The sequence below is a fragment of the Haloarchaeobius caseinilyticus genome (assembly GCF_051207395.1).
GTDB lineage: Archaea > Halobacteriota > Halobacteria > Halobacteriales > Natrialbaceae > Haloarchaeobius.
In genome coordinates, this window is sequence record NZ_JBPJZC010000001.1 from 769,068 (window position 1) to 826,494 (window position 57,427).

The window sequence follows — 57,427 nt, forward strand, 5'->3', positions numbered from 1 at the left end:
CCCTGTGGCGTCCACGCGGTCGAGCAGTTACTCGACCAACAGCCCGATGTGCACCGGCCGGTGAAACTGGTCGTCGCGAACGAACGCGCACTGGCACAGGGCGTCAGATACGTCGACGAGGACGTGAACCGGGCGTTCCCCGGTGACCCCGAGGGCGAGACACACGAGGCACGACTCGCGGCCGAGTTGGCCGACGAACTCGCGGGCTGTCGAACCCTCGCGCTGCACTCCACGCAGTCCCACGCCGAACCGTTCGCGGTGGTCGACGGCGTGGACAGCCTCGTCGAGTCGGTCTGCCCGCGACTCCCCATCGGGGCAATCGTCGAGACTGGAGAGTATGTCGAGGGGCGGATGTTCACCGCCGTCGAGGAAGTCGTCGAAGTGGAGTGTGGTCTGCAAGGGAGCGAGACCGCGGCGAAAAACGCGACCCGACTCGTCCGAGAGTTCCTGACCGCCGAGGGCGTGCTGGCTGGCGACGCCCCGGCACGACCGGTCCCGGCGTTCCGGTTGACCGAGCGCGTCCCCAAAACAGTCGCCGACGAGTACGAGGTGTTCGTCCCGAACTTCGAGCGCGTCGAGTCTGGCCAGCCGTTCGCAGCGGCCGACGGCGACGAGCAGGTCGCTGACGAGGCGTTCTACCCCGTGTTGATGTCGCCCTATGGCTACGAGGACGTATTCGGCTACTCCGCGGAGAAGGTCGGCGTCGTCGGCTGAGTCGGCGCGGTGGCCTCTCGTAGAGGGCCGGAGACGCAACGATACTCGGGGAATCGTCGACGAGCAAGAGACGCGGGATTGTCACAGTGCCAGAGACGCAACGATACTCAGAAGAACCGTCTGCTCGCGGTTCTCCGGTCAGTCGCCGTCGCGGCGGTCGAGCGCGGTGAGCAGATGCGCGACTGGCACGCCGGTCACCGCAGCGACCTCGTCGGCTGGCGCGTCGAAGGTGTCCGCGGCAAGTAGCGCACCCTGCAGGTGGACGATTCGGTGCATCTCGTCGGCGGATTTCTCGGTTGGGTCGTTCGCCGGTGTGACGCCCGCTGCGACCTCGATGTGGTAGCTCGCCAGCAGCGCGTCTCGGTACACCGCGTCGTCGACCGTCGCGTCGTCTTCGGTGAGGGCGACGAGGCGGGCGACGAGCGCGAGGACGGTCGACAGCGAGTGGGCGAAGTCGCCAGTCTCGGTCTCCCGGGCCGTCTTGGCCGCGGCGGCGGCCCGCTCCAGTCGTTCGAGCAGGACGACACAGGCGAGATACTGCCCCGGGTCGTCCGGGTCGACGAGCAGTTGTGCGAGCAACTGTCCCTGCCACTTGCCCGCGTTTCGGACGATGGTCTCGACGGCGACCTGCACCGGCGCGTCGACCGGCAGGTCGGCGGCGAGTCCGTCCAGCGACTCGGGGTCGGTCAGACCGCCCATGCCGAAGCGATTCGCGTACGTCGGCGCGGACTCGCGGAATCGCTCGTGCGGCGGCAGCGACCGAACGTCGCTCGCCAGTGTGGTCGGTTCGGGCACGCCGACGGCGGCCGCGCCCTGTCTGCCGAGGTCGAGCAGCGGCGTGAGGCCCGCTTTGAGAACGGTCGTCGGTGGCGTCGGCTCCGCAGTGGGCTGTTCGGTCGCCGCCGCGTCGTCAGCGGTGCCGGTGTCGGCATCTCCGTCGACGCCGTCGGCGTCAGAAGGTTCCTCGCTCATTCGTCGGACCGGGCGAACTCGACCAGTGTCAGGTCACGGTCTAAGTAACAGAAGTCGTGGGGCGGGTCGCCGACGACCCCGTCGATTCGGTACTCCTCGTCGAATTCGGCCCCATCGGGCACGCAGAACTCGTGACTTGGGCACTCGGTGTGGGGACACGGCCCCGGCAGTTTCACCTTGCTCCCGCCGTAGGCGTGCTGCGAGAGGACGTTCGCCCGCACGGGCGCCGTCTCGACTTCGACGGCGCGGACGCCTTCGTCGTGGACGGCGCACTCCAGTGTCTGGGCGTTCTCGCGTGGTTCCTTCACGCGGTACTTGACGCCCTCCGTGAGGTTGAGACACTGTGCGCGGTAGGGACACCCCTCGCACAGGCTGGACTCACCCTCGTAGACGAACTCCTGGCCCGGTTCGGCGAGCCGGGCACCGATGAGCGTGACCTTGGACATGTCGCCGAATAGTCCTCGCCCCCGGTTAAGGCTGTCCCGTCAATTCCCGCAACTTCTCGAAGTACTCCGGTCGCGGGACCTGATACACGTCGTCGGGGTCTATCTCGCCATCGGCGAACCGCCGGGCGAGTTCGACCGTCCCCTCGACTGCTGCGTCCCGGGTTTCGAAGCGATTCGTCTCCTGTAGTTCGACCTCAGGTTCGAAGTAGAGCGTGACGTACCACGCACCGGAGAGCGCGTCTTCACGGGAGACACCGGGTCGCCGGTGGTTCCGTCGTCCCCGCGTCAGGTACAGCGTCGGCAGACACTCGGCGGGGAACTGCTGTGTGTCGAACACGTCAGGTCGGTAGGCGAGGATACAGCGGCCCTCTGGCTCTTCGTTCCAGACAGTCCACCCCGCTGGAAGCTCCTCGAAATCGGTCATACGAGACGTGAGGGGCGGGACGCGGTAAGGATGCTCGGTTCGCGCCGAGCATGTCAACAGCACCCAGTATTTAAACCCCCGTCATGTTACGCCACTGGCTCACCTGACCGTGTCCCACTTTTGCGGAAGAAAATCGATTCCCTTAAAGCCACGGCTGCTTCTGGTAAATAGTTGTTGGGGTCAAACTTATGCACTTTGGTGTCTGATTTGTAAACACCCCTCGGTATCCCCTACCGACCCGACCGCCCTGCACTTTCCGGTCACCGACCGCACCCAACTCACATGGGAGGCCGGGCCGCACGTCGCAGGGTGACAATAGTTCACAAATGCCAAGGTTCGCAAGCGCTGACATGCGCGATGGACACGACGACGGTGGCGTCGTTGGAGTGGCGACGCAGTGGGCGTGTCCGACCGTTGGCCGGGACGGAGTAGGATACCGAGACAGACGACAGTCGACGCGGTGCGTGGGCACCGCGCGGCCGGTGGGCGTGGCTGGTCGCTTCCTGTCGTCGGCCCTGTCCGTGATAGCATGACTAATACGAGAGAATCACTGGAAGCACTGAGTACCGATTACAAGGAGTCCATCCCGGCGGACCTGCGGGAGACGAAGACGTTCGAGTGGTACCTCGACGAAGTGTACGCCGACCCGATGGTGGCCCGAAACGCCCACCAGCGAGTCGCCGACATGTTCGACTTCTACGGGACGGAGTACGACGAACACGAAGGTATCGTCAAGTACCAACTGGCGACGAAGGACCCGCTACACGACGGTGAGAACACGTTCTACGGGCGTGTCATCCACCAGAGTATCCACGAGTTCGTCAACAAGATAAAGTCCGGTGCCCGAGGGCTCGGCCCCGAGCGTCGTATCAAACTCTTGCTCGGGCCGGTCGGCTCCGGCAAGTCGCACTTCGACCGGATGTGCCGGAAGTACTTCGAAGACTACACCCTCCGCGACGATGGGCGGATGTACACGTTCCGCTGGACGAACCTCTGTGACATCGTCGACGACCAGGACCCCGCCGACGACGTGGTCCGCTCGCCGATGAATCAGGACCCGCTCGTCCTCCTCCCGCTCCGACAGCGCCAGCAGGTGCTCGACGAGTTGAACGAACTCCACGACGCGCCCTACACCATCCGCAACGAGCAGGCGTTAGACCCCGAGTCGGAGTTCTACATGGACAAACTCCTCGAACACTACGACGACGACCTGCAGGCCGTCCTCGAAAACCACGTCGAAGTCATCAGGCTGGTCGCCGACGAGAACAAGCGCCAGTGTCTGGAGACGTTCGAGCCGAAGGACAAGAAGAATCAGGACGAGACCGAACTGACCGGCGACGTCAACTACTCGAAGATCGCCATCTACGGCGAGTCGGACCCACGCGCGTTCGACTACTCCGGCGCGTTCTGTAACGCGAACCGCGGCATCTTCAGTGGTGAGGAGCTGCTGAAACTCCAGCGTGAGTTCCTGTACGACTTCCTGCACGCGACGCAGGAGATGACCATCAAGCCGAAGAACAACCCGCGAATCGACATCGACCAGGTCATCGTCGGGCGCACGAACATGCCCGAGTACAAGGACAAGAAGGGCGACGAGAAGATGGAGGCGTTCAACGACCGGACGAAGCGCATCGACTTCCCGTACGTCCTCGGCTACGAAGAGGAGTCCGACATCTATCGCAAGATGCTGAACAACGCGGACGTGCCCGACATCCACGTCGAGCCGCACGCACTGGAGATGGCCGGGCTGTTCGCCGTCCTGACTCGCATCGAAGAACCCGACAACGAGATGGTCGGGATGATTCAGAAGGCGAAGGCCTACAACGGCGAAATCGACGACGGCGACGACATCGACCTGAAGAAGCTCCGTGAAGAAGCCGAGTCGAAGGCCGAAATCGGCGAAGGGATGGAAGGCGTCTCGCCCCGCTTCATCGGCGACGAGATAGCCGAGGCCATCATGGACTCCAAACACCGTGGTCGCCAGTTCCTGTCGCCGCTGACGGTGTTCAACTTCTTCGAGGAGAACTTAGAGCACCACGGCTCCATCCCCGAGGAGAACTTCGAGAAGTACTACCGCTACCTCGAAATGGTGCGCGAGGAGTACAAAGAGCGTGCCATCGAGGACGTGCGCCACGCACTGGCCTACGACATCGACGAGATTCAGCGTCAGGGCGAGAAGTACATGGACCACGTCATGGCCTACATCGACGACGACACCATCGAGGACGACATCACGGGCCGCGACCAGGAACCCGACGAGAAGTTCCTGCGCTCCATCGAAGAGAAACTCGACATCCCCGAGGACCGCAAGGACGACTTCCGCCAGGAAGTCTCGAACTGGGTGTCGCGTCGCGCCCGCGAAGGGACGACGTTCAACCCGCAGGACAACGAGCGCCTCCGCCGTGCCCTCGAACGCAAGCTGTGGGAGGACAAGAAGCACAACATCAACTTCAGCGCCCTCGTGTCGGCCAACGAAACGGACGACGACGAGCGAAACTCGTGGGTCGACGCACTCATCGACCAGGGCTACTCCCGTGACGGTGCAAAGGAGGTGCTCGAGTTCGCTGGTGCCGAGGTCGCCAAAGCAGAGATGGAAGACTGATGAGCCGGGGAGACGACTTCGTCACCGCGAGTGACCGGGCGCTGGAAGAGACGTACGAGGAGCCGATGTCGCTCGCGGCGTACGTCGACCGGGTGTTCGACCAGCCGAGCATCGCCAGCCACGCCGCCAAGTACCTGCTGCAAGCCATCGAGGCTGGCGGGACGCGGACCGTCGTCGAACACGGTGAGGAGAAGGAGCGCTACTGCTTCTTCGACGACACGCACAACGACGGCGAGCACGCCATCCTCGGCAACACGGAGGTGCTCAACTCCTTCGTGGACGACCTGCGCTCTATCGCGGCCGGTCGCGGCAAGCACGAGAAGATTCTCTGGTTCGAAGGCCCGACGGCGACGGGCAAGTCCGAGCTAAAGCGCTGTCTCGTCAACGGACTGCGCGAGTACTCGAAGACGGCCGAAGGTCGCCGGTACACCATCGAGTGGAACATCGCCTCGGCCTCGGAAGGCCGCGGGCTGAGCTATGGCGACGACCTCGTCGAAGCCGCCGAGGAGAACTGGTACGAGTCGCCGGTGCAGGCCCACCCGCTGACGGTCTTCCCCCCGGAGATACGCAAAGAACTGCTCGTGGACCTGAACGCGGAACTCGGGTCGGACGTCCCCATCGACATCGACGAACGACTCGACCCGTTCAGCCGCGAGGCGTACGAGTACTTAGAAGAGATGTACCGCCGGAAGGGTCGCAAAGACCTCTTCTCGGCCATCACGGACAGCAGACACCTCCGGGTGAAGAACTACGTGGTCGACCTCGGTCGCGGTATCGGCATCCTCCACTCCGAAGACGACGGGACGCCGAAAGAGCGACTGGTCGGCTCGTGGATGCGCGGCATGCTCCAGAAACTGGACTCGCGTGGGCGCAAGAACCCACAGGCGTTCAGCTACGACGGGGTGCTCTCGCAAGGCAACGGCCTGCTCACCATCGTCGAAGACGCGGCACAACACGCCGACTTGCTGCAGAAACTGCTGAACGTCCCCGACGAGGGGAGCGTCAAACTCGACAAGGGCATCGGGATGGACATCGACACGCAGTTGCTCATCATCTCGAATCCCGACTTGGAGGCGCAATTGAACCAGCACTCGGAGCGACAGGGTATGGACCCGCTGAAAGCACTCAAGCGACGGCTCGACAAGCACGAGTTCGCCTACCTGACGAACCTCTCGCTGGAGACGGAACTCATCAGGCGCGAACTCACCGGTGAGACGACGGTGTGGACGAGCGAGGGCTACGACGAACTGGCAGACGAGATTCGCAAGCCAGTCACCATCGCAGTCAAGCAGTCCTCCGGCGAAATCACGGACAGGGAGTTTGCACCCCACGCCATCGAGGCCGCCGCGCTGTACAGCGTGGTCACCCGACTCGACGAGGACGACCTGCCGACGGGGCTGGACCTCGTCGACAAGGCCATCCTGTTCGACCAGGGCTATCTGCAAGAAGGCGACACCCGAACCGAGAAGTCCGACTACGACTTCTCCGACGAGTCGAGCGACGGCAACCACGGGATTCCCGTGACCTACTCGCGAGACGTGATGGCCGACCTGCTCCACGAGGAGACGGACAGACATCACCCCGATTTACCAGTAGAACTCGTCATCATGCCCCGCGACGTGTTGAACGCGCTCGCGGAGCGACTGGTCGACGCCCCCGTCTTCTCGACGGGCGAGCGAACCGAGTACGAGTCGCGGGTCGCCGAGGTGAAGAACCACATCTTCGGCGCGCAAGAGCAGGACGTCATCGACGCGATGATGCACGACCGCCACGTCGACGAGGCGACCGTCGCCGAGTACGTCGAACAGGTGTACGCCTGGGAGACGGGCGACCCTATCGTCAACGAACGCGGCGAGCGCGAGGAGCCCGACCCGCTGAAGATGAAGATATTCGAGACGGAACACCTCGGCCGCTTCGACGACGACGACTACACCGGTAACGAGCCGAGCGAGGCAGTCGAAGAGTTCCGCCGCGACAAGATCATCACGGCACTGAACCGCCACGCCTGGGAGCACCGCGACGAAGACTTCAGCATCGACAACGTCGACCTCGGCGCGATTCCCGTCGTCAGGGCGGTGCTCGAATCGAACGACTGGGACGACGTGCGTCGGGTCTACGACGACTTCGACCCCGCCCAGTGGGACGACCCACCGACCGGGACCGAGACGGCCAGCCTCAAGCGAAAGACCATCGACGCGATGGTCGACTCGCTCGGCTACTCGCCTGCGTCGGCCGAACTGACCAGCAGACACGTCATGGCACAGGTGGCATACAGATGGGACTGAAAGACGACCTCGACCGGTTCAAGGAAGTCGGTGAACAGCGACGCGAGGACCTCAAAGAGTTCATCCAGTACGGCGAACTCGGCCGGAGCGGCCAAGACGAGGTCCGTATCCCCATCAAGATCGTCGACCTCCCGAACTTCGAGTACGACCGCCTCGACCAGGGCGGTGTCGGCCAGGGAGACGTCGACGTGGGCGACCCCGTCGGTCAGCCCCAGCCACAGCCCGGCGAGGGCGAGGAGGGCGACCCCGGTGAGGAAGGCGGCGAGCACGAGTACTACGAGATGGACCCCGAAGAGTTCGCACAGGAACTCGACGAGGAACTCGGCCTCGACCTCGAACCGAAGGGCAAGCGCGTCATCGAGGAGAAAGAAGGCCCGTTCACGGACATCACGCGGACCGGTCCCGACTCGACGCTCGACTTCGAGCGCATGTTCAAGGAGGGACTGAAGCGCAAACTCGCGATGGACTTCGACGAGAACTTCCTGACCGAAGTGCTCAAAATCGACGGTTGGGGGCCACAGACGGCCTACGAGTGGGCTCGTGGCCAGTCCATCCCCGTCTCGAAGGCGTGGCTCGTCGACGCCTACAGCGAGATTCCGGACAGCGAGAAGACGAAGTGGTCCTCCATCGACGAGGTCGAAGAGAACGTCGAACGCGAGACGACCTACCAGAAGATTCGCCGCGAGGGAATCAAGCACGTCCCGTTCCGCCGCGAAGACGAGCGATATCGCCACCCCGAAATCATCGAAGAACGCGAGAAGAACGTCGTCGTCGTGAACATTCGCGACGTTTCGGGCTCGATGCGCGAGAAGAAGCGCGAACTCGTCGAGCGCGTGTTCACGCCGCTCGACTGGTACCTGACTGGGAAGTACGACAACGCCGAGTTCGTCTACATCGCCCACGACGCCGAGGCGTGGCAGGTCGACCGCGAGGAGTTCTTCGGCATCCGCTCCGGTGGCGGGACGAAGATTTCGAGCGCGTACGAACTCGCCGAGATGCTGCTCGAAGAGTACCCGTGGAGTGAGTGGAACCGCTACGTGTTCGCGGCTGGTGACTCGGAGAACTCCAGCAACGACACCGAAGAGCGGGTCATCCCGCTGATGGAGTCCATCGACGCGAACCTCCACGCCTACGTGGAGACCCAACCGACCGGGACAGCCATCAACGCGACCCACGCCGAGGAGGTGGAAGCCCACTTCGCCGGCAGCGACAACGTCGCCGTCGCCTACGTCACCAGCCCCGACGACGTGACGGACGCGATATACACCATCCTCTCGACGGAGGGTGATTCCGATGAGTGATTCGGGGAGGCCACGAAATGAGTGAAGCAGACAGATTCAGAAAACAGCGCATCGCCAGCGACCTGCGAGAGCCCGTCGAGGAGGCGCGCAACCTCGCCGAGAAGCTGGGACTCTCGCCGTACGAGGTGAACTACTGGATCGTCGACTACGACGAGATGAACGAACTCATCGCCTACGGCGGCTTCCAGCACCGCTACCCGCACTGGCGCTGGGGCATGCAGTACGACCGCCAGCAAAAGCAAGGCCAGTACGGCGGCGGGAAGGCGTTCGAAATCGTCAACAACGACGACCCAGCGCACGCCTTCTTGCAGGAGTCGAACACGCTCGCCGACCAGAAGGCGGTCATCACGCACGTCGAGGCCCACTCCGACTTCTTCGCGAAGAACGAGTGGTTCCAGTTGTTCTCCGACGGGACGCCCAATGCGGCGGCCATGCTGGAACGCCACGCGAACAGCATCGGCGAGTACATGCGCGACCCCGAGGTCGACCGTGCCGAGGTCGAGAAGTGGATAGACAACACGCTCGCGCTGGAAGACAACATCGACCAGCACCAGCGCTATCGCTCGGTCAGCGAGAGCGACGAGGAGCGACCGGAGATCGACGACGACATCGCGGACAAACTAGACGAGCTGAAACTTTCCGAAGAGGTTCGACGCGAGGTGTTCGACGAGGAGTGGCTCGCCCAGCAAGACGCCGACGAGGGACCGGTGACGTTCCCGCCCGAGCCAGAGAAGGACCTGCTTTCGTTCCTGCGGAAGTACGGCAAGCAGTACGACCGCGACGCCGAGAAGGCCGTCGAGATGGAGGAGTGGCAGCGCGACGTGCTCGACATGATGCGCGCCGAGGCGTACTACTTCGCGCCCCAGAAGATGACGAAGGTGATGAACGAGGGCTGGGCCGCGTTCTGGGAGTCGCTCATGATGGGCGACGAACGCTTCGCCGGCGACGACGAGTTCATCAACTACGCCAAGCACCAAGCGGCCGTCCTCGGTTCGCCGGGGCTGAACCCGTACAAACTCGGCAAAGAGCTGTGGGAGTACATCGAGAACACGACCAACCGCAAGGAAGTCGTCGAACACCTCCTGCGCACGAAGGGCATCACGTGGCGCAACTTCACCGAAACCGTCGACTTCGCGCGGGTCCGTGAACTGCTCGCGCCGCCAGACGCACTCGCCAACGTCACCGCCGACACGCTGGACGCGGTGGCGGCACTGCCCGAGGAGTACGTCGACCACGAGGCGCTCGAACTCGCCCGGAACGACGAGATTGACGTCGACAAGTACCCGTGGAAGGTGCTCTCCTACGAAGGGTTGTGCCGCCGGCACTACTCGCTGGTCAAGCGCCAGAACCGCGGCTTCGTCGAGCGCATCAGCCAGTCTGAACTGGAGCGCATCGGGCGCTACCTGTTCGACGACCAGGTGTACGACTCCGTCGAGGAAGCGATGGCCGCCGTCGACTTCTCGATCGGCTGGGACCGCATGCGCGAGGTCCGCCGGAGCCACAACGACGTGACGTTCATCGACGAGTTCCTCACGCAGGAGTTCATCGACGAGAACGCGTACTTCACCTACGAGTACTCGCACGCGACCGGCCAGTACCGCGTTGCCAGCCAGAACGCCGCCGACGTGAAGAAGAAACTGCTGTTGCAGTTCACCAACTTCGGCAAGCCAACCATCGCGGTGTACGACGGCAACTACAACAACCGCAACGAGCTGTTGCTCGGCCACCAGTACAACGGCGTCATGCTCGATGTCAGGCAGGCCAGACAGACGCTCGAACGCGTCTTCGAACTCTGGGGCCACCCGGTGAACCTCATGACCATCGTGAAGGAGGTCTCGGACCACGACCGCGAGGTCGCCCGGCGACGCAACCGCGAACCGACGCCGACCGAGCAGGGCAAACTCATCAGATTCGACGGCGAGGAGTTCGAGATGACCGACCTCGCCTGGGAAGAGGTCGAACACCTCGCGGCCGACGACGTGGACTACGACACGAAGCCCGAGGAGTGGCTGGCCTGAATCTGTCTACTGATTCGGCGACTCTTTTTCGACGTTCGGCCCGTCTGTAGCGACATGACTGACACCATCTCCGTCGAGGAGTTTCGAGAGCTACGCGACCCGGAAACCACCGGAGACGAAGACGGACTCGTCGTCGTCGACACCCGCGAACCCGAGAGCTTCGAAGGGTGGCGACTGCCCGGTTCGGTGAACTATCCGTTCAAACCCGGCGAGTCGGTCGACCGAACTCACTTCGAGCAGGAGACCGGCGCGAGTCAGGACGACCACGTCGTCACTATCTGTGCCATCGGCAAGTCCTCCGACGCCTTCGCCGACGCACTGGCCGACATTGGCTACGACCATGTCTCGGTCGTCGACGGCGGCATGGCCGCCTACAGCGGCGCATACGACGTGACGACCGTGCCGACCGACGACGACTCTGTCGAAATCGTCCAGCTTCAGCGCCGGGCCAAGGGCTGTCTCGGCTACGTCGTCGCCTGCACCGAGACGAAGCAAGCCGCAGCTATCGACGTGACGCGCCAGACCGACGGGTTCCGACAGGCCGCCGAAGACCGCGGCTACGACCTCGTCGCCGTCTTCGACACGCACGTCCACGCCGACCACGTCTCTGGCGGTCGCGAACTGGCCGACGAATTGGGCGTGCCGTACTACCTCGGAGCGCACGCCGCGGCAGACCGCGAGGTCGCGTACGACTACGAACCGCTGGCCCGGAACGAGGTCGTCTCCGTGGGGAACGTCGAGATGAAGGCACTGGCGACGCCCGGCCACACCTCCGAGTCGGTGAGCTATCTCGTGAACGCGGCCGCTGTGCTCACCGGAGATACGCTGTTCGTCGAGTCGGTGGGCCGGACCGAACTCCAGTTCGCCGACGCCGAGGCGGAACACGGCGCCGAGATGCTGTACGACAGCCTCCACGGGACACTGCTGGCCGAACCGGATTCGGTCGTCGTCTGTCCCGGGCACTTCCCCGTCGCCGACGACGGAACGACACCCATCACGCCCGGCGAACCCGTGGCGGCGAGGGTCGGTGACCGCCGGACCTCGTCGGGAGTGCTACAGGAATCACGCGATGGCTTCGTCGCCAGCGTCACCGACGACCTGCCCGCGAAGCCGCCGAACTACGAGCGGGTCATCGCGGTGAACACCGGCCACGAAAAACTCGGTGACGAGAAAGAAGCGGTCGAACTCGAACTCGGGCCGAATCGGTGTGCGGCGAGCGAGGACTAACGTCTTCGGGTCTGGAGAGCGACTGCGAGTAGGGCGACGACGGTCACGGCGAGGCCGAACCCTGATTGCGCACCAGTCTCGGTCCGCGGTGCGAGCGTCGGGTTGGAGACTGTCGTGGTCTCAGTCGTCGATGGCTCCGTCTTCGGCGACTCGGTCGTCGTCTCATCGTCGCTCGCGCGGACGGTCAGATTCCGCCGAACCGTTTCGTTCTGGAACTCGAGGACGACTTCGTATTCGCCGGGGTTCGTCGGTGTGTCGAGCGGGAACACGACCGTCCCATCGTACCCTGGTTTGATGTCTGGGGCGAACGCTCCAGACTCGACCGTCTCGTTCGTCCCCGCGGTGACGACTCGATAGTCGAAGGTCGGCTCGACCGTGTCGATACCCTCGTTGACGACGCTGAGGCGGGCTCTAACAGTGTCGGTCCGCGAGTCGATCAGGACGCGGCGGAGTTCGATTGGCGTCTCGTCGACCACCAGCGTCCCTGCGTCGTGCCGGACACCGTCGACTGTGAGTCGATAGTCGACGTGCGTACCGTTCGAGACGTTCGAGAGGTCGACCGAGACTGCCCAGTCGGACGTGTTCGACGTGACGGACTCCCGCGTGAGGACAGTTCCGTTCCGTGAGAGCGTCAGTTCGAGCGGCGGGGTGGCTCCGTCGGCCCTGTGTCCGGTGATGGTCACGTTCGCTGTCGGCTGGACGTGCGTCATGGAACGAATGCCGACTGCTGCGACCGGCTGTTCGAGGTCGAACTCGACCTGCCGGCGAATCTGTCCGTCGACACTGTCGTACGAGCCTGGGAGGACCAACTCCGCAGCCGTCCAGTAGTCCGCGGTATAGTCCGGCAACTCGTGACCGTCGCCGAACAGGAGGAATATCTCGTCGTCGCCGCCATGGACCAACTCGGCCCGGTCCGCGGAAGTCGCGATACAGGGTGCACGGAGCTGAACGAAGGGTGCCGGTTCGGTGAGGTCGCTGGAGTTCTGGACTCTGTCACCGATATCGGGTGCGCGAACGTGAACCACGAGTGACCCTTCGAGCGGGACGGTATCGAGTCGCTGGGTCGTCGTCGGTACCTCGTTGGGAGACACGTTCGGGCTGACGCCGTAGGCCGCGATGGAGACGTTGGATGCGTTCGATTTGTTCGGGAGGGTTACCCCCTCGGCAGGAGTCGAGAAACCGGGACAGGTCGCCTTTGTCTGTGTCGACTGGTCGGCCGACATGCTGGCACCGGTAACCGCCGGTAGTCCAGCGAGGACGAGGAGGACGGCGAGTACAACGTGGTGGAGGGACGAGCGCATGCGTGGACGATGCTACAGCCGTCTCCCATCGAACGTATATGTCTTGTGTGCGTCAGGACCGGTACCGAAACACGACCGCGAGCAGGGCCACGACAGTAGAAAAGACTCCGAAGCCCGGTTGTTCACCCGTCTCGGTCCGCGGTGCGAGTGTCGGGTCGACGCCTGTCGTATTCGCTGTGTCGTTCGTGACTTCAGTTGGGACGGTCAGTGCACGACGTTCGGTTTCGCCTCCGATGTCGACCACGAAGACGTACGAGCCCGGTTCGTCCGGTCCCTCCACCGAGGCATGCAGCGTCTGGGCGCTCGCGTTCGAGGGTGTCACCGTTACCGCACCACTGCGGACTGTCTCGTTCGTCTCGTCGTCGATAAACCGATACGGCACCGAGAGTGTGCCGTCGGTAAATCCGACCGATTTGGGTTCTACTTGCAGGAGGAGTGATTCAGTTCGTTCATCGTAGGACTGGACCCGAATTTCTCGAACCGCCAGTGGCGTCTCGACGACCAGAAGCGTCCCCTGGTCCTGCAGAGAGCCACCACCGACGAGTCGATAGCTCAGTCTCGTGCCGTTCGGAAACGTCGAGAAGTCGACCGCTGTCTGCCAGTCTCCTCCCGACGAATCGATGGTCCGGCGCACTACGGTCGAACTGTTTCGGCTGAGTTCGAGCGTTACCGTCTCGCCGGCAGTGAGGTTCGACCAGCCACGTATCTGTACTTCGTCGGTCCGCTCGACGTAGCGTTCACGAGAAGTGGAATTCCAGCCCTCCGAACGGTCGAGTCCCGCCCGGATTGGTTGGAGAGCTACTTCGTCGGTCGGTGTCGCGAAATCGACGTGATTCTCGCTGTCTGGGTCTAGTTCAGGATAGAATCGGCCGCCATCCGCCCTGACGACGAGTTGGTCTCCACCACGTCTGCCGTCTCGGAACCGCTGTTCACGAAACACGACGTAGACAGTGTTCTCACTTGAGCCGTTGGCCGTTGTACCCATCGTTGGCCCGGCCAGAAAATCGCCCCCCTGAAGTGTGAAAAAGAGACCATCGAACGGGTCCGCCGATGCGTGAGCGAGTTCAGTCACGTTTGGGCCACAGAGTTGCACGACTGCGGAGCCACCACGAGGCACCTCGTCGAGCGACTCTGCGTCTGGAATCTCGCTCGGCGAGACGTTTGGACCGATGCCGAACAGCTGTATCGAGGTGTTCGCCTGTTCAGTGACGTCTCCCTCGGAGACGTTCATCGGCTCCGGACACGGTGGCGTCTCGGTTCGGTCGTCAGCAGCCTGCACTGCTGGGACGGCGGTGAGGAGGACGAACAGGGTCAGCAAGATGACCAGCCACGGAGCGCGCGTCGACGACACTATCTCAGTGTCTGAAAATAGACTCATAAGTTTTGTGAACACTCACGTATCGAAGCGTCGGACCACGGAAACGACCGCGACTGCGACCGCGACTACTACCCCCACCACTCCGAATCCGGGCTGGCCGCTACTCCGCGGTGCGAACGTCGGACTGGTGTTCGGTTCGTCGTCGGAGAGCCAGATATCGACGGTCCCGTCGACGACCGCACGACCCCCAGAGACCCGGACGGTGTACATACTCTTCCCCTCGGTCAGTGGGGCGGTGTCGACCGAGACAGTGACTACGCGGCGGGATTGGGGGAACACGGTGACCGTCCGTTCGACGGTGACGTGACCGAGGGTCACGGTGATGGTGGCGTTCCCGACGCGGGCACCCGAATTGAGGAGTGCGACGCTGAAGTTCGCCGGTCGTCCCTCGATGACGCGCCCGGGGGCGTCCACCTCGACGACTTCGACGGCGGCTGCGTCCGGCTGTGAGCCGCCGGGGAGCATGGTGAATCGCTGTGTCACCTCCTCGGTCGTGACTGCGTACGGGTTCGACTCGGCGACGGTGAACGTCGCCCGGTAGGTCGAATCGGGTTCGAAGTTCGTCGTGTTGGGTGCGAACCCGAGGACGAGCAGGTCGCGCTCGGGGAAGTGCAAGAACTCGGCGTTCTCGACGTCGACAGCGGGGCCGCCGTCGAGTTGTTGAACGTGGAGTGAGACTCCCTCGGTGCCCGGGTCGGCGAGTGCGGAGGCGTTGTCGATGTAGCCGTGGACGCTCGTGTCGTTCACTTCGACGAACAGCCACTCGTCGCGTTCTACGTCACTCGTGGGTGAGGCGAACGCGTACGCATCGGCCGCGGTGGTTCGCGGTGGTCCTTCGAGGATGCGCATCGACTGCGCCCGCAGGTGGTCGACCTCGAGGACGACCGTTCCAGTAGCGGCCGGTGAACCGTCGGAGGGATCGTCACCCGAACTCGGCGTGTCGTTCTCTGACGAGTTGGACGCGTCGAACACCGTGACCGTGTAGCGTCCTTGTGGCAGGTGTTCGGTGCGGTTCGGCGTCTCCCGGTTCGCGGCGACGAGTCGGTCCGGGCCGGCGACGCTCAACACGCGTTCGAGGTCTGTCTCCGGGACGACCCCTGCGTAATGCGTGTTCCAGCGCAACGTGACACGACCGTCACCGTCTTCGTCGGCGACGGTCGTTACCAGTCGGTAGCCGACCGATTCGTTGCCCAGTCGGACGGTCGCCCTACTCGCGTTCTCGCCGAGGTCGACCGGCACCGTCACCGGGTCGCCCGGTTGGTCCACCACCGTCTCCGGAACGCCCCACGGCGTCGTGTTCGTCGCGTCGACCGCGTGCAGACTACTCGATACGGCACTGCCACCGGTGTCGGTCAGGTCGGCGGTGACACCGAGTCCCGGTGTGGTACCCACGAGACAGACCAGAACGACCGCGAGTGTGGCTGTGGTTCTGCCCCACATTCCGCTCTCCCGGAGAGAATGACTTTCTACGTAAGAACTTTCGCGTTCCCATCAACGTTGCAATAGCTTTCCCCGGTGGCGGCCGACGTTCACGTATGCACCGCGAGCGCTTCACGGTCGAGACTGACGAACGGCTGACGACGGTCGACGTGACGACACAGGTCGAAGCCGCGATTCCCGACGATGCGACCGGTCTCTGTACAGTCTCCGTCCAGCACACGACGGCTGGTGTCGTGATTCAAGAGGCGGAGTCGGGGCTTCGGTCGGACATCGTGACGTTCCTCGACGGTCTCGTCGGCGACGAGGGCTGGCAGCACAACCGCATCGACGACAACGCCGACTCGCACCTGCGAGCGACAGTTCTCGGATCGAACGAGACCGTCCCCGTCGAAGACGGTGCGTTGGTGCTCGGAACGTGGCAATCGCTCCTCTTCGTCGAGTGTGACGGCCCACGAACTCGAACGGTCGTCGTGACGCTCCTCACCGAGTGATTCAGTCACACGGGTAACCAGTACGGGTGTGCGTACATGCCGGTCTCGCGCCTACATTTGCCATGACCCGAACCGCGCTCGTCTGGTTCCGGCGCGACCTGCGACGCCACGACAACGCGACCCTCGCTGCGGCTGCCGGCGCAGACGAGGTGGTCCCGGTATACTGTTTCGACCCTCGCGAGTTCGGCGAGCGACCGTACGGTGGGCCGCAGTCGTTCGAGTACGAGAAGACTGGTGGACACCGGACACGGTTCCTCGTGGAATCGGTCACCGACCTGCGCGAGGGGTTGCGCGCCGACGGGAGCGACCTCGTCGTCCGTGAGGGGAGCCTCGAGGATGTGCTGCCGAGACTGGCTGCGGTGACCGATGCCGACGAACTCCACTACCAGTCACTTCCGGCGACGGAGGAGCGAACAGTCGAGACCGCGGTCACCGAGGCGTTCGCCGGCAGCGATGTGTCGGTGACCAGCTACTGGAGCCACACGTTGTACCACCGCGACGAACTCCCGACAGAACCGGCTTCGATGCCCGACACCTTCACCCCGTGGCGAAAGGACGTAGAGGCGAACGCTGCAGTGCGCGAGTCGCAGGCTTCACCCGACCTGCCGCCGCTCCCGTCGCTCGGCGACGAAGGCGTCGGCGACGTTCCGACCAGTCCGTATGGTGTCACACCGACGGACGCAGCAGCGGGAAGCACGCTCCCGTTCCGGGGCGGCGAGACGCGAGGCCTCGACCGTGTCGACGAATACCTCTGGCGCGAGGACAGACTCCGCCGGTACAAACAGACACGAAACGGCCTGCTCGGGAAGGCGTACTCCTCGAAACTCTCGCCGTGGCTCGCACTCGGCTGTCTCTCGCCCCGGCAGGTCCACGCCGAAGTGAAACGCTACGAGGCCGAGCGTGTCGCGAACGAGTCGACGTACTGGCTCGTGTTCGAACTGCTGTGGCGGGACTTCTTCCAGTTTCAGTTCGTGAAACACGGCTCGGGGCACTTCAGACGCGAGGGCATCAGGAACCGCACCGACCTCGACTGGTGCTGGAACGACGTCCGGTTCCGTCACTGGGCGACCGGCCAGACGGGTATCCCGTTCGTCGACGCGAACATGCGCGAACTGAACCAGACGGGCTTCATGAGCAACCGCGGTCGCCAGAACGCGGCGTCGTTTCTCGCCAACGACCTCCGGCTGGACTGGCGTCGCGGCGCGGCCTACTTCGAGACCAAACTCGTCGACTACGACCCGTGTTCGAACTACGGGAACTGGGCGTACATCGCGGGCGTCGGCAACGATTCGCGCGACCGGTCGTTCGATGTGCTGTGGCAGGCCGAAGAGTACGACCCCGATGCGGCGTACATCAAACACTGGTTGCCGGAACTCGCCGACCTCCCTACCGAGTACGCCCACCGGCCGTGGACGATGCCACGAGACGAGCGTCGAGAGCACGAAATTCAGTTTGGCGTCGACTACCCGGAGCCGATGGTGAGCCTGGCTCGAACGAAGCAGTAAATAGGGGCGTATACTACCCGAATCAGGAGAGGATGCCGCTTCGGTCCGACGTGACACCGTCGACACCCCGAAGCCCGAGGAGACGCGCGATAGCTCCGTGACGAATCGTCCAGACGTTCACCTCGATGCCGGTGTCGTGTGCGCGTTCGACCAGTCGTGAGAGCAGACACAGTTGGTAGTTCGGGTGGACGTAGTCGCAGTCGAGGCGCTGGGCGGTCTTCACCGGGCGGTCGCGGAACCGGTCGGAGAGAAACGCCGTCGAGACGCTGGGGTCGGCCTCGCGCATCTCGCGGAGGGCGTCTTCTTCGAACGACGAGACCATCGCCTCGCCATCGTGGCTCGACAGCGCGTCGGCCACGTCGGCTGCCAGTCCCGTCTCTTTGAGTTCGACGTTGACGCCGAGCGACGACGGTACGGCGTCCAGCACCCGTTCGAGTGTCGGGATAGACTGGTCCGACTCCAGAACCGACAACGACTGGAGCGTCGACAGCGAGAGGTCTGCGACGCGGCCAGTCCCGTCGGTGACCCGGTCGACGGTCTCGTCGTGGACCACGACGACTTCGCCACTGCCACAGCGGCGAACGTCGAACTCGACGAAGTCTGCATCCTGCGCAGCGGCGTACTCGACCGCGGCGACGGTGTTCTCGGGCGCTTCGTCGGCGAACCCGCGGTGGGCGATGAGTCGCACGCTCGAACCGACACCGCGAACGACTATACGCGTTACTCTCGGGCCAGTACTGGCGTGCAAAACCCGAGACACGTTCACCCGTGTTTCGTCCCGCCAGTGTTTATTTCGACACGTCGGCCGCAACATCTATCAATCCAATCTGTACTGAGTACATAGCAACCGTGACAGCACAGCACACCGAACTCGATTCCCTGACGGCCGCGTTGTTCACCGCCGCGCTCGTCGTCACCTTCGTGGTCACCTTCGAGCGCACCGTCTCTCGCATCTATCTGCTCAACTTCTCGACGGCCGGCCCGAACGCAACTGCACTCCTCATGTTCCTACTCGCGACCGGGTGGACGATTTCGGTCGTCGACGCCCTGGGTTCGCGACGGTCGCTCGCGCTGTCGGCCGCAGGAATCGCCGTCCCACTCCTGCTCGGCGTGACGATGGTGACTGGCCCGCTTCCGGCCGTCGTCGCAGCCATCGGTGTCCAGTTGGCGCTCGTCCCGCTGTTCGTCGCCGTGGTTCGTCGGTCGCCCGGGAGCGTCGCGCCGGGGGCCGCGACCGGCCTGCTGGCCGCCATCGCGCTCCGTGGCGCGTTCGACGTGGCTCCGGCGTACGCCACGACCCCGGGTCGCGTCTTCGCGCTCGTCGTCGGTCTCGTGGTCGCGGCGGGTGCGGTCTGGGTCGGTCGCCGCGACGCACCGACGACCGGTGAGTCGGCCGCTGCTGGCGGTGTCGACCTCACGCCACTTCTCCTCTTCTGCGCCGTCGAAGCGACGTTCCTCGGCGCGCCGGCCGTCCTCGCCACGTGGCAGTTCCGCTCCTACGAACTGACGCTGGCCGCGTCCGCGCTGGGACTCGTCGCTGCTGCCGTGTTCGTCGCCCTGCGCGGGGAACCGGCCCATCGCGTCGCGCCGCTCCTCGCCGCGGGCTTCACGCTCTCGCTCGCCGACTTGCTCTGGCTGGACCTGCTCGGACCGGTCGCTGCCGCCCCGGCGCAGGCGTTCGCTGTCCTCCTGCTCGCACAGGGTGTCTCCGGTGCCGGCGAATCGCGCTGGCGCTGGAAGACGACGGTCGGCGCGCAACTGCTGGCTGTCGTGCTCGTGTTCCTCCACGTCTCCGCGCTCAACGCCGAGTACATGCCCGGGCCGGTGTTCTCGCTCACGCACGAGCGAGCCGCGGCCTTCCTGTTCGCGCTCGGTGCCTTGTTCCCGCTCTCGGTGCTGGCCCAGGGAAGGAGTCTCGCACAGCCCGGCGTCGACTCCGACCGGCGAACTGCGCTTACCTCGGTCGGTGCGGCCGCACTCGGTGTTGGCACGATCGCGCTCCCGAGCCGCATCGGCTCCGCCGACGAACCCGACGGGTCCGAGCTGACCGTCATGACGTACAACGTCCACCAGTTCCTCGCTGGCGACCACGGCGAGTACAATCTGCACGACGTCGCGGCAGTCATCGAAGACAGTGGTGCGCAGGTCGTCGGCTTGCAGGAGTCCGAGGGCAACCGCATCACTTCTGGCAACGTCGACGGCGTGCGCTGGCTGGCCGAAGAACTGGGCTATCACTCGCACTACGGCGTGCCCACGTCGGATGCGACCTACGGCGTCGCCGTTCTCTCGGCGTGGCCCATCGTCGACAGTGAGGTCGTCTCGCTCTCGACCTACCAGTCGCCGCCGCGACTCGCCATGCGAGTCACGCTCGACACCCCCGACGGCGAACAGCCCTTCGTCGTCACGCACCTCCAGACCCAACAACAGGGCACACCCGAAGCCATCGAGATGCAAGGCGTTGAGGCCGAAGAAGTGGTCGACCTCGCAGGCGACGGCGACGACGCCATCGTCGTCGGCGATTTCAACGTCGAACCCGGTGACGACACCGCTTACACCGTGATGGCCGATTCGTTCACCGACGCGTGGGCGGCCGTCCACGAGTCGGAACAGGGCGGCGGAACTTGGCCCGGTGACGACCCCGAGATGCGCATCGACTACGTCTGGACCGCCGACGGCTGGGCAGTCAAAGCCTCGGCCGTCCACGGCGACGGCGAGGACTCCGACCATCGCGCGGTGTCGGCGACGCTCACGAGGTCGTAAGAGTTCGATACAACCGGTCTGGCGCGCGCTTTCGAGTGTGGCTGAACGAAGTGAAGCCCACGAGGAGACATCGCGCGAGGGATGAGCCGTCTCGCCGAAGGCGAGCGGCGAATCGGTTGGGGAGGCTGTGGCTGCGGTATGTACCGTCGTGAGTCGTGAACTGCTTCTCGCAACCGGCAGCAGTGGCGACGTACGAACCAGATACACCGAAAACCAGACCCACCCTGGAAAACCACCTATAAAGACCCCGTTCTGTCCGTCTGAATCGTTACGAGGCTAGAGCGTGTCGACTAGTCACATGCAGATAACCGGGGTCACGCAGCACCACCGCAGCCACCCGCTCGACGGGACGTTCGAGCCGACGTGGATTCCGGGGTATCCACAGGCGAGCCACGAGGTCGAACTGTTCGAACTGCGAACCGACGCGGACATCACCGGCCTGGCAGCCAGCCCGAGTTTCGCTGGCGGGCTGACCTACGAGACACCGCTGTCGCTGTTTCTCACGGGCGAGGACCCGCACGACATCGAAGGAATCCGGCGAAAGCTCGAGTCCATCGACCTCATCGGCCCCCGCCCGTGGCACCTCGAAATGGCGCTGTGGGACATCATCGGGAAAGACGCCGACAAACCCGTCTACGAACTCCTCGGCGGCACCGCCGACCCGATTCCGTGCTACGCGAGCACGGCCGAGGTCCAGCCCGCGAACGAGCGCATCGAGTACGTGCAAGAGCGCGTCGACGAGGGCTTCCAGGCGGTCAAACTCCGCGTCACGAAACCGGAGGACATCGAGATGGTCCGCGAAGTCCGCGACGCGTTCCCCGACCTCACGCTGATAGTCGACGCCAACAAGGGCTGGTCGGTGCGCATCATGCAGGAGGAGGAGCGTTGGTCGTACAAAGACGCGCTGCGGTTCGCCCGCGACCTGGAAGACGTGGGCGGTATCGAGTGGCTGGAGGAACCACTGCCGCGGCACGACTTCGAGGGGTACGCCCGCCTGCGGAACGCGACGAGTGTCCCCATCGCTGGCGGCGAGTTCAACAACGGACTCTACCAGTTCCACGAGTTCCTGTCGCGGGACGCGCTGGACATCGTGCAGGCCGACGCAGCGCTGGCGACAGGTATTAGCGGGTCGGTGGAGGTGGCCGCCCGAGCAGCCGACCACGGAGCCGAGTTCGTGCCGCACACGTGGACGAACGGACTGGGCTTCGCGGCGAACCTGCACGTGATGGCCGCCGTCGGGTCGCCGTGGTGTGAGTTCCCGGTCGAACCGCCGTGGACCGCCGAGGCGCGTGACTTCCTGCTCACGGAGACGCTCGACCACCAAGATGGGTACGTCACGCCGCCGGACGGCCCGGGTCTCGGGGTCGAGTTGGACCCCGAGGTGGTCCCGGAATGAGTCTCCCGGACGACGTGCTGGAGAAGCACCGGAGCATCGCCGCCGACGTGATTCCCGAGGACGAGTACGGCCACCTCGTCGGCGGCGAGTGGGTCGAGAGTAGTTCCGGTGAGACGCAGGCGACGACCGACGCGACGACGGGCGAGGCGCTGGCGCGGTTCCAGTCCGGCACGCCAGAAGACGTAGACCGGGCTGTCGAAGCGGCACAGGACGCCTACGACGGGTCGTGGGGCGAGAAGACGCCCCAGCAGCGTGCGCAGTTACTGCACGAGATCGCGGACGAACTCGAAGCGCAGAAGACCCGCATCGCCCGCCTCGACTCGCTCGAAGTCGGCAAGCCAAACAAGCACTCGCTGTTCGTCGACACGACCATCGTGGTCGACCAGTTCCGCCACTTCGCCAGCCTCGCGCGGACTGCGGACGAGGGCCGAGTCCCGCCGTCGGGCGACGACAAACTCATCCACACGCGACAGGAGCCCTACGGCGTCATCGGCTGCATCAGCGCGTGGAACTTCCCCGCGATGTTCGTCGCGTGGAAGCTCGGCCCGGCACTCGCTGCGGGCAACAGCGTAGTGTACAAGCCGTCGTCGCGGGCCGTGCTCTCGACGCTCGAAATCGCCAAAATCGTCGACCGAATCCTGCCACCGGGCGCGTTGAACGTCGTCACTGGTGCAGGTAGCGTCGTCGGCGACGCGATTACGGGCCACGAAGGAATCAGCAAGGTCAGCCTGACTGGTGGGACCGGTGCGGGACAGGCCGCGATGCGGAACGCGGCCGAACACATCCATCCCGTCTCGCTCGAACTCGGCGGGAAGAGCCCGAACATCGTCTTCTCCGACGCCGACCTCGACGAGGCTGTCGAGGGGACGCTCGTGAGCATCTTCTTCAATCAGGGCCAGCAGTGTACCGCCGGCTCGCGGTTGTTCCTGCACGAAGACGTTCGTGAGGCGTTCATGGAGCGGTTCGCGGCCCGCGTGGAGGAACTGACCGTCGGCGACCCGCTGTCGCCACTGACCGATATCGGTCCGATGGTCGACGCGGACCACCGCGACGACGTGCAGGCGTACGTCGACGGGGCGCGGGAGTCCGGCGCGACCGCCCTGCTCGAAAAGGCGGTTCCAGACGAACTCGCGGACGCGCCGTTCGTCACGCCGACCGTCTTCGGCGACGTGGCCGACGACGACACCATCTCCTGCGAGGAAGTGTTCGGCCCGGTGCTCTCGACCTTCGAGTTCAGCACCCAAGAGGAGGCGGTCGAGCGCGCGAACGACACCGAGTACGGCCTCGCCGCGGGTGTCTGGACGAGCGACCTGAACACCGCCCACGAGGTCTCGCGCGACCTCGAAGCCGGGATGGTCTGGGTCAACACCTACAACGATATGTTCGAGCCAGCGCCCTACGGCGGCTACAAGCAGTCCGGTATCGGCCGCGAACTCGCCGTCGAAGCCATGGCAGCCTACCAGCAGACGAAGACGGTGAAGATGAGCTTCGGCGACATCCCGAACCTGGGTTGAGGCTGGCTGCGGGCGGTCTTCGTCGCTGTCGGCGTCGTCATCGTCGACCAAATCCCACCGCTGTCTGTCTTTTTCGTCCGTTCCGAGCGACAGCCACAGCCAGAAACATAACTTTTAATCATTAGGTTTAAGCTGGCTGCCTCGAAACGAGTGGCCAATGTCCATGCGTGCAGTCGTCTTTCAGGGAACGAAGGAACCGCTGACCGTCGAGGAGGTAGCCCGACCGGACTGTGCCGACCACGGCATCGTCGTCGAAACGGAAGCCTGCGGCATCTGTCGGAGCGACTGGCACGCCTGGCAGGGCGACTGGAAGTGGATCGGCATGATGCCGACGCCGGGCCTCGTCTTCGGCCACGAACCCTGCGGCCGCGTCGTCGAAGTGGGTGAAAACGTCGAACGCTTCCGCGAGGGGGACCTGGTGACGAACCCGTTCAACCTCGGCTGTGGCACCTGCCACCACTGCCGCGGTGGAAAGGGGAACATCTGCGAACGCTCGGTCCCGATGGGCTTCCTGCCGATTCAGGGCGGCGCGTTCGCGGAGTACTACCCCGTCAGAAACGCGGACCACAACGTCGTCAAACTGCCCGACAACGTCGACCCGGTCGACGTGGCCGGTCTCGGCTGTCGCTTCGCCACGGCGTTCCACGGACTGGTCCACCGCGTCGACGTGACGCCGGGCGACTGGGTCGCGATTCACGGCTGTGGCGGCGTCGGCCTCTCGGCTATCCATATCGCCGACGCTCTGGGTGCGAACGTCATCGCCATCGACCTCGCCGACGAGAAACTGGAGCGCGCGAAAGTCCTCGGCGCGGACCGCGTCGTGAACGTCCAAGAGGTACAAGACGTACCGCAGGCGGTGAAGAAACACACCGAATCCTCACGTGGTGCGGACATCGCCGTCGACGCGCTCGGCATCGCCGAGACCTGCCGCAACGCGATGAACTCGCTCGGCAAGGGTGGCCAGCACCTCCAAATCGGGATGACGACGAGCGAGGAAGGCGGCGAAGTCTCGCTGCCGGTGGACACGATGGTCACCGACGAACGAGAGTTCTACGGCTCGTTCGGGATTCCGCCGAACGAGTACGACGAGATATTCCGCATGATGGAGACTGGGAAGTTGGAGCCGGGCCGCATCGTCTCAGAGCGCGTCTCGCTCGACGAAGTGCCCGGTATCGTGGAGAACCTCGGCGACTACGACACGGTCGGAATTCCGGTCTGCGACACGTTCTGAGCCACTTACTACTGTTTCGTCGCCGAAGGCCGATACGCGTCGAGAAAGTCCTGTAGTTCGTCGCCGACTCGTCGGCCCAGTTTCGAATCATCGAATTCGAGCGTCTCGGGATGCTTCGCGAACAACCGGTCGATTGCCCGTGCGACGGCCGACGAGAACCGGCCGCCGCTTTGCCCAATCCGCCAGTAACAGTCGACAGACCGGCCCTTGTCGCGGACCCGTACCCCGTCGAGTCTGGTGAGTTCCCAACACGCCAACCCGGTACCGTCGGACGTCGACCGACACAACATCTTCCCGGCGATTTCCCACTCGTAGCCGTCGGCGTCGGTCCACGCAACACTGGGCTCACACGGTCGGACGCAACCAGTCCGGTCGGCGAGCGCCGACGAGATGGCCTCGCGGACGCTCTCGTTTGCAGTTCCTGCGACGAAGAGCTGAATCGTGCTGTGGTGCGGAATCGCTTCGACTACCGGTTCGTCGTCGCGAGCGACTACGACGCGCTGGAGGTACCACGCACCAGCACCAGTGCTGGTCGTGCCGAGGAGTTCGAAGAGTGCACCCAGTCCGTCACTGTCCGCGTCGTTCAGGGACAGCCGGTAGCACTCGTCCGGGCGCTCGTCGTCGTCTCGGGCAGACGAGCGGACGACGTGTTCATCGAGTCGTTGCCACCAGTACCGCACTGCTGGGGCGGCTTCGACGTCCGTCGCAATCTCGCGCTGGTCGACCCAGAGGTACACGGTCGATGCGTCGACGACCGACGCCTCGACCACGGCAGCCAGTGTCTCCGCGTAGCCACGGAAGGCTACGTCGTGGGACGGCTGGCGGTCGGCTGAGAGGTGGAGGGACACGTCCCGAGGTAGACCTGAACCGAACATAAAGACACGACTCCAGCCGGGGGAAGGGGTAAGAGAACTGGCAGCAAACCCGAGACTATGGCTATCGCGATGCCCAGCGAGGCGGACCAATGGATCGACGCGTGGCAGGACAAACTCAACGAATCCGACGAGTACAGCGAGGTCGGGTCCGGCTGGGGCGTCGGCTTCAACGGCTCGTTCCTCTTCGTCATCCAGCCCGACGACGCCTACGACGGCGACCCGGTGAACCTCTTCGTCGACCTCGAAGACGGCGAGTGTACCGAGGCGAAGCAGGTCGCGAGCGAAGACGACGTGGACTGGGGCTTCGCGTTCCGCGGGGCTTACTCGGACTGGAAGGAACTCGTCCACGGTGAGACCGATGCCATCGAGGGCATGATGGGTGGCAAGTTCGACTTAGACGGTGACATGCAGAAGGTGCTCCAGTACAGCAACGCGGCGGTCGTGATGACCGAGAACGCCTCGGAAATCGACACCGAGTTCGAGTACTGACCCCCGAATTTTTACCAGAAGCCGACGCGAATACTGTCCATGAACGCTGTCGGACTGAAACTGCGCCCGGTCGACGGAGCCTTTCCGGGCGTAGACGAGGCGTTGGCCGCGATTCCCGGTGTCTCGCGAGAGGGGATACTGAATCTGGAGTGGCTGGCGGACGGGAGTTACGGCCTGCTCTATCGCGTGACCGGCGGCGACGAGGCCGACATCCGGGCGGTGCTTGCTGACCACCCCGAAGTCCGACAACACGACGTGGTCGGGGCGGAGGACGAGTCCCACGACGGGACCGGCGCCTCACACTACGTCTTCGTCAACGTGGCCGAGCGCGAACCCGTGAGTGCGCTCCTCGCCATCGTCGACGAACATCGCCTGCTGCTCGACCCACCGTTTCGCTTCACCGAGGACGGTATCAGCGTGACGGTGGCCGGCGACGCCGAGGCGCTGCAAGCGGCGTTCGGGGCTGCGACGGAGACGGACGTGCCCGTCGAAGTCGAGTGGACCGGCGGCTTCCATCCGGAAGAGCCGAGTGCCCTGGCTCGCCTGACCGACCGCCAGCGCGAAGCACTGGAGGCGGCGCACGCGCTCGGGTTCTACGAGAACCCACGGAAGGTGTCGTTCGAGGACATCGGTGCCGCACTCGACTGTGCGCCGTCGACGGCGAACGAACTGTTACGCCGGGCAGAGGCGGCCGTGATGTCAGCAGTGCTGGAGCGCTGAGGGCAACCGAGCCAGCGCCGCGACCTGTCTACTGACGCTACACCTTTTTCACCACGCCACACGTTGACACGCCTATGGCAGTTACGTTCGATTTCTCCGACGAGGTCGCCGTCGTCACCGGGGCGTCAGGGGCGCTCGGCAGCGCAGTGGTCGCAGCGTTCCGCGAGGCAGGCGCGACGGTCGCCGCCGTCGACATCGTCACGCCCGACGACGAGAACGCACAGCTAACGCTCGACTCGGAGACACACTTCTACGAGGCGGACCTCACCGACGAACTAGCGGTCGAACCACTCGCCGAGCGGGTCGTCGACGACCTCGGGCGAGTCGACACCCTCTGCAACGTCGCTGGGACGTGGCGTGGTGGGGCACCCATCGACGAGACGGACGTCGCCGAGTTCGACTTCCTCGTGAACGTGAACCTCAAGTCGGCGTTTCTCGTGTCGAAGCACTTCCTCTCGCACCTGCGCGAGCAGTCGGGAGCTATCGTCTCGGTCTCTGCGCGGTCGTCGCTGGAAGGCGGCGAGGGCGACGGCCCGTACCGCATCACGAAGGCAGGAATCAGACTGTTGACCGAGACGCTCGCCGAGGAGAATCTGGGCACGGTTCGCGCGAACTGCGTGATGCCGTCTGTGCTGGACACGCCGATGAACCGCGAGATGATGACGCCGAAAGACGAGTGGGTCGACCCGGCCGACGTGGCACAGGTGATGCTGTTCCTCTGTTCCGACGCGGCGTCGGTCACGAGTGGCGCGGCGGTGCCGGTCTACGGCGAGGCCTGACTGCCGGAGTCGGTGTCGTAGTCGTCCTTGCTGACAGCATCGACCGAGCGGGTCGGCAGCGTGATGCTGACCGTCGTCCCGTCCGCCCCCGTCTCGAAAGAGAGGTCGCCACCGAGCGAGCCGATAGCCCACGTAACGACCCACAGCCCGAGGCCACTCCCGTGTTCGAGCGGTGTCTCTTCCCCAGATTCGAGCGGTCTGAGTTCGTGTTCGGGGATGCCGGGGCCGTCGTCGTGGACCTCGAAGGTGGTCACGGTACCGCCGTCAGTGCCGATACTGGGCGTCGCCCGTTCGTCACCATCGGGGGTGCCAGCTCGGCTGTCGGCTACAGCCCGGTCGCTGGCGAGCCCCACGGTCACCTGTGGTGCAGGCCCGTCGTGGTGTTCGATGGCGTTCTCCAGTAGGTTCGAGAACGCGAGACTGAGAAGCGCGCCGTTCGTCTGAACGGTCGCCTCAGCCGGCACGTCGACCGTGATAGCTGCGTCGGCTGGCACGTCCAGCGAGTCGACGATGTCTGTGAGCAGGTCCGTGACCACGACCGGTTCCGTCTCGGTCGCGTCTTCGGCCATCGTCTGCTCGACCTGTCGGGCCTTCTCGCCGAGGTCGACGAGCCCTTCGGCTTCCGCGATTGCAGTCGTGAGCAACGTCTCGGTCGCTTCGTCGTCGACGCGGTCTGTGGCCACTTCGAGGGTGCCGAGGACGACGGTGAGGTCGTTTCGAAGGTTGTGTCTGAGGACGCGGTTGAGGACGGTGAGTCGCTGTTTGCGCCGGATTTCCTCCGTGAGGTCTTGCAAGAGGACGGTGTAGCCGACGTGGGTGTCGACCACGTCGTAGAGCGGTTTGGCGGTGAGTTTGTACGTCGCGGTCCGGCCACGCTCGGTCGTCGTGATGGTCCGCTCGAAGCCGTCAGAGTCTAAGTCGCCGAAGTCCACGAACTCGGCCAGCGGTCGCGTGAGCGCGGTCCGCTTGTCCACGCCGAACAGGACCTGCGCCCTGGCGTTGAGCGTCACGATGCGACCCTTCTCGTCCACGACGACGACCGGGCTCCCGAGGTCGTCGATGGCCGCACGTTCGCCCGTCCGGCGCGTCGCCGGGTTGAACTCGAACATATCGCTCCGGAACAGGGCGTACATGTCCAGCGCCGCGTGTGGGAGGAACATCAGCGGGACGAGGTTCAACTGCGGGTACGGACCGAGGTGGAGCGTCCAGACGGCGAAGGCGGCTGCCGGCGGAATCGGCGTCAACGCGACGGCGATGGCCTGCTTTCGGTACAGTGGGCCGTAGCTGACGACGGTGTCGAACAAGAGCGACATGCCCAGCAGCGAGACGAGGACGATGCCGACGAACTGGAACCGAATGAGCGGTTCGTGGATGTACGACACCGTCGCGGCGTTGAGCACCGGGTCGATTCGGAAGTCACTCCAGACGAGGTGGTGGAGCGGGTTGGTTACGGCGAGGATGCTGATCGCCGCCGCGACCAACCCGAGCAGTTTGAACCAGACCGTCTGCACGAGATGGCCGCGGCCGGTGTACGTCGCGGCGAACGCGAAGTAGCCGACGAGAATCACGCTCCCAGTCACGAAGAACAGTGACTCGAGCGCGAGGCGGAGCAATCGGTCGTAGACGAGCAGCGCGACACCCTGCGACAGACAGAGTGCGACCTGCGCGCCGATGACCAGCCGAAACCAGCGGACCCCGGGCTGTTCACGATACTTCGATAGTTGCTGGAAGAAGTACAGGTTCGCCACGGCAGCGACGAGCGACCCGACGGCTGGCCATGGCACCCCCTCCATACTACATGCGTGTAGTGACTGCGATACCTTCGTCGTTGTGGTTATCGGGACAGTCACCGTGGATAGAACTGGACCCCTGAGACATCATGCACCCGAACGCTGTCGTTTTTCCGTTAGAGCGCGTACAGGACGGCAGATGCTCGAACTACACGTTCTCTTCGTGGTATTGCTGGTGGGGACGGAGGCGTTCTTCTCGGCGCTCTCCGTGGTGAATCTGCGCTACGGCGCGAAGACGGTTCGCGCCGAAGCCGACTGGATGCGCGAGACGCTCGACGTGGACGACGTCGAGACCGTCCTCGAGTACCAGCGCGCGAGAACCGGTCTCTCGCTCGTCCAGACGTGGGTCGCACTCGGCTTTCTGCTGGTCGCGCTCTACTCGGGCTTGCTGACCGACGTGGCCGTCGCACTCACCGAGTCGGGACTGCCTGTGCTGGCACAGGGCGTCGGCTTCGTCGTCCTGCTCCTGCTCGGCGCACGCGTCGTGGGCGTCCCGTTCGACCTGTACTCGACGTTCGTGGTCGAAGAGCAGTTCGGGTTCAACAACCAGACGCCGCGGCTCTGGCTGCGTGACTTCGCCATCGGCCTCGTCGTGAACACGCTCCTCGTCGCCGTGCTCGCCGGAGCGGTGTTCTGGTTCGTCGACCAGCTACCGACGTACTGGCCAGCCGCGGCGTGGGGCCTGCTCGTGGCGTTCTCGCTGGCGATGCTCGTGCTGAAACCGCGCGTCATCGACCCGCTGTTCAACGAGTTCACGCCGGTCGAAGAGTCCGACCTGCGTGACGCAGTCGACGACGTGTTCGAGCGCGCTGGCTTCGACTGTGACCAGGTGTACGAGATGGACGCGAGCAAGCGCTCGGGCCACTCGAACGCCTACTTCGTCGGCTTCGGTCGGACCAAGCGCGTCGTCCTCTACGACACGTTGGTCGAACAGATGACCGTCCCCGAGGTGCAGAGCGTGCTGGCACACGAACTGGCCCACTGGAAGCGCGGGCACATCTGGAAGTTCGTCGCGCTGGGCGCGCTCCAGTTCGCCGTCGTCTTCGGCGTGCTCGGCTACCTCGTCTCCCAGCCGTGGCTGTTCACGATGTTCGGGTTCCCGCAGGAGGCGACGTACGCGGCGCTGTTCGTCGCGCTGCTGTTCGTCTCACCCGTGATGCAGCTCTCGTCGCCACTGTCGAACTACTTCTCGCTCGCCTACGAGCGCGAGGCCGACGCCTTCGCGGTCGAGGTCATGGGCGCGAAGCCGATGGCTGGTGCACTGGCCAGCCTCGCGGGCGAGAACCTCTCGAACCCGTTCCCGCATCCCCTGTACGAGACGTTCCACTACGACCACCCGCCGATTCCGGAGCGAATCAAGTACGTCACCGAAATGGGGGAGGCGAGTGAGGGTGAATCGGGACCGGCAGAAGACGTGCCGACGGCCGACTGAGTACGTTACTCGCTCAGTTTCTCCCACGAGAGCGCAACCCACGGGACGTGTCACCGACCGATTTTTGCGGCAAACAGTGTGTCCCGGAGACGGGTTCAAGTAGCTGGCTGAATGAACGTTCAGTCAACGATGGGAGGCACCCAGTTGTTCGCGGACGCCCCCGAGGACACGAGAGCGGCCATCATGCGGGCCACCTACGCCGCGCTCACCGAACACGGGTACGCGAACCTCACGATACAACGAATCGCCGACGAGTTCGAGAAATCGAAGTCGTTGCTGTACCACCACTACGACGGGAAAGACGAGTTGCTCGTCGACTTCCTCGCCTACATGCTGGAGCACTTCGAGGCAGAGACCTCCTGTGAGGCCTGCCCCAGTCCGAGGGCGCGACTCGACGACCTGCTCGACCGCGTCGTCCCCGAAGAACTCACCGACGAAAAACGGGCGTTCACCAGCGCGATGGTCGAGTTACGCGCACAGGCGTCGCACGACGGGGCCTACCGCGAGCAGTTCACGAAACACGACACAGTCCTGCGCGACCGGTTCGCGGGCATCGTCAGCGACGGGGCCGAGGCAGGCGAGTTCCAAGATGTGGATCCGGAGACCACGGCCGACTTCTTGCTCGCCGTCGTCAACGGCATCCGCCACCAGCGCGTCACCCGGACGGACGACGGCGGCGTGCCGACGACGCGCGCAGAGCTCGATAGCTACCTCGAACTACGTCTCTACAGAGGTGCGGCCTGATGGGACTCTCGGACATCTTTCAGGGACAGGAAGACCTCGACCTGACGGAGGGCGGTATCACGAAGCCACTTGTCTATCTGGCGCTGCCCATCGTCATCACGAACCTGCTCCAGACCGCCTACAACCTCGCTGATACATTCTGGCTGGCGCAGGTGAGCGAAGAAGCACTGGCAGCCATCACGTTCGGGTTCCCGATGGTGTTCTTGCTCATCTCGCTCGGGATGGGTCTGTCCGTGGCGGGCAGTGTCCTCGTCGCCCAGCACACCGGTGCCGGCGAAGAGCACGAAGCCGAATACGCCGCCTCACAGACGGTGATGTTCGCGTTCGTCGCGTCGACGATTCTCGGCCTCAGCGGGTTCCTCGTCGTCGAAGACGTACTCTCACTGCTCGGTGCAGAGGGACAGGTCCTCCTCAAAGCGACGGAGTACATGGAGGTCATCGCGCTCGGGATGCCGTTCCTCTTCGGCTTCTTCGTGTTCATCTCCCTGATGCGCGGCTACGGTGACACCGTGACGCCGATGCAGGTCATGTTCGGCACTGTCGTCCTCAACGTCGTCATCGACCCGGTGTTCATCTTCGCGTGGGGGCCGATTCCCGAAGCGTTCAGTGGCGTTCGCGGCGCGGCCATCGCGACCATCATCTCGCGGTTCGTCGCCACGGCGGTCGGCCTCAGCATCATGTTCGCGGGCACCCGCGGGGTCCAGATTCGGCTCTCGCAGATGCGTCCCGACTTCACGTTCTTCAAGAAGATGGTCGGTATCGGGCTGCCAGCGTCCATCGAGGGCACCGGCCGGTCAGTCTCGGTGAACCTCATGCTCATCGTCGTCGCCATCTTCTCCGATGGGTTCGTCGCCGCCTTCGGTGTCGGCATCCGCATCTTCAGCGTCATCTTCCTGCCCGCTATCGCGGTTGGGCAGGGCGTCGAGACGATGGTCGGCCAGAACATCGGCGCGGGGAAACCCGACCGGGCACAGCGGACCGCCGACACCGCTGCCGTCGGCATGTTCGGTGCACTGTCGGTGCTCGCCGTCGTCGTCTTCGCCTTCACCGAACCCATCGTGACGCCGCTCTCGCCGAACGCAGAGGTGACAGACATCGCCGTAACGTTCCTCCGGTTCGTCGCCCCGACGTTCGGGTTCATCGGCGTGATGCGCGCCTACAGCGGCGCGTTCCGTGGCTCCGGGAAGACCATGGTGTCGGCCGCCATCTCCATCACGATGCTCGGCATCATCCGCCTGCCCATCGCGTACGTCCTCTCGCGAAGCATGGACCCGTTCGCCTCGTGGCTCCCGTTCGCGACCGGACAGGCCGGCATCTGGACCTCGTTCGTCGTCTCGAACATTGCCGGGGCACTCATCGCCTTCGCGTGGTTCCGCCGCGGGTCGTGGCGCGACGCCGACGTGCGGATGGGGGCCGGCGCAGAGGCCGCCCCGACCGACGATTAGACGGGTTCTGAGAAAATTAGACAGTTGGATAATTTGGCCTCCTTTTTTCTTCGATAGCCGTCCAAACGCGGATTGTATCGATTACTCATGAACGGGAGTCCAGTAACAGGGAGTTTTTCAACCACTGTCGCCGAGCGAGGAGTAGCATATGAGTGAACGAGAGACGTGGAGTACACGCGTCGGATTCATCCTCGCCGCCGTCGGGAGCGCGGTCGGACTCGGGAACATCTGGCAGTTCCCGTTCCAGACCGCCGCCAACGGTGGCGCGGCGTTCGTCGTCGTGTACCTGGCTGCCGTGTTGTGTATCGGATTTCCGGCGATGCTCGCCGAGTTCGTCGTCGGGCGAAAGACTGGCAAGAACCCCATCGACGCGTTCCGCGAACTGGGCGGGAATCGTCCCTCCATCGTGGGCGCGATAGGGGTGTTCACCGCGTTCTGGATACTGTCGTTCTACAGTGTCGTCGGTGGCTGGGTCATCCGGTACATCGTCGGCAGCGCACAGGGCGCGTACTTCGGCAACCCAGAAACGTACTTTGGGACCGTCTCGTCCGGTCCGACGGCACTCCTCTTACACGCCGTCTTCATGGCGCTGGTCGTCGGCGTCGTCGCGTTGGGCGTCGAAGACGGCATCGAGTTCGGGACGAAGCTGATGGTTCCGAGCATCGTCGTCATCCTGCTCGGTCTCGGCGCGTGGGCTGCCACGCTCGACGGTGCGAGCGCGGGCTACTCGTACTACCTCTCGCCCGACTTCGAGACGCTCTCGGCGAACCTCGGGAGCGTCCTGCCCGCCGCCGTCGGGCAGGCGTTCTTCACCCTCTCGCTCGGGATGGGTGCGATGATAACCTACGCGTCCTACCTCAGTGACGACGACTCCCTGCCGGTCGACGGTGGCCTCATCGTCGGGCTGAACACGCTCGTCGGCCTGCTCGCAGGTCTCGTCGTCATCCCCATCCTCGCGACACAGGTGCCGGTCGAAGAAATCAGCAAGGAAGGCGGTGCTGGCGTCGTGTTCATCTCGATGGCGAAGGCGTTCACCGAACTCCCCGCCGGTCGCATCCTCGGCGTCGTGTTCTTCGCCGTGCTCCTGCTCGCCGCGCTGTCGTCGGCCATCTCGCTGCTCGAAGTGGTCGTCTCGTTCGTCACACAGAACACCGGCTGGGACCGCAAGCCGGCGGCCACAGCGTTCGGTCTCGCGGTGTTCCTCCTCGGCATCCCGACTGCGTTCAGCGCGAGTCTGACGTTCAACGGGACCGGTGCACTGACGTGGTACAACGACCTCGCGTACAACTTCCTGTTGCCCATCTCCGTCCTCGGCGTGCTCGTCTTCGTCGGCTGGTTCCGCTCCGGCGTCGCCTCGCGAGAACTCGTGAAAGGCACGAAGTCGGGGATGAGCACGGCGACGGCGTGGGTCTGGGCGGTCCGGACCTTCGTCATCGTCGCCGTCGTCCTGACGCTGGTCCTCGGCATCCAGTCGCTGCTCGTCTCGGCAGGGATACTGGTCGAGCCCATCGTCGCGGTCTGACAGCCGAGACCCTTTCCCGTGGTGAACGACACCACGAAACACAGTTACGAATCGTAGCCACCAACAAAAATTCACCGTGAATTCCGAGCGAGAACAGCAACTAGAACGACTGTAAGACGTGGTATTGCGAAGCTGACGGTTCGTCGGTTCGAAATCACTATACGACGCGATAGGACACTGACTCACAATGGCACGAGAATCGTGGACATCACGACTGGGATTCATTCTCGCGGCGGTCGGTTCCGCCGTGGGCCTCGGGAACATCTGGCGCTTCCCGTGGATGACCGCAGAGAACGGCGGGAGCGCCTTCCTCCTCCTCTACCTCGCTATCGTCATCGGGGTCGGGGTACCGGGCCTGCTCGCCGAGTTCGTCATCGGCCGCCGGTCGGGCAAGAGCCCAGTCGGCGCGTTGCGCTCGCTCTCTGACTCGAAACACTGGGGCAAGGTCGGTCTGCTGACTGTCTTGGCAGGCCTCGTCTTGCTCTCGTTCTACAGCGTCGTCGGCGGCTGGATTCTTCGCTACACGTTCGCCAGCGCGACGGGCGCATACTTCGGGTCGCCCGGCGCGTACTTCGAGGGAATCAGCTACGGGATGGAGGCTGCAGGCTTCCACCTCCTCTTCCTCGCCATCACGGCGGGTATCGTCGCGGGCGGCATCCGTGGCGGCATCGAGCGCGCGACCACCATCATGATGCCCGTCGTCGTCGTGATGCTCGTCGCCCTCGCTGTCTGGGCGAGCACCCTCTCCGGTGCGAGTCGAGCGTACGAGTTCTACCTCACCTTCAACTGGGAGTTCGTGCAGAAGAACGCACTCGACATCCTGCTCTCGGCCGCGGGACAGGCGCTGTTCACCCTCTCGGTCGGTGCGGGGACGATGATCACCTACGCCTCCTACATCGGCGAAGACCGCTCGCTCCCGGCCGACGGGAGCATCATCGCGCTGTTCAACACCGGCATCGGCCTGCTGGCCGGATTCGTCGTCCTCCCACTGCTGTTCTCGACGCCCGGCGTCGACCCCGAGACGAGTGGCCCGGGCGCGCTGTTCGTCGGTGTCGCGACTGCCTTCTCCGAACTGCCCGCGGGTCGCTTCCTCGCGGTCGGCTTCTTCGCCGTCGTCGCGCTGGCCGCGCTCTCGTCGTCCATCTCGATGCTGGAGATTCCCGTGGCGTACCTCGTCGACGAGCACGGTGTCGAGCGAAAGACCGCGACGGCCGGCCTCGCCTCGCTCGTCCTCGTGACGGGGACCGCCAGCGCGTTCTCGCCTGAACTCTTCACGCTCCTCTCCGGTACCGTCGTCGACGTCCTGCTGACGACTGGGCTGTTCGCGTTCGTCGTCTACGCCGCGTGGGTCCTCGGCCCGCGCGCGGTCGAGGAGTTCCAGCGCGGGACTTCGTTCTCGCGCGGGTTCGCGGATATGTGGCGACTACTCATCGGGGCAGTGTTGCCGCCGTTCTTGCTGTTCACCCTGTTCACCGGACTCGCGAACTACTTCGGTGTAGACATCGGGACGACCGCGCTCGCCGGTGCTGCCATCGTCATCAGTCTCGTCGTCGTCGCGGGCGTCGACCGCGCGAGCAGCACGACCTGACCCGCCACGACCACCCCGGAGTGGTCAAGGTAGCGAGTGTCGAGGACCGGCCCACCTTACGGAAACCTTTTTGCGCCGGTGTGAGACGTTTCGACCAATGATTGCAGGGTGGTCACCATGACGATGGAAGACCGCATCGAGGAACTCGAAGAACTCCGCGCCGAGGCCCTCAAAGGCGGTGGCGAAGACAGGATTGAGTCCCAACACGAGAAAGGGAAGATGACCGCCCGCGAGCGCATCGACTACTTCCTCGACGACGGGACCTTCCACGAGTTCGACCAACTCCGGACCCACAATTCCCACAACTTCGGGATGGAGGAGAAGAAGATCCTGGGCGACGGCGTCGTCACCGGCTACGGGGACGTCGACGGCCGGAAGGTGTTCGTGTTCGCGCACGACTTCACCGTCTTCGGCGGCTCGCTGGGCGAAGTGTTCGCGGAGAAGATTTGCAAAGTGATGGACATGGCGATGGAGGTCGGTGCCCCCGTCATCGGCCTGAACGACTCCGCCGGCGCGCGGATTCAGGAAGGCGTGAAGTCCCTCGCCGGCTTCACCGAAATCTTCCACCGGAACCAGATGGCCTCCGGGGTCATCCCGCAGATATCGGGTATCCTGGGGCCGTGTGCGGGTGGTGCGGTCTACTCCCCGTCCATCACGGACTTCATCTTCATGGTGAAGGACACGAGCTACATGTACATCACCGGCCCCGGCGTCACCAAGACGGTCACCGGTGAGGACGTGACACACGACGAACTGGGCGGCGCGATGACCCACGCCAGCAAGACCGGCGTCGCGCAGTTCGCCTGTGAGGACGACGAGGACGCGCTGGACAAGATTCAGACCCTCCTCTCGTACCTCCCGAGCAACAACGTCGAGGACCCGCCGCGCGTCGAACCGTGGGACGACCCGAGCCGCGAGGACGACGCCCTCGAAGAGATCGTCCCCGACAGCCCGCAGAAGCCCTACGACATGACGAACGTCGTCGACAGCGTGGTCGACGAGGGCTCGTTCTTCGAAGTGCAGGACGAGTTCGCGAAGAACATCGTCGTCGGCTTCGGCCGTCTCGACGGGCATTCGGTCGGTATCGTCGGCAACCAGCCCCGCGCCAACGCCGGGACGCTGACGGTCGACGCGTCGATGAAGGGGTCGCGTTTCGTGCGCTTCTGTGACTCGTTCAACATCCCCATCGTGACGTTCGTCGACGTGCCCGGCTACATGCCTGGGACCGACCAGGAACACCGCGGCATCATCCGGCACGGCGCGAAACTGCTGTACGCCTACTCCGAGGCGACGGTCCCGCTGCTCACCGTCATCACGCGCAAGGCCTACGGTGGCGCGTACTGTGTTATGGCGTCGAAGAACCTCGGTGCCGACGTGAACTACGCATGGCCGACCGCGGAAATCGCCGTGATGGGCCCGCAGGGCGCAGTCAACCTCCTCTACCGCAACGAACTCTCGGAGGCGGACGACCCCGACGCGCTCCGCGACGAACTCATCGAGGAGTACAGAGAGGAGTTCGCGAACCCCTACACCGCGACGGACAAGGGCTTCCTCGACGACGTCATCGAGCCGACCGAGACGCGGTCGCGCCTCATCGACGACCTCCACATGCTGAAGTCCAAGCGCGAGGACCAGCCGGACAAGAAACACGGCAACATCCCGCTCTGACATGAGTCAGGAACTCATCGACCGTCTCGACATCCCGGCCGATGCCGACGCGGAAGAAGCCGCGGCCATCGCGGCCGTCATCGGCGCACACCTGCGCGACCAGGAGCGAAAAGCGCAGGAGGAGTCCGAGGAGACGTGGCAGGGTAAGAAGTGGTCGTTCGCGGGCCGCCTGCGCGGCACGCGCGGCCACAGCGGTCGCGTGCCCGACGGCGCGCCGACGAACGCGTGGGCGGCGTCGGGTCGCTCGGACCGGTTCTAACCGGAGACCGACAGGCGGTCGGTCGTCGGCTTCCGCGGTACTTTCTGGTACGAACGTTCTTCTAACCGGACGACGATTCTTTCCTGATGGCTTCGCTGGGAAGGACGAGTGCAAACCCAACACCGAGCCGTCGCCAGCGACTCGCGTTCTGGCTCCTGCTCGGCATGTTCTCCACTGCGTTCGCCGAGGTCCCTTCTGGGTCGTACCCGTTCGTCCTCGTGCTGCCGTGGGGAATCGCCGTGACGCTCCCGCTGTACGGCCTGCACACACTGGTTCTTGCAGGGATAGTCTACCACGTGGGGAGCAAGCAGCCCCGCTTTCGCACGCTACTGCTCGCTGGCGCACTGTTCGGACTCTACGAAGCCTACACCACGAAGGTGCTCTGGTCGCCGTACTGGGACGCCCAGCCGTTCGTCGTCGGTGGCGTGTACGTCTGGGAGACCGTGGTGCTACTGTTCTGTTGGCACTCGCTCGTCTCGTTCGTCCTCCCGCTCGTCGTCGTTGAGCGACTGGCGACGCGGAGTCGGACGGTACTGGACTGTCTGCCCGCGGTGGTTCGAAATTTCCCGCGACGGGCCGCGTTCGCCGTCGCCGTCTTCCTCGCGCTCGTGCAGGGCGCGACGATGGCTGGTCAGCCGGGAACGGTTCTGGCCGCCGATGCGATTCACCTGTTGGTGCTCGGTGGCGCGGTCCTCCTCTGGCGACGACGTGTCGGGACCGAGTACCGGCTTGCAGAACTGCTCCCCGACCTGCGCGAGTCGCTACTGCTCTGTGCCCCGCTCGCGCTGGTCTACCTGTTCCTGACGCTGGCGATGCGATTCGACCAGTTGCCCGGAATCGACGCGCAGGCGACCGTCTGGGTGCTGTACCTCGTACTGGGTGGCCTGTTCGTGCTCGACCTCCGGCGCGGGACGACAGAAAAGCGCGGACAGGGCGTGCTGACGTGGGGACTCACGCTGACGAAGCCGGACGGTGGACACGACCGCGGACGGAGAGCGGTCTCACTCCGCGACGCCGTTCCGGTCGCGATAGTGTTCCTCGTGTGCGCGCTCGTCGGCTCGCTGGTCCTCGGGCCGGTCGGCGCGCTCGTGTTCGTCTCGATGTTTCTGGTCGGCCTCGTCGCCGCCGTGTGGGTCGTCGGAACCGGTCTGCGAGACGCGGTCCGTGGGCTGGCCGCGCGGTGACTACAGCACGTCGACCAGCACGTCGTGTGACTCGTAGAACCGCCGTGCCCGGTCGTCTGCGAGCATCGGCCGGTGAATCTGCATCGCCTTCAGCCCGGGGTAGCTGTTGCCCTCGATGATGGTGAAGCCGCCTTCGTCGTCGGTCGGGAGGATGTCCCAACCGACGTAGGGAACGTGCTGGCAGTGGCCGGCGATTTCGAGCATTCGGTCGCGAATCTCGTCCCAGTGCGGAATCTGCTCGCCCGCAATCTGCGTTCCGGTGTCGGGGTGCTCGTCGTGCCACCGGGGCTTGCCGGCCTCCGGAAGCTGCGTGGCCTGGGACAGTTCGCCGGTCTCGGGGTCGATTTCGGCGTTCAGCCCGCCCTGCGAGAAGTTGTCCATCGGGTACGACCGGTCAGAGCCCATGCGCTGGATGACGATGGGGATGAACGGGCCGTCCTCGTCGCACATGGTTATCATGCGGATGGTGTTCGGCGTGTCGGGGTAGAGGTCGTCCTGGAACGACGCCTGCTCGGCGAACTCCGTGACGATGTACTCGTCGAGGCCGCCGACACGTCGCTCGAAAGCGGCTCGTGACTCCGACTCGCCGTTGACGACCACGTCGCCGTCGTCGCCGAGCGAACAGAGGAAGACGTTGTTCCCGCCACCACCACGAATCCACTTGAGGACGAGTTTCTCCTCCTGTTCCAGCAAGTCGAAGACGTGTTCTCCGGCGTCGGCCGACTCGCCGTCGGCCGCGAGTTCGACCTCACCACCGGTCTCGTGGAGCGCGGCGGCCGGCAGGAAGCGACCGTCACGGAGCAGCCCGTGGACCGTCGGCCGGTGCTCGATGAACGGCGAGAGCATCCAGTGGAAGATGAGTTTGTGGTCCATCACGTGCGACCACGTGTCGTTGATGGACTTGCTGCGAACGAATCGTTCGTAGTCGGAGACGTAGTCGTCGACGGAGTGGCGGTTCAGGTCGTAGAGGTAGTCCGACCGGGTGAGAAAGCCGTGTCGCCAGAGCCACAGCCGTCGACTGAGGTCTCGTTCGTACTCCTCGGCTGTGTCCCGCTCTGTCTCGATGAGGGACCAGTGGTTCCGAACCGTGTTGTAGACGGTCCGGGGATTCAGCTCCATAGGGACCGTACCGGTAGCAGACAGAAAAAGCGAGTCCCAAGTTGGTCTATCGCCGACCTGTCTCGGCCTATCAGCGAGGCTGGACATGGACCCGGACCGTGCCTGGGTCTAGCGTGACGACATCAGGTCGCCTGACCGTCGTCGTCCAACCCAGTCAGGGCCCGAAGCGACCGAAGTCCGACGAATCGCGGCACTCGCGCCGCGTATCGGTCGTACGCCTCGCCGTACTCCTCGCGGAGCCACGGCTCCTCCGCGAAGGGGAGGACCAGCCACCACGCGAAGTAGCACGCACACAGCACTGTGGCGAACACCGAGTTGGCGAACAGGGCGAAGCCGACCGTGGCGACGGCGTAGCAGACGTACTGCGGGTTGCGCGAGAAGCGGTACCAGCCGCCGGTTCGGAGGTCGCCCGTGAGCCCCTTCGTCTCGTCCATCCCGAGGTCGAAGCCGGCGGCGACCGCGGCCGCGTAGAACGGGACGAAGACACCGAGGCCGACGTACAGCGTCGCTGGTCGCGGGAGTCCAAGCGTGTTCCAATCGAGGTACGTGACCACGGGAAGTGCGACGGTGAACGTCTGCGAGAGTGTCCAGTGCAGGTAGAATCGCCAGTCGCGCTCGCCCGGCGGCCAGTATCGGTGGTCGGTGAACATCGTCACGAGGACGCCGACGCCGTTGACCACGATGGCGACGAGACCGACGGTGAAGCAGAGCCAAAGTAGTTGCCCTTCCATGGTTGCAGAGACGCCAGAAAACGCGGTGAAGGTGCTGTCTGTGCTACTAGGTCGTTCAAGTAGTCGTGCAGATTCGTTCGAGGGAACGGGCCGGTGACGTCGCAGCCGTGTCCGGAACGATGGGGACCGTGACGAACGAGCAGTCCGGAGACGAGCATCAGCGGGAGCGACGGATGTCGCACGTACGAATTTAGAGCCACCCCGGATGACCGTTCACCCGAGATATCCTTGCCGTTCAAGACGGGGGGCGTGTTTCACTCAGCGCCGTGCGACCCGGAGCGACACTTCGTCGTTCGGCTGGTAGGTCGCGAGCAGCTGCGGCTCCGGAGGTTCCTCGGCCGCGTACTCGAACCGGACGCGCTGACAGAGCGTGACGAGCACGAGTTTCAGTTCGAGCATCGCGAAGCGCATCCCGATGCAGTGGCGCGGGCCGCCGCCGAACGGGAAGTAGGCGTACTCCGGCAGGGAGGCCTCGAACTCGTCGGTCCAGCGCGACGGGTCGAACGTCTCGGGTTCGTCGAACCAGCGCTCGTCGTAGTGGATGCGGAACTGTGGGAGCGTGAACTTCGTCCCGGCTGGGAGCGTGTAGCGGCCGATTTCCACGTCCTCGCTCGCTTCACGGAAGAGGACGTACGCCGGCGGATACAGCCGGAGCGACTCAGTGACGACTTTGTCCAGATACGGCATCCGGGGGAGGTCGGTCACGCCCGGGCGGTCGTCACCGACGACTTCGTCGATTTCCGCGCGAAGTCGCTCGGCCACGCCGGGGTGGGTCGCGAGGAGGTAGTTCGTGTACGTGAGCGCGAGCGAAGTCGTCTCGTGGCCGGCAAACAGGAACGTGACCATCGTGTCGCGGAGTTCGGTGTCGGCCATCCCGTCGCCGTCGTCGCCAGTCCGCATGAGCATCGCCAGCAGGTCGTCGTGCTCGCCCGGGTTGTGTTTCCGCGCGGCGACGAGGTCGTCGATAACGGTCTCGAACTCACGCATCGCCCGCTCGAACCGACGCGTGCTCGGCGTCGGCACCCACTTCGGCAGGAGGAGCGTCGAGAGCGTCGGGTCCGCCAGTTCGTTGACCGCGTCGGCAGCTTCCGTGACGGTCTCGGCGCGGTCGCTTTCGTCGAGGTCGAGGTCGAACAGCGACTTGGCGAGGATTCGCAGCGTGAGGTCTGAGAACGCCTCGGTCGCGGGGACGACCTCCCCCTCGGCCCAGCCGTCCACCATGTCTTCGCTGAAGGCGGTCATCGACTCGGCGTACGACCGAATCCGGTCGAGTTGGAACGCTGGCTGGACCTGTGTCCGCTGGCGCTTCCACTGCTCGCCCTCGGTGAACAGGATACCGTCGGGGGCGAACGCGGGCCCGAACTCACCGAGGTTCCACTTCGAGAACTTCTCGGAGTCGGTCACGAGGGCCTGTTCGACGTGCTCGGGGTGGAGTAGGGTACAGAACTGCATGCCGCCGAGGCGGTACGCGACCACGTCGCCGAACTCGGCGAGTCGGTCGTAGAACGCGTCGGGGTTCCCGACGAACTGGTGAGCGTTTCCCAGCAGGGGAACGCCGGAGGGCCCGGGCGGGAACTCGCCTGCGATACGGTCGTCGGGCTCCGAAATCGGAGTCGTGGAAGGCATCTCGTTTGAACGGAGGCCGGAAGCCACGAAGCCAGTTCTGTCGGATGGGCTAGCTCCCTTTTATACCCGCATCGGTGCTTCCACAACCACTTTGGTCTCTCGTCTGGCAGGTCCTCCGATGCGATATCTCGACGTGCGACTGCGACAACCAGCCGAGATGCTCCATCCGATGCAGACGTTCATCAGGGAGGAAGACGCCGTCGAGTACGAGGAATTACGCGCGTGGAACGTCGTCCCCGGGCGAGGCGTCGAGTACGAACTGTTCTACGTCGTGGCCGATTTGGCGGCGTACCGAACGGCCATCGACACCGTCGACTCCATTCGCTGGTACGACATCACCGAGGTCGACGACGACTCGTTCTACGTCTACGTCTGTCAGGAGACGCGCGACGCAGACGCCGCGTGGCGCGAGGCGTTCACCGCGCTGAACCTCATCGTGGTCCCGCCAGTGCGTTACGACGCCGAGGCCGCCATGCGGATGACGGTCGTCGGTGCCGCGAGCGACTTACAGGCGATGCTCGACGGTCTCCCCGAGACCATCGAGGTCGAGGTGAAAGAAATCGGTGAGTTCGACTCGCGCTTTCAGCGCCTCGCGGGCGCGATGACCGACCGTCAGCGCGAGGCCGTGGAAGTCGCGGTCGACCTCGGCTACTACGACGTCCCGAGGGCCGCCTCGCTCGAAGCGGTCGCGCACGAACTCGACTGCGCGCCGAGTACGGCGTCGAATCACCTTCGGAAGGCCGAATCGAGGGTTCTCCGACGTGTCGTCGACGGAGAGACGTAAACCGAGCATGGGACAGAAGTTGACGAGCTCTGGCAAGTATTGTGAACCGACAAAGTAAGGTGCCCTTCGTGAGACGATTCGCGTAAGAATGTTCAGGAAGGTTCTCGTCGCGAACCGCGGTGAAATCGCCGTCCGCGTCATGCGAGCGTGTGAGGAGTTGAACATCTCGACTGTCGCTGTCTACAGTGAAGCCGACAAGAACGGTGGACACGTGCGCTACGCGGACGAAGCGTACAACATCGGTCCGGCGCGCGCGGCCGACTCGTACCTCGACCACGAGGCGGTCATCGAGGCCGCGCACAAGGCCGACGCCGACGCCATCCACCCCGGCTACGGCTTCCTCGCGGAGAACGCCGAGTTCGCCGCCAAAGTCGAAGCAGAGGAAGGCATCACGTGGGTCGGCCCGACGTCGCACTCGATGGAGCAACTCGGTGAGAAGACGAAGGCCCGGAAGGTCATGCAGTCCGCGGACGTGCCCATCGTCCCCGGGACGACCGACCCCGCCGAGTCCGCAGAAGAGGTCAAAGAGTTCGGCGCCGAATACGGCTACCCGGTGGCCATCAAGGCCGAGGGTGGCGGTGGCGGCCGCGGGATGAAGGTCGTCCACAGCGAGGACGAAGCCGAAGACCAGTTCCAGTCGGCAAAGCGCGAGGGCGAAGCCTACTTCGACAACGACTCGGTCTACCTCGAACGCTACCTCGAAGCCCCGCGCCACATCGAGGTCCAGATCATCGCCGACCAGCAGGGTAACGTGCGTCACCTCGGCGAGCGTGACTGCTCGCTCCAGCGCCGCCACCAGAAGGTCATCGAAGAGGGGCCGTCGCCGGCACTCTCCGACGACCTGCGCGAACAGATCGGTGAAGCCGCCCGCCGCGGTGTCAAGGAGTCCGACTACGTCAACGCGGGTACAGTCGAGTTCCTCGTCGAGGACGGCGAGTTCTTCTTCCTCGAAGTGAACACACGGATTCAGGTCGAACACACCGTCACGGAGGAACTCACGGGCATCGACATCGTGAAGTGGCAGCTCAAGGTCGCCGACGGCGCGGAACTCACCTTCTCGCAGGATGAGGTCGAGCTCGAAGGCCACGCGATGGAGTTCCGCATCAACGCGGAGAACGCGGCCAACGACTTCTCGCCCGCGACGGGTGGGAAGCTGACGACGTACGACCCGCCGGGCGGCATCGGCGTCCGCATGGACGACTCGCTGCGTCAGGGCGACAAACTCGTCACCGACTACGACTCGATGATCGCGAAGCTCATCGTCTGGGGCCAGGACCGCGACGAGTGTATCGAGCGCTCGCTGCGCGCCCTGCGCGAGTACGACATCGAGGGCGTGACGACCATCGTGCCGTTCCACCGCCTGATGCTCACCGACGAGCGCTTCGTCAACGGGACGCACACGACGAACTACCTCGACAACGAGGTCGACCCCGAGCGAATCGCAGAAGCGCAGGAGCAGTGGGGAACCGAGTCGTCGAGCGGCGACGACGACGAGGACGTGGTCGAACGCGAGTTCACCGTCGAAGTCAACGGCAAGCGTTTCGACGTGAACTTAGAAGAGCGCGGCGCGATGCCGGTCGGCGGCACGAAGAAAGCGTCGGGTCCGCAGAACGCCGGTGGGTCGAGCGACTCCGGCGGCGACAGTGGCTCCGCAGACGTCGACGTCGGCGACGGCGAAGTCGTCGAAGCCGAGATGCAGGGGACCATCCTCTCGGTCGAAGTCGGCGAGGGCGACGAAGTCTCCTCGGGTGACGTGCTCTGCGTCCTCGAAGCGATGAAGATGGAGAACGACATCGTCGCCTCGCGCGGCGGTACCGTCTCCCAAATCGCCATCAGCGAGGGCCAGAGCGTCGACATGGGCGACGTGCTGGTCGTGCTGGAGTAAGTAATTCTCGACGGCTTCGACTTTCGGCATTTTCGCGACGACGAAGCGAGCGTCTCTCGAAAGAAAATACGAACCAGTACCGTCAGGGCAACCGTGGAATCGGCTGCCAGTCGTTCTCGACCAGTGCCTCGTAGAGCGAGCGTGGTTCGATGTCGAGCCGGTCGAGGTGGGTCGAGTCGAAGCGCATTCCGCCCATCCCGTCTATCCACGCGTACAGGTCGGCGACCACGTCGCCGTACTGCTCGCGTGCTTCTTCGTTGCTCATGTACACCGCTTCGACGTCGCGGCCGAGGACCGCACCGAAGCCCTCCGCAATCTCTGACAGGGTGAGCAAGTCACCCGCGAGGTCGATTTCCTCGCCAGCGAAGGTCTCGGGGTGTGCGAACGACTTCGCGGCGACGACGCCGACGTCGTGTACGTCTACCAGTGGCAGCGCGGTGTTCGGCGAGATTGGCCACGACAGTTCACCGCGCTCGATGTCGTCGCGCTGTGCCTCGAAGTTCTGGACGAACACACCCGGACGAATCACGGTCGCAGAGAGCGAGAGGTCGCGGATGCGCCGCTCTATCTCCAGTTTCGCGTCGAGGGTGTCGACGTTCGCGTAGAAGTCCGCACCCATCGCCGAGGCGAAGACGAGGTGTCCGAGTTCGGCGTCGTAGGCCGCTTCGACGAAGCTCACGCCCTGTTGGACCTCCTCTTCGTAGTCGTAGCTAGCGCTGTCGGTGACGAGGAACGCACCGTCGACCTCGTCGAGGTACGGGCGATACGACGCCGGCCGCTCCAGATTCCCGATGCAGATACGCGCGCCCTGTCGTCGCAACTCGACGGCGCGGTCCGATTTCGTATCCCGCGTCATCGCGTACACGACGAAGTCGCCGTAGATGCCCGAGAGCAGTTCGTCGACCACTGCGCCACCCTGTCGTCCGGTCGCCCCAACCACGAGGATACGCGTCGCCATAACGGAGCGTACGGTGGCTGGTGATATGGGTAATCACCCGTGTCACCGGGGATAACGGCCTGTTAGACGGTGTCTCACATATGTCGCGTTACCAGTCGATGACTTCGCGCTCGCGCCAGAACAGTCCAGCAGGTGCGTCCGGGGCGAACCGGGCCAGCCAGACGGGCGTGTCCGCGCCGTCTTCGACGCTCGTCGACGCGTGCTCACCGCCCATGTCAGTCTGGACCCAGCCCGGACAGACCGCGTTCGCCAGTAATCCGTCGCTATGGAACTCGCCGTGGAGGTACACAGTCAGGCCGTTCAGGCCCGTCTTCGAGAGACGGTAGGGAGCCCAGCCACCGGATTGACCCTCGCCGAGTGCGCCGAGAGCGCTGGAGACGTTGACGACGCGGCCACCGGGCCGAGCGAGGAGCAGCGGCAGGGCGAACTTCGTGAGGACCACCGGACCGCGGAAGTTCGTCGCGAGCACGGCGTCGACGTCCTCGACCGAGTCGTCGACGAGCGTCGAGGCTCGTGGGCCCCCGATGCCAGCGTTGTTGACCAGCACGTCGAGTCGACCCGCTTCGACCTCGATACAGGCGATAGCCGCACGAATCGCCTCGTCGTCGGTCACGTCGAGTTCGAGTGCTCGCTGGTGCCCCGGGGCGTCGTAGTCGGGGTCGCGGACTCCGGCGTACACCGTCGCACCGAGTTCTTCGAGGTCAGCCGCGATTTGGCGGCCGAGTCCTCGGTTCGCGCCTGTGACGAGCGCGACCTGTCCGTCGAGCGAATCGAGCAGTGAAACGTCCATGCGGTGAGAACGCGACGAACAGCTATCTATTCGACGCGCGACCGGAGCGTGGCGAGCACCTCGTCGCCGAGTCCGTACGAGTCTCCCTCGTCGTCGAGCAGTGCGACCGACCCATCGCCTGCCGCGAAGCCGTTGAGGCGTGCCGCGACGATCGATTCGCGCAGGGTGGTCGGGTCGTCGTAGACTGCCGAGATGGCGTCGAACAGTTCGTCGTCTGCCCGGAGGTTGTACTTCTGATGGTAGTCTTCGGCCGGCGTGAACCCCGACAGTGGCTCGGTCCGTGTCGAGACGTGGCCACGGCGGGACTCGATTCGGTCACGGCTGGCTTCGACGGCAGCACGTTGCTCGTCGTCGTGCCACAGGACGAGGTGGTCGTACTGTCGAATCGCCGAGCGTGCTCTGGGGTCGTGCCAGCGCCAGAAACGGTCGAGGAGCGCGTCGTAGGAGAGGACAGTCGGGTCGTACTCGACTTGCACGACCTCTGTATGGTCACCGAGGTCGCGGTAGGTCGGGGTAGGGGACGAGCCACCGGCGTAGCCGACGCGGGTCCGGACGACGCCGGGCGTCGCGCCGAATCGTGCGTCTGGTCCCCAGAAACAGCCGAGTCCGAGCGTCGCCGTCTCGGTTCGGGTCGGAGCAGCGGCGTCGAGTGGGAGCGACTGGGGGTAGAGGGCGTCGGTCCCGGAAGACGGTGGTGGGAGGTCGTCGTCGGACACGGATTCGGATGCAGATGCGGCGTCAGCGGGGATGTGCCTTTCGCCGACTCTTCGCGGCGTGACCGTCCCGGGGAGGCGGCGCGAGAGTGAGGCAATCAGGGGCGCAAGCGGGGGCGAGAGTGGCGTGGAGGGCCGAACCGCTGCGGGGCACACCTTGCAGTAATCCCCCCGGATGCAATTACCTATCCCAAACTAAAACGCTCGTTTGACACATCTGTCAGTGGGGGATACCGTCGGCGACAGGCAGTGAAACCGTCCAGAAGAGTGAGTCAGCGCGACGATTCGTCAGGCCGTGTGGAACTGTTCGACGACTTCGAGGTCGCGCTGGGTCTTCAGGTACTCGGAGAGTCTGCGACGGTTGGAACACGCCGTGCACTCGTATTCGGACTTCGGGTCGGGAAGCTTGTGGGGCTTCGCTTCCCAGCCGTGGTCACAATCGGGACACACCAGGGCGACGAACGCTTCGGGTGCCATATCCGAACCGAGGCCCGTCGCACAGGAAAAAGACCGCCCTACAGAGCGGGGTCGAGCGTCACCAGTGCGTCTGCGAGTTCCCGACACTCGGTCGTGCAGTCCATGGCGTCGAGCCAGCGCTCCGGCAGCGCGCTCGCACCGAAGCGGGCACCCGCCACTGCACCCGCGACCGCCCCGAGGGTGTCTGCATCGCCGCCCATCGCCACTGCATCGACGATGGCGTCCTCGGCGCTATCGGCTCGAAGACCGTGGAACAGGCCAGCCTGCACCGTCGTCACGACGTAGCCGGAGTTCTGCAACTCAGCTGCGGACGCGGTCTGGACCGACTCGGCGGCCGAGTGGACCGACTCGGCGGCCGAGACGAGTTCGTCGGGCGCGTCCGTGCGGACCCGGTCGAGTGCGGTCCCGAGCGGGTCGTCGTCGCCGCGAACGAGCGCAGCGATGGTGAGATTCGTCAGGACACAGCCCCAGGTACACCGCGGGTCGGCGTGGGTAATCGCGGAGGACTCCCGACTCACTGTTGCGAGCCGGTCGAAGTCCTCCGCGTACGCGATGGCATGTGGGGCACAGCGCATCACGCTGCCGTTACCGGCGTTCGTCCCCTCGGCGCTCGCTTCCCACACCTGTCGGCCGGCCTCGTCCCACGGCGTACCGTCACGGTAGGCCCGAATCGACCGCGCAGTCATCCCGCCGATGTCGAACGGGCCGCTCTCGTACCACGACAGGAACCGGTCGGCGACGTCGCGCCCGTCGAAGCCACCGGATTCGACGAGACTGCGCGCGATACAGAGCGCCATGTCGGTGTCGTCGGTCACAGTTCCGGCCGGTTGGTTGTGCGTCCCGTGGCCGACCATGTCGGTCAGCCGGCCGTGTTCGGTCTCGATGCTCGTCGGTGTCCGAAATTCGACCGGTCGGCCGAGGGCGTCGCCACAGGCGAGTCCGAGTAACGCGCCAGCCGCACGGTCGTTCGCCGTATCAGTCATGGGCGACCGCACGTCTCGAAGGGTAAATACTCTGGCCCCGCACCCCCGACTTCGGTGAGTAACTACCGTGGCTCGACGCTGAGCAGTGCCTCGCGCGTGTGCCCGTCTGTCCCATCTAGCTCGTGTATCTCGAACGGTCGTGCCTGCTCGCGATACTCCGCGTAGACACTCTCAGCCCATTCCCGGGCCTCTGGCGAGGCTGTGTCGACTACCGCTTCGAGCTGGGCGGTTTCGGGGTCGTGGCCACAAATCCCGATGTAGTCGTCCATGATGTTGAGTCCGCACCGGTCGTCGTCCGGAAGGTCGTCGTGCAGGAACACGGTACAGTTGTCACATTCGAGCGCTCGTGCGGTCAGCTCCGGGTTCCAGTCGATTATCGCGCGGAGGACCGGCAGTGAGTAGATGTACTCCATCTGCATGCCTTCGATTACACGTTGACAGAACACTTCGAGGTTCCCCGACTTGTATATCGTCGTCCCAAGCCCCCGGATGGAGTCGGTCGATTCGAGGAGGTATGTAACTCGTTCGACCGGCCTGTACGGATAGTTCGGACCGGGATAGGAGACGACGGCATCCTCGAAGTAGTCGACGCTGAAGCCGTCCATCTCTCGTGGCAGCCATCGCCAGACGTCGCGAAGCGTTTCCCCCGTCCGCATCCCCTCGCGCAATTCGAGGAACCGGTCGGTCACGAACTCGCCCAACGGCGTGAGTTCGTAGTGTCGGCCGTCACGCACGAGCCAGGAGCGGTCCTCGAAGTCACGGACGATGCGGCCGATAGTGGGGTCCGATGCCCCGGTCGCGGCGCGCAGGTCACGCCGGTCGTGTCGTCTTTCGGAGAGCACTTCCAGTACCGCAACACGATGTTCTGACCGCGCCAGAAACTCGATGGCCTGAATCGCGCTACCCATGCTAGAAAATCACATACAGGATATAAAATCCTTCGTCCGGGCGAAAATATCTGAGAGGGAGACCATCCGACCCCCCGTGGTGCATCACCCGAAATCCCTGCCCCACTGGACAGTGGACGGTGCCGTCGTGCACACTACTCCAGCTTCGCCAGTATGTGGTCGATGACGGCGGCGTGCTCTTCTTGCGGGCTGAACATGACTATCTCGGATTCGTCGTTCGCCCGAATCGTGTGACCCGGCGGCCAGTAGAAGAGGTCGCCTGTTTCGGTTACCTCCTCGCTGCCGTCGGCGTAGCTCGCCGTGAGCGTTCCCTCCAAGACGTATCCCCAGTGTGGACACTGACAGAGGTCGTCTTCGAGCCCGGCCAAGAGCGGTGTGATGTCCGTTCCGGAAGCGAACGTGAAGTACTCCCCGCTGAGTTCTCCGTACCCGCTGGTGTCACCGAAATCCATCTGCTGTCGGGCGACGGCGTCCGGCGTGTCGACTCTGACTGGTACGTTCCGTTTGTCTCGTTTCATCTCGTTCACCTGGTCCCGAGAATCGAACTCCCGTGCATCGACACAGCGTCGAACCTACCACAGTCTGTCTCGACGGTGATTTCCCGCGGTGGGTCCGGGCCGGTCGTGTGGGGCGTCTCTCGGTACTATGTCAATCGGTCCCGTGGGAAGTGTACTTACCCGACGAATATTTTCACGGAGTGAATCTCTTCGACTGCGTGGTGCCGTCGCCGCTCGAACGGTCGCCGACCGCTGTCGACTGGGCGGTTCACAGTCTCTCCCAACTCACGTGGGACACGGTTCTGGTGACTGGGCCGTCAGACAGACTCGACGAGTGCCCACACGTCCGCGGTCGGGTCGACGTTGCACGGCTCTGCGCCTCTCGTGGTCACGATGCCGGTGTGGTACAGCATCGCCTTCAACTGGAACGTGGTGCCGGACTGGTAGACCGCTCCGTCCGTGAGCGCCTCCCTGTCGAGTTCGCCGTCGGCGTCGAGAACGCGTGACCGCGCCTCGTCACGCGTGCTGACGAAGAGTTCGACGGCGAACGACGGGTCCGTCTCGTGGAGGTGACAGACGAGTTCTCGCAGCGTCGGCTCACGGTTGTCCCCCCGGTGGAGTTGCTGAATTTCCCGCACGAGTAGCTTCGTCGCTGGATACTCGTAGACGACCCGTCGGGCGAGTTGGCCCCACTTCGGTGCGACCTCGATGAACCGCTTTCGAGAGCGCTTCCAGTCCTCGAAGGCACGGAGCGCATCGTGGACGTCGCCGTACTCGCGCATCGCGAATCGGACGACCTCTTCGCCCAACTCGGTCACCTCGACACCGCTTGGCCCATCGTCGACGAGGCCGAGGAACGCGGCTCCGGCACGCGCCCCGTCCGTCGCACCGACGACGTGTTCTGCGACGAGTTCGTCGGTCGGTCTCGGCAGGTGACACGCCAGTGGATACGCGAGGTAGTTCTTCGGATGATTCAGACCGAACGACTGGTCGGCGACGCCCTGCGCCGTCGCCTGAAACCGGAGTGCGGTCGTGGCGCTCGACGCCTGCACGCCGACGACGTGCGGGACTTCGAGCGGCGTTACAGTCCCGTCGTCGTTGACACCGAGGACGCCGACGTTCAGGTCACGGGCGAGCATCTGCGTCCCCGTCGTGATCGCTGCTGCCGGCGCAGCGAGATATGCCACGTTCGCGTCGGTCAGCCGGTCGTGTGCTTGCACGATTCCTCGTTCGGCGTCGACGACGCCGTCGGCCCGGTAGCCCTTCGCCTCGACCGCGACGAGCGGGGCGTCGGACCCACTGTCTATCCCAGTCACGAGGCTGTCGTCGAGTCTGCCGACACCGACGAGGTCCGGATAGCCCGTCCCGACTTGCACGTGGTTGAACGGCGAGAGTTCGGCCGCGACCGCCGTCGGAATCTCCTCGTCGACGCGCCACGTCTCCATGGAGAATTGGGTGTCGACGACCGCATAGGAGGACTCCCGGTCGGGTGGGAACAGCGCGCGCTTCGTGTGCGCGAGCACTGTCGGCTCCGACATCACTGCACCGGCACTCATGTTACCCGGCCTTTCGAGTTGCCCCGATAAGGAACTTCGTGCCGAACTCCAGCCGAGTCGGTCGATTCGTCCTCAAGTGCGGACTCAGAACCAGAGATTCGAGACGAACCCGACCACCGCGCCGAACGTGACGTAGGTGAGTAACACCGGAACGCTGACCGTCGGGACCGCCGAGAGCGGCGCGATGCCGTGCCCGATGAGCCACAGCGGTTCGAGCACGGCGGCGACGACGGCCCAGCTACAGAGACCGAAGACGGCACCGACGACCGGCCCGAGGAACCCCCGGCCGTACCGCCAGAGCGGCCGCGAGTGAACCAGTACACCGAAAAAGCCGCCGAACAGGCCAGCGAACAGCAGGTGCCAGAGGAACAGGTCCGGTGTCTCCGTACTCAACTCCATACTCGTCCCAAGCGCAGTCGCACCGAACGTCGTCTGGGTGGCGACGACGAGCAGTGCGATACCCGAGAGGAGACCTGCGATGGTCGACTGGAAGGCGAGGTCACGACGCGGCGTGACACCGACGGTAATTGGCCGTTGGACGCTCATACCGACACCGAACGGGCGAGAGGATATGTGCTATTTCCGCAATGTCACCCAGGTTCGACCCAAATTGGTCCGATTCCCAACCAGAACGGCTCGTGCGCGTCCCGGTGCGCACCCGATGTTTGGCCCCCGTGCTCAGAAGACCGCCCAGTACTCAGAGGACCCAGTCGTCCTCGCCCGCCGCTTCCGGTGCCGGCCCGAGTTCCACGTCGTCGAGTTCGTCCCGAATCGCCTCGTACACGTCTTCGACCGGCGGCGTGTCCATCGTCGGGTCGATAGCGTGGTCACCGACCCACTTGTAGCGGACCGTCCGGTCGCGGTCGATGAGGAAACACGAGCGACGTGACCGGGGGAACAGTTTGAACGTCCGGTACTTCACCTCGAACGCGGTCGTGAGTTCGAGTTCCGGGTCTGAAACCAGCGGAAAGTCCAGTCCGAACGTCCGCATGAACGTCTTGTGCGTGAGCGGTCGCGACTTGCTCACGCCGATAATCTGGACGTTCTCCGCCTCGTCGTCGAACCAGTTGTAGTCGCGAAACTCACACCACTCGCCGGTACAGTCGGGCGTGAAGTCGTTCGTGTAGAAGCACAGGAGCACCGGCCCGTCTTCGAGAAGGTCTGTCAATCGCGCTTGCTCGGTCCCGCCACCGGGGCGAACCAGCGGTGCGACGAACTCGGGCGCCGTCTCACCGACGGCCAACCCCGCAGAATCTGCCATGGCCCAACGTACGTGTTACGACGAATATACTTTCGGGAGTCGGTGGGAAGCCACGCTAACGACCGACCTGCTGCTCGTCGGTTTGGTATTGAAGAAGTGCTCCGTCAGGGATTCGAACCCTGGTCCTTGCCGTGAGAGGGCAAGATGATTGGCCGGACTACACCAACGGAGCGGTGCGTTCTTCGCATTAACTCGTTTAGCAGGGACATTAAAAACCCTTGCGTTTCGAGGGCGCTGTGGTGCGGTTTACCGTCCGTTAGAAGCCGTCGTCGTCGTCGAATGGTGAGCCAGCAGCGTCGGGTTCGTGGCCGGCGAGACTGACGATATTCTCTCGGCCGACGCGGAGTTTGCTGATGTCGCCCTCGTCTTCCATCTCGGACAGCAGCATGCTGACTTTGGACTTCGACCAGTCGGTCTCGTCGACGATGTTGGACTGGCGCATTCGGCCACCGTTGTCTTCGAGCAGCCTGATGACGCGGTCCTCGTCGGTCAGGAGTTCTTCGTCGCTGATGGCGGGCGAGGACGACTCGGGTGGGGCCGACTCGTCGACCGCTGTCGTCCCAGCCGCGGCCGCAGCAGTCGTCTCGGGGTCGGGAGCGCCGGCATCCGACGAGTCGACGTCGCTCATCGGTTGCTCTGGCCGACCAGTAGCCATCTCCGGTGAGTCACCGGTGTCAGAGGTGTCAGGGGTGGGGAACTGACCGTCGTCCTCACGGGTCCGCCACCAGACGACTGCTCCAGCGATGCCCACGAGGGCGACGACGAGCAAGAGTGGCATCATCGGGAACGACTCGCCTTCGTTGACGCCGGCCACGGTCGTCCCGTCGCCCCCGTTAGTGCCGTCGTTGCCGTCACCGGAGCCGCTTCCGTCGGTGGTGCTACCGGTGCCATCGCTCGTTCCGTTTCCGGCACCGCCAGCGCGGGTGGGTTCAAGTTCCAGTCGTGGTCGTTCGTCGGAGAACTCTTTCTCGCCGCGCCACGTCACGGAATCGCTGTCGGTGATGCTGTTACCGGAGAGACTTCCGTTCGGGTCGATGGCGGTGAATCGGACGCCGTCGCCGGTCTCGATGACGAGTGCCTGATTCGGCCCGATGTAGAGGCCGCCTTCGAACACGTCGCTGACGACGAGGGTGCCCGATTGGGTGGCGGCGAAGTTGCTCCAATGGAACGAGAGGTCGACGACGCCGACGTCGTTGAAGCCGGTTCTGACGAACGCCGCTCGCTGGAAGTCGGTCGCGCGCATGTCGCGGTCGGTCGCGTTCGTGCCGGTCGAGACGAGACTGTTGGCACGCCCCCGGAAGTTCTCGTACAGGTCGGTCTCCTCGGACTCGAATCGTGCTGCGTACTCCTCGAACTGCTCGCGTTCAGTCTCGTTGAGGTTACGCTCGTAGTGTATCGTAAAACGTGCCGAGCCGTTCTCGAAGACGCGAATCCGGAACTCGGTTCGGTCGAACTGCTGATTCGTCCCGAGCACGCCTTCGGGCGTCTCGAGAGTCGACGGCGCTGTCTGCACATCTGCTGTGGCCGGGACCGCGCCAACGAGTGTGGCGGTGACCACGAGGAGGACGACGAGTGTTTCGACACCGGGTGACCGACGCATTCGTCCCCCCCTTCTCGGTGAGGGCTAATGAACGCTAGGCACTTGGCCCGGTGATTCGTCCACGGACACAGACAGTTTCGGGGTCGCGCCACGCGGTCACGTCGTCGCGTGGGTCGGTCGAGAGGACGAGGAGGTCGGCCGCGCTGTCCGACTCGATTCGGCCCGCGTCGACGCCGAGAAGGTCGGCCGCGGTCGCGGTCGCGGCTTCGAGGGCTTCGGTCGGTGTCATCCCGTACTCGACCATGAACTCCAGTTCGCGTGGAATGTCGGCGAAGGTGTTGTACGGCGTGCCGGCGTCGGTCCCCATCGCGATAGTCACGTCGGCGCCGAGCGCGTGCGAGAAGGCGTCTTCGAACGCGTCTCGGGCGTCTTTGGCTTTTTCCACAGCCCAGCCGGGAATCCGCTCGTCGTCGGCGTTGTCGACGATGCCGTGCAGGGCGCTGGCGGTCGGGACCCAGTACGTTCCGGCGTCGGCCATGGCGGCCGCGGCCGCCTCGTCCATGTAGGTCGCGTGTTCGACGCTGTCGATGCCAGCGGCGACCGCGTTCTCGATGCCCTGTTTTCCGTGCGCGTGGGCCGCGGTCGGAACGCCCTTCGCACTCGCCGCCTCGACGAGCGCGCCGAGTTCGGCTGCTGTGAGTTCCGGGCCGCCGGTGTCCGCGCCCTCGGTGAGGACGCCGCCAGTCGCCATGCACTTCACCACGTCCGCGCCGGCTTTGAGTTGCTCGCGCGCAGCCTTCGTCACCTCGTCGCAGCCGTCGGCTTCACGGCCGAACCAGTGGCCGTGGCCGCCCGTCATGACGACGTTCTGGCCACACGCGAGGACACGTGGGCCGGGGACGACTTCCTCGTCGACGGCGCGCCGAGCAGCGAGCGCGATGCCGTCTGCCGCTCCGAGGTCGCGTACAGTGGTCACGCCAGCGTCGCGGGCCGCGCGGAGGTTTCGGGCCGCACGGAACGTCAGGTCGGCAGTCGTCCGGTCGATGTCGGCCGCCGGGTTCGGGCCAGCGTCCATCATCACGTGGACGTGGGCGTCGACAAGTCCCGGAACGAGGTAGTCGCCGTCGACGTGGTGAACCTCGTCCGGGTCGACGCCGTCCGGTTCGGCACCGACGTGTGTGATTCGGTCGTCCTCGACGAGGACGCTGGCCTCGCGGGCGCCATCGGCGTCGAGGACGGTCGCGTCGCGGAACAGTCGGGTCGTCATCGAGGCCACCCGGTGTTGTCCGCGGGTGCGTTACTGGGGGCGTCGTCGTGTTGCTGCGTCACGACTATCGCGTTCGACGAGCGCAGGTAAAAGTCTGGGTCTCCGCAGGATGACTCGCGGATGAACCCAGTTCAGTAGCCAGTGGACGACCGCCCGTCACCCGAGAGGTGGACGAGCGAACGTCCGAAGTGTGGTAGTGGGTGTGTGATTGGTTCCGTGGAGTGCCTCTGACTGAGGCAGCGACTGAAAGTGGTGGGTGGGGGGGGGGTCGTCCAGTCAGGGTGGTCGACAACAGTCGTCCGAGCGTTCGGGGCTGTTGTCACACCCTATCACACACTTCCCACCCACCCATAATAAAATTACCGACGCAAATTTCCATTGGCCATCGAATCGGTGAATTGCCATTAGATAGAAATAAAAGGAGCACCAAAGGTCTACATACATCGGAAACTCCGGGTGTGTGAAACTGTGAGACTTCGCCAACCAACCGACTTCCTGATCTTGGAAGCACTACAAGCAAACGGACGCAACGTTGCGACCAACCTCGCCCACCACACGGGCAAGAGTCGCAAGAACATCAACAGCCGACTGCCCGTCCTCGCGGACTACGGCCTCGTCGACAAAATCGGTCCGGCAGACCGCTCTGGACTGTACGAGGTCACGAAGAAGGGCAAAATCGCGCTGATGTACCAGGACCAGTACGACGAGGTCGACGACTTCGGTGACCTCATCGAGGGGCCGCACGCGAGCGACCCGCAGGCTGGTGCCCAGCAGCAGGCCCAACTCGTCCGCGGCGAGGACGAGGAAGCCGACGACGCAGACGACTGAACGA

50 protein-coding genes and 1 tRNA gene (1 of these 51 running past the window's edge) are annotated in these 57,427 nt (G+C 64.5%); 26 read left to right on the forward strand and 25 right to left on the reverse strand.

Annotated features, from left to right (window positions below):
* Positions 1-714 carry the 3' portion of a M14 family metallopeptidase gene (locus ACSC1P_RS04130; RefSeq protein ID WP_435358865.1) on the forward strand. 69 nt of this gene lie to the left of the window's left edge, so only the last 714 of its 783 coding nucleotides appear in the window; its start codon lies beyond the left edge, outside the window; it ends in the stop codon at positions 712-714.
* Positions 715-852: 138 nt separating this feature from the next.
* On the opposite strand, the gene ACSC1P_RS04135 is transcribed toward ACSC1P_RS04130, so the two are convergent.
* Genes ACSC1P_RS04135 through ACSC1P_RS04145 form a run of 3 tightly spaced genes read right to left on the reverse strand, consistent with a single transcriptional unit; the run spans position 853 to position 2,556 of the window.
* A complete protein-coding gene (locus ACSC1P_RS04135) occupies positions 853-1,686 on the reverse strand; it encodes a hypothetical protein (protein WP_435358866.1) in 834 nt (277 codons plus the stop codon).
* Entirely contained in the window at positions 1,683-2,132 is a 450-nt protein-coding gene (locus tag ACSC1P_RS04140) for a UPF0179 family protein (protein ID WP_435358867.1), read from the reverse strand. Before ACSC1P_RS04140 ends, ACSC1P_RS04135 begins: the two co-directional genes overlap by 4 nt.
* A gap of 25 nt (positions 2,133-2,157) precedes the next feature.
* Positions 2,158-2,556, reverse strand: a complete 399-nt coding sequence (locus tag ACSC1P_RS04145; RefSeq protein ID WP_435358868.1) for a DUF5820 family protein — start codon at positions 2,554-2,556, stop codon at positions 2,158-2,160.
* Positions 2,557-3,085: 529 nt separating this feature from the next.
* Here ACSC1P_RS04145 and ACSC1P_RS04150 point away from each other — a divergent pair.
* Genes ACSC1P_RS04150 through ACSC1P_RS04170 form a run of 5 tightly spaced genes read left to right on the forward strand, consistent with a single transcriptional unit; the run spans position 3,086 to position 11,989 of the window.
* Positions 3,086-5,158 (forward strand): PrkA family serine protein kinase, encoded by a 2,073-nt coding sequence (locus tag ACSC1P_RS04150; protein ID WP_435358869.1) that lies wholly within the window; start codon positions 3,086-3,088, stop codon positions 5,156-5,158.
* Positions 5,158-7,443 (forward strand): PrkA family serine protein kinase, encoded by a 2,286-nt coding sequence (locus ACSC1P_RS04155; RefSeq protein WP_435358870.1) that lies wholly within the window; start codon positions 5,158-5,160, stop codon positions 7,441-7,443. The genes ACSC1P_RS04150 and ACSC1P_RS04155 overlap by 1 nt, the downstream gene beginning before the upstream one ends.
* Entirely contained in the window at positions 7,434-8,744 is a 1,311-nt protein-coding gene (locus ACSC1P_RS04160) for a YeaH/YhbH family protein (protein ID WP_435358871.1), read from the forward strand. The genes ACSC1P_RS04155 and ACSC1P_RS04160 overlap by 10 nt, the downstream gene beginning before the upstream one ends.
* 17 nt (positions 8,745-8,761) lie before the next feature.
* A complete protein-coding gene (locus ACSC1P_RS04165; RefSeq protein ID WP_435358872.1) occupies positions 8,762-10,762 on the forward strand; it encodes a SpoVR family protein in 2,001 nt (666 codons plus the stop codon).
* Positions 10,763-10,816: 54 nt separating this feature from the next.
* Positions 10,817-11,989: an MBL fold metallo-hydrolase gene (locus ACSC1P_RS04170; RefSeq protein ID WP_435358873.1), complete on the forward strand. Its 1,173-nt coding sequence runs from the start codon at positions 10,817-10,819 to the stop codon at positions 11,987-11,989.
* Here ACSC1P_RS04170 and ACSC1P_RS04175 read toward each other — a convergent pair.
* The 3 genes from ACSC1P_RS04175 to ACSC1P_RS04185 are packed head-to-tail and all read right to left on the reverse strand — an operon-like array spanning position 11,986 to position 16,060.
* A complete protein-coding gene (locus tag ACSC1P_RS04175; protein WP_435358874.1) occupies positions 11,986-13,290 on the reverse strand; it encodes a hypothetical protein in 1,305 nt (434 codons plus the stop codon). The genes ACSC1P_RS04170 and ACSC1P_RS04175 overlap by 4 nt on opposite strands.
* Positions 13,291-13,342: 52 nt before the next feature.
* Positions 13,343-14,641 carry a PGF-CTERM sorting domain-containing protein gene (locus ACSC1P_RS04180; protein ID WP_435358875.1) on the reverse strand — a complete coding sequence of 433 codons (1,299 nt, stop codon included), beginning with the start codon at positions 14,639-14,641 and terminating at the stop codon, positions 13,343-13,345.
* A 42-nt stretch (positions 14,642-14,683) separates the two neighbouring features.
* Complete coding sequence (locus ACSC1P_RS04185) at positions 14,684-16,060, reverse strand: DUF7827 domain-containing protein (protein WP_435358876.1); 1,377 nt, start codon at positions 16,058-16,060, stop codon at positions 14,684-14,686.
* 143 nt (positions 16,061-16,203) lie between these two features.
* On the opposite strand from ACSC1P_RS04185, the gene ACSC1P_RS04190 reads away from it, so the two are divergent.
* A complete protein-coding gene (locus ACSC1P_RS04190) occupies positions 16,204-16,599 on the forward strand; it encodes a secondary thiamine-phosphate synthase enzyme YjbQ (protein WP_435358877.1) in 396 nt (131 codons plus the stop codon).
* A 62-nt stretch (positions 16,600-16,661) separates the two neighbouring features.
* Positions 16,662-18,104, forward strand: a complete 1,443-nt coding sequence (locus tag ACSC1P_RS04195) for a DASH family cryptochrome (protein ID WP_435358878.1) — start codon at positions 16,662-16,664, stop codon at positions 18,102-18,104.
* Positions 18,105-18,126: 22 nt separating this feature from the next.
* Here ACSC1P_RS04195 and ACSC1P_RS04200 read toward each other — a convergent pair whose 3' ends face one another.
* Positions 18,127-18,792: a glycerophosphodiester phosphodiesterase gene (locus tag ACSC1P_RS04200; protein WP_435358879.1), complete on the reverse strand. Its 666-nt coding sequence runs from the start codon at positions 18,790-18,792 to the stop codon at positions 18,127-18,129.
* A gap of 161 nt (positions 18,793-18,953) precedes the next feature.
* On the opposite strand from ACSC1P_RS04200, the gene ACSC1P_RS04205 reads away from it, so the two are divergent.
* The 4 genes from ACSC1P_RS04205 to ACSC1P_RS04220 all read left to right on the forward strand — a co-directional run bounded on the left by ACSC1P_RS04205 (position 18,954) and on the right by ACSC1P_RS04220 (position 25,005).
* Positions 18,954-20,864: an endonuclease/exonuclease/phosphatase family protein gene (locus ACSC1P_RS04205; protein WP_435358880.1), complete on the forward strand. Its 1,911-nt coding sequence runs from the start codon at positions 18,954-18,956 to the stop codon at positions 20,862-20,864.
* A gap of 298 nt (positions 20,865-21,162) precedes the next feature.
* A complete protein-coding gene (locus tag ACSC1P_RS04210; protein WP_435358881.1) occupies positions 21,163-22,260 on the forward strand; it encodes a mandelate racemase/muconate lactonizing enzyme family protein in 1,098 nt (365 codons plus the stop codon).
* Positions 22,257-23,774 (forward strand): aldehyde dehydrogenase family protein, encoded by a 1,518-nt coding sequence (locus ACSC1P_RS04215; protein WP_435358882.1) that lies wholly within the window; start codon positions 22,257-22,259, stop codon positions 23,772-23,774. Before ACSC1P_RS04210 ends, ACSC1P_RS04215 begins: the two co-directional genes overlap by 4 nt.
* Positions 23,775-23,937: 163 nt before the next feature.
* On the forward strand, positions 23,938-25,005 hold the full coding sequence (locus ACSC1P_RS04220) for a zinc-dependent alcohol dehydrogenase family protein (RefSeq protein ID WP_435360257.1): 1,068 nt from the start codon (positions 23,938-23,940) through the stop codon (positions 25,003-25,005).
* 8 nt (positions 25,006-25,013) lie between these two features.
* On the opposite strand, the gene ACSC1P_RS04225 is transcribed toward ACSC1P_RS04220, so the two are convergent.
* Positions 25,014-25,853, reverse strand: a complete 840-nt coding sequence (locus ACSC1P_RS04225) for a hypothetical protein (protein WP_435358883.1) — start codon at positions 25,851-25,853, stop codon at positions 25,014-25,016.
* 84 nt (positions 25,854-25,937) lie between these two features.
* On the opposite strand from ACSC1P_RS04225, the gene ACSC1P_RS04230 reads away from it, so the two are divergent.
* The 3 genes from ACSC1P_RS04230 (at position 25,938) to ACSC1P_RS04240 (ending at position 27,868) form a co-directional block, all read left to right on the forward strand.
* Positions 25,938-26,369, forward strand: coding sequence for an SCP2 sterol-binding domain-containing protein (locus tag ACSC1P_RS04230; protein ID WP_435358884.1), 432 nt, complete (start codon positions 25,938-25,940; stop codon positions 26,367-26,369).
* Positions 26,370-26,408: 39 nt separating this feature from the next.
* The gene (locus ACSC1P_RS04235) at positions 26,409-27,089 is read left to right on the forward strand and encodes a helix-turn-helix domain-containing protein (RefSeq protein ID WP_435358885.1); all 681 of its coding nucleotides are present in this window, start codon (positions 26,409-26,411) and stop codon (positions 27,087-27,089) included.
* Positions 27,090-27,163: 74 nt separating this feature from the next.
* Positions 27,164-27,868 (forward strand): SDR family oxidoreductase, encoded by a 705-nt coding sequence (locus ACSC1P_RS04240; RefSeq protein WP_435358886.1) that lies wholly within the window; start codon positions 27,164-27,166, stop codon positions 27,866-27,868.
* On the opposite strand, the gene ACSC1P_RS04245 is transcribed toward ACSC1P_RS04240, so the two are convergent.
* The gene (locus ACSC1P_RS04245) at positions 27,853-29,661 is read right to left on the reverse strand and encodes a histidine kinase N-terminal 7TM domain-containing protein (protein ID WP_435358887.1); all 1,809 of its coding nucleotides are present in this window, start codon (positions 29,659-29,661) and stop codon (positions 27,853-27,855) included. The genes ACSC1P_RS04240 and ACSC1P_RS04245 overlap by 16 nt on opposite strands.
* A 136-nt stretch (positions 29,662-29,797) precedes the next feature.
* Between ACSC1P_RS04245 and ACSC1P_RS04250 the strand changes: the two genes are divergently transcribed.
* From ACSC1P_RS04250 to ACSC1P_RS04285, 8 genes are all read left to right on the forward strand, one after another.
* Complete coding sequence (locus tag ACSC1P_RS04250) at positions 29,798-31,090, forward strand: M48 family metallopeptidase (RefSeq protein WP_435358888.1); 1,293 nt, start codon at positions 29,798-29,800, stop codon at positions 31,088-31,090.
* Between the two features lie 111 nt (positions 31,091-31,201).
* Positions 31,202-31,834 (forward strand): TetR/AcrR family transcriptional regulator, encoded by a 633-nt coding sequence (locus tag ACSC1P_RS04255; RefSeq protein ID WP_435358889.1) that lies wholly within the window; start codon positions 31,202-31,204, stop codon positions 31,832-31,834.
* Positions 31,834-33,279, forward strand: a complete 1,446-nt coding sequence (locus ACSC1P_RS04260; protein WP_435358890.1) for an MATE family efflux transporter — start codon at positions 31,834-31,836, stop codon at positions 33,277-33,279. The genes ACSC1P_RS04255 and ACSC1P_RS04260 overlap by 1 nt, the downstream gene beginning before the upstream one ends.
* Positions 33,280-33,427: 148 nt before the next feature.
* The gene (locus ACSC1P_RS04265; RefSeq protein WP_435358891.1) at positions 33,428-34,801 is read left to right on the forward strand and encodes a sodium-dependent transporter; all 1,374 of its coding nucleotides are present in this window, start codon (positions 33,428-33,430) and stop codon (positions 34,799-34,801) included.
* 187 nt (positions 34,802-34,988) lie between these two features.
* Positions 34,989-36,389, forward strand: coding sequence for a sodium-dependent transporter (locus ACSC1P_RS04270; RefSeq protein ID WP_435358892.1), 1,401 nt, complete (start codon positions 34,989-34,991; stop codon positions 36,387-36,389).
* 123 nt (positions 36,390-36,512) lie between these two features.
* Positions 36,513-38,057, forward strand: a complete 1,545-nt coding sequence (locus tag ACSC1P_RS04275; RefSeq protein WP_435360258.1) for an acyl-CoA carboxylase subunit beta — start codon at positions 36,513-36,515, stop codon at positions 38,055-38,057.
* A 1-nt stretch (position 38,058) separates the two neighbouring features.
* Positions 38,059-38,316, forward strand: a complete 258-nt coding sequence (locus ACSC1P_RS04280; RefSeq protein ID WP_435358893.1) for a DUF8022 family protein — start codon at positions 38,059-38,061, stop codon at positions 38,314-38,316.
* A gap of 86 nt (positions 38,317-38,402) precedes the next feature.
* The gene (locus tag ACSC1P_RS04285; protein ID WP_435358894.1) at positions 38,403-39,500 is read left to right on the forward strand and encodes an AF_0692 family protein; all 1,098 of its coding nucleotides are present in this window, start codon (positions 38,403-38,405) and stop codon (positions 39,498-39,500) included.
* Here the strand turns inward: ACSC1P_RS04285 and ACSC1P_RS04290 are convergent, their stop codons facing one another.
* The 3 genes from ACSC1P_RS04290 to ACSC1P_RS04300 all read right to left on the reverse strand — a co-directional run bounded on the left by ACSC1P_RS04290 (position 39,501) and on the right by ACSC1P_RS04300 (position 42,976).
* Positions 39,501-40,619, reverse strand: coding sequence for a sugar-transfer associated ATP-grasp domain-containing protein (locus ACSC1P_RS04290; protein ID WP_435358895.1), 1,119 nt, complete (start codon positions 40,617-40,619; stop codon positions 39,501-39,503).
* A 122-nt stretch (positions 40,620-40,741) separates the two neighbouring features.
* Positions 40,742-41,350 carry a methyltransferase family protein gene (locus tag ACSC1P_RS04295; protein WP_435358896.1) on the reverse strand — a complete coding sequence of 203 codons (609 nt, stop codon included), beginning with the start codon at positions 41,348-41,350 and terminating at the stop codon, positions 40,742-40,744.
* 258 nt (positions 41,351-41,608) lie between these two features.
* On the reverse strand, positions 41,609-42,976 hold the full coding sequence (locus tag ACSC1P_RS04300; protein ID WP_435358897.1) for a cytochrome P450: 1,368 nt from the start codon (positions 42,974-42,976) through the stop codon (positions 41,609-41,611).
* 118 nt (positions 42,977-43,094) lie between these two features.
* Between ACSC1P_RS04300 and ACSC1P_RS04305 the strand changes: the two genes are divergently transcribed.
* The gene (locus tag ACSC1P_RS04305; protein WP_435358898.1) at positions 43,095-43,760 is read left to right on the forward strand and encodes a helix-turn-helix domain-containing protein; all 666 of its coding nucleotides are present in this window, start codon (positions 43,095-43,097) and stop codon (positions 43,758-43,760) included.
* Positions 43,761-43,848: 88 nt separating this feature from the next.
* Positions 43,849-45,645, forward strand: a complete 1,797-nt coding sequence (locus ACSC1P_RS04310) for an acetyl-CoA carboxylase biotin carboxylase subunit (protein ID WP_435358899.1) — start codon at positions 43,849-43,851, stop codon at positions 45,643-45,645.
* Positions 45,646-45,727: 82 nt separating this feature from the next.
* Here ACSC1P_RS04310 and ACSC1P_RS04315 read toward each other — a convergent pair whose 3' ends face one another.
* From ACSC1P_RS04315 to ACSC1P_RS04375, 13 genes are all read right to left on the reverse strand, one after another.
* Positions 45,728-46,603 carry an NmrA/HSCARG family protein gene (locus ACSC1P_RS04315; protein WP_435358900.1) on the reverse strand — a complete coding sequence of 292 codons (876 nt, stop codon included), beginning with the start codon at positions 46,601-46,603 and terminating at the stop codon, positions 45,728-45,730.
* A gap of 88 nt (positions 46,604-46,691) precedes the next feature.
* Positions 46,692-47,393, reverse strand: coding sequence for an SDR family NAD(P)-dependent oxidoreductase (locus tag ACSC1P_RS04320; protein ID WP_435358901.1), 702 nt, complete (start codon positions 47,391-47,393; stop codon positions 46,692-46,694).
* A gap of 26 nt (positions 47,394-47,419) precedes the next feature.
* On the reverse strand, positions 47,420-48,109 hold the full coding sequence (locus ACSC1P_RS04325; protein WP_435358902.1) for a peptide-methionine (S)-S-oxide reductase: 690 nt from the start codon (positions 48,107-48,109) through the stop codon (positions 47,420-47,422).
* Positions 48,110-48,394: 285 nt separating this feature from the next.
* Positions 48,395-48,583: a DUF7836 family putative zinc-binding protein gene (locus ACSC1P_RS04330; protein WP_435358903.1), complete on the reverse strand. Its 189-nt coding sequence runs from the start codon at positions 48,581-48,583 to the stop codon at positions 48,395-48,397.
* 38 nt (positions 48,584-48,621) lie between these two features.
* Complete coding sequence (locus ACSC1P_RS04335) at positions 48,622-49,566, reverse strand: ADP-ribosylglycohydrolase family protein (RefSeq protein WP_435358904.1); 945 nt, start codon at positions 49,564-49,566, stop codon at positions 48,622-48,624.
* 62 nt (positions 49,567-49,628) lie between these two features.
* Positions 49,629-50,474 (reverse strand): helix-turn-helix transcriptional regulator, encoded by an 846-nt coding sequence (locus tag ACSC1P_RS04340; RefSeq protein ID WP_435358905.1) that lies wholly within the window; start codon positions 50,472-50,474, stop codon positions 49,629-49,631.
* A gap of 134 nt (positions 50,475-50,608) precedes the next feature.
* On the reverse strand, positions 50,609-50,992 hold the full coding sequence (locus ACSC1P_RS04345; protein WP_435358906.1) for a cupin domain-containing protein: 384 nt from the start codon (positions 50,990-50,992) through the stop codon (positions 50,609-50,611).
* A 296-nt stretch (positions 50,993-51,288) separates the two neighbouring features.
* Positions 51,289-52,527, reverse strand: coding sequence for a hypothetical protein (locus ACSC1P_RS04350; protein WP_435358907.1), 1,239 nt, complete (start codon positions 52,525-52,527; stop codon positions 51,289-51,291).
* An 84-nt stretch (positions 52,528-52,611) separates the two neighbouring features.
* Positions 52,612-53,073, reverse strand: a complete 462-nt coding sequence (locus ACSC1P_RS04355; protein WP_435358908.1) for a hypothetical protein — start codon at positions 53,071-53,073, stop codon at positions 52,612-52,614.
* Positions 53,074-53,224: 151 nt separating this feature from the next.
* Positions 53,225-53,788: a redoxin domain-containing protein gene (locus ACSC1P_RS04360; RefSeq protein WP_435358909.1), complete on the reverse strand. Its 564-nt coding sequence runs from the start codon at positions 53,786-53,788 to the stop codon at positions 53,225-53,227.
* Positions 53,789-53,885: 97 nt separating this feature from the next.
* A tRNA-Glu gene (locus ACSC1P_RS04365) sits at positions 53,886-53,960 on the reverse strand.
* 84 nt (positions 53,961-54,044) lie between these two features.
* The gene (locus ACSC1P_RS04370; protein ID WP_435358910.1) at positions 54,045-55,388 is read right to left on the reverse strand and encodes a helix-turn-helix transcriptional regulator; all 1,344 of its coding nucleotides are present in this window, start codon (positions 55,386-55,388) and stop codon (positions 54,045-54,047) included.
* 34 nt (positions 55,389-55,422) lie between these two features.
* Positions 55,423-56,595, reverse strand: a complete 1,173-nt coding sequence (locus tag ACSC1P_RS04375; protein ID WP_435358911.1) for an amidohydrolase family protein — start codon at positions 56,593-56,595, stop codon at positions 55,423-55,425.
* A gap of 468 nt (positions 56,596-57,063) precedes the next feature.
* On the opposite strand from ACSC1P_RS04375, the gene ACSC1P_RS04380 reads away from it, so the two are divergent.
* Positions 57,064-57,423 (forward strand): winged helix-turn-helix transcriptional regulator, encoded by a 360-nt coding sequence (locus tag ACSC1P_RS04380; RefSeq protein WP_435358912.1) that lies wholly within the window; start codon positions 57,064-57,066, stop codon positions 57,421-57,423.
* The last annotated feature ends 4 nt before the right edge of the window (positions 57,424-57,427 follow it).

Coding starts and splice junctions, on each gene's coding strand:
- ACSC1P_RS04135 (WP_435358866.1), bottom strand. CDS start 1,686: ATGAGCGAGGAACCTTCTGACGCCGACGGCGTCGACGGAGATGCCGAC.
- ACSC1P_RS04140 (WP_435358867.1), bottom strand. CDS start 2,132: ATGTCCAAGGTCACGCTCATCGGTGCCCGGCTCGCCGAACCGGGCCAG.
- ACSC1P_RS04145 (WP_435358868.1), bottom strand. CDS start 2,556: ATGACCGATTTCGAGGAGCTTCCAGCGGGGTGGACTGTCTGGAACGAA.
- ACSC1P_RS04150 (WP_435358869.1), top strand. CDS start 3,086: ATGACTAATACGAGAGAATCACTGGAAGCACTGAGTACCGATTACAAG.
- ACSC1P_RS04155 (WP_435358870.1), top strand. CDS start 5,158: ATGAGCCGGGGAGACGACTTCGTCACCGCGAGTGACCGGGCGCTGGAA.
- ACSC1P_RS04160 (WP_435358871.1), top strand. CDS start 7,434: ATGGGACTGAAAGACGACCTCGACCGGTTCAAGGAAGTCGGTGAACAG.
- ACSC1P_RS04165 (WP_435358872.1), top strand. CDS start 8,762: ATGAGTGAAGCAGACAGATTCAGAAAACAGCGCATCGCCAGCGACCTG.
- ACSC1P_RS04170 (WP_435358873.1), top strand. CDS start 10,817: ATGACTGACACCATCTCCGTCGAGGAGTTTCGAGAGCTACGCGACCCG.
- ACSC1P_RS04175 (WP_435358874.1), bottom strand. CDS start 13,290: ATGCGCTCGTCCCTCCACCACGTTGTACTCGCCGTCCTCCTCGTCCTC.
- ACSC1P_RS04190 (WP_435358877.1), top strand. CDS start 16,204: ATGCACCGCGAGCGCTTCACGGTCGAGACTGACGAACGGCTGACGACG.
- ACSC1P_RS04195 (WP_435358878.1), top strand. CDS start 16,662: ATGACCCGAACCGCGCTCGTCTGGTTCCGGCGCGACCTGCGACGCCAC.
- ACSC1P_RS04210 (WP_435358881.1), top strand. CDS start 21,163: ATGCAGATAACCGGGGTCACGCAGCACCACCGCAGCCACCCGCTCGAC.
- ACSC1P_RS04215 (WP_435358882.1), top strand. CDS start 22,257: ATGAGTCTCCCGGACGACGTGCTGGAGAAGCACCGGAGCATCGCCGCC.
- ACSC1P_RS04220 (WP_435360257.1), top strand. CDS start 23,938: ATGCGTGCAGTCGTCTTTCAGGGAACGAAGGAACCGCTGACCGTCGAG.
- ACSC1P_RS04230 (WP_435358884.1), top strand. CDS start 25,938: ATGGCTATCGCGATGCCCAGCGAGGCGGACCAATGGATCGACGCGTGG.
- ACSC1P_RS04235 (WP_435358885.1), top strand. CDS start 26,409: ATGAACGCTGTCGGACTGAAACTGCGCCCGGTCGACGGAGCCTTTCCG.
- ACSC1P_RS04240 (WP_435358886.1), top strand. CDS start 27,164: ATGGCAGTTACGTTCGATTTCTCCGACGAGGTCGCCGTCGTCACCGGG.
- ACSC1P_RS04245 (WP_435358887.1), bottom strand. CDS start 29,661: ATGGAGGGGGTGCCATGGCCAGCCGTCGGGTCGCTCGTCGCTGCCGTG.
- ACSC1P_RS04250 (WP_435358888.1), top strand. CDS start 29,798: ATGCTCGAACTACACGTTCTCTTCGTGGTATTGCTGGTGGGGACGGAG.
- ACSC1P_RS04255 (WP_435358889.1), top strand. CDS start 31,202: ATGAACGTTCAGTCAACGATGGGAGGCACCCAGTTGTTCGCGGACGCC.
- ACSC1P_RS04260 (WP_435358890.1), top strand. CDS start 31,834: ATGGGACTCTCGGACATCTTTCAGGGACAGGAAGACCTCGACCTGACG.
- ACSC1P_RS04265 (WP_435358891.1), top strand. CDS start 33,428: ATGAGTGAACGAGAGACGTGGAGTACACGCGTCGGATTCATCCTCGCC.
- ACSC1P_RS04270 (WP_435358892.1), top strand. CDS start 34,989: ATGGCACGAGAATCGTGGACATCACGACTGGGATTCATTCTCGCGGCG.
- ACSC1P_RS04275 (WP_435360258.1), top strand. CDS start 36,513: ATGGAAGACCGCATCGAGGAACTCGAAGAACTCCGCGCCGAGGCCCTC.
- ACSC1P_RS04280 (WP_435358893.1), top strand. CDS start 38,059: ATGAGTCAGGAACTCATCGACCGTCTCGACATCCCGGCCGATGCCGAC.
- ACSC1P_RS04285 (WP_435358894.1), top strand. CDS start 38,403: ATGGCTTCGCTGGGAAGGACGAGTGCAAACCCAACACCGAGCCGTCGC.
- ACSC1P_RS04290 (WP_435358895.1), bottom strand. CDS start 40,619: ATGGAGCTGAATCCCCGGACCGTCTACAACACGGTTCGGAACCACTGG.
- ACSC1P_RS04295 (WP_435358896.1), bottom strand. CDS start 41,350: ATGGAAGGGCAACTACTTTGGCTCTGCTTCACCGTCGGTCTCGTCGCC.
- ACSC1P_RS04300 (WP_435358897.1), bottom strand. CDS start 42,976: ATGCCTTCCACGACTCCGATTTCGGAGCCCGACGACCGTATCGCAGGC.
- ACSC1P_RS04305 (WP_435358898.1), top strand. CDS start 43,095: ATGCGATATCTCGACGTGCGACTGCGACAACCAGCCGAGATGCTCCAT.
- ACSC1P_RS04310 (WP_435358899.1), top strand. CDS start 43,849: ATGTTCAGGAAGGTTCTCGTCGCGAACCGCGGTGAAATCGCCGTCCGC.
- ACSC1P_RS04315 (WP_435358900.1), bottom strand. CDS start 46,603: ATGGCGACGCGTATCCTCGTGGTTGGGGCGACCGGACGACAGGGTGGC.
- ACSC1P_RS04320 (WP_435358901.1), bottom strand. CDS start 47,393: ATGGACGTTTCACTGCTCGATTCGCTCGACGGACAGGTCGCGCTCGTC.
- ACSC1P_RS04330 (WP_435358903.1), bottom strand. CDS start 48,583: ATGGCACCCGAAGCGTTCGTCGCCCTGGTGTGTCCCGATTGTGACCAC.
- ACSC1P_RS04335 (WP_435358904.1), bottom strand. CDS start 49,566: ATGACTGATACGGCGAACGACCGTGCGGCTGGCGCGTTACTCGGACTC.
- ACSC1P_RS04340 (WP_435358905.1), bottom strand. CDS start 50,474: ATGGGTAGCGCGATTCAGGCCATCGAGTTTCTGGCGCGGTCAGAACAT.
- ACSC1P_RS04345 (WP_435358906.1), bottom strand. CDS start 50,992: ATGAAACGAGACAAACGGAACGTACCAGTCAGAGTCGACACGCCGGAC.
- ACSC1P_RS04350 (WP_435358907.1), bottom strand. CDS start 52,527: ATGAGTGCCGGTGCAGTGATGTCGGAGCCGACAGTGCTCGCGCACACG.
- ACSC1P_RS04355 (WP_435358908.1), bottom strand. CDS start 53,073: ATGAGCGTCCAACGGCCAATTACCGTCGGTGTCACGCCGCGTCGTGAC.
- ACSC1P_RS04360 (WP_435358909.1), bottom strand. CDS start 53,788: ATGGCAGATTCTGCGGGGTTGGCCGTCGGTGAGACGGCGCCCGAGTTC.
- ACSC1P_RS04370 (WP_435358910.1), bottom strand. CDS start 55,388: ATGCGTCGGTCACCCGGTGTCGAAACACTCGTCGTCCTCCTCGTGGTC.
- ACSC1P_RS04375 (WP_435358911.1), bottom strand. CDS start 56,595: ATGACGACCCGACTGTTCCGCGACGCGACCGTCCTCGACGCCGATGGC.